The 56,752-nt window shown below is 64.8% G+C and carries 50 protein-coding genes, 1 tRNA gene and 1 pseudogene; 28 read left to right on the plus strand and 24 right to left on the minus strand.

Translation table 11 applies throughout. From position 1 onward, the window contains the following. Window positions 1-105 precede the first annotated feature (105 nt). From fabI to fabA, 3 genes are all read right to left on the minus strand, one after another. Complete coding sequence (gene fabI / locus GGD61_RS19245; protein ID WP_183231009.1) at window positions 106-903, minus strand: enoyl-ACP reductase FabI; 798 nt, start codon at window positions 901-903, stop codon at window positions 106-108. A 132-nt stretch (window positions 904-1,035) separates the two neighbouring features. Continuing rightward, on the minus strand, window positions 1,036-2,259 hold the full coding sequence (gene fabB / locus GGD61_RS19250; RefSeq protein WP_018323401.1) for a beta-ketoacyl-ACP synthase I: 1,224 nt from the start codon (window positions 2,257-2,259) through the stop codon (window positions 1,036-1,038). Between the two features lie 39 nt (window positions 2,260-2,298). After that, complete coding sequence (gene fabA / locus GGD61_RS19255) at window positions 2,299-2,820, minus strand: bifunctional 3-hydroxydecanoyl-ACP dehydratase/trans-2-decenoyl-ACP isomerase (protein WP_018323402.1); 522 nt, start codon at window positions 2,818-2,820, stop codon at window positions 2,299-2,301. 351 nt (window positions 2,821-3,171) lie between these two features. On the opposite strand from fabA, the gene irrA reads away from it, so the two are divergent. Continuing rightward, window positions 3,172-3,663, plus strand: coding sequence for an iron response transcriptional regulator IrrA (irrA, locus tag GGD61_RS19260; protein ID WP_014490952.1), 492 nt, complete (start codon window positions 3,172-3,174; stop codon window positions 3,661-3,663). A 171-nt stretch (window positions 3,664-3,834) separates the two neighbouring features. Here the strand turns inward: irrA and GGD61_RS19265 are convergent, their stop codons facing one another. Continuing rightward, on the minus strand, window positions 3,835-4,365 hold the full coding sequence (locus GGD61_RS19265; protein WP_018323403.1) for an SH3 domain-containing protein: 531 nt from the start codon (window positions 4,363-4,365) through the stop codon (window positions 3,835-3,837). 341 nt (window positions 4,366-4,706) lie between these two features. Between GGD61_RS19265 and GGD61_RS19270 the strand changes: the two genes are divergently transcribed. Then, on the plus strand, window positions 4,707-5,708 hold the full coding sequence (locus GGD61_RS19270) for a D-glycerate dehydrogenase (RefSeq protein WP_018323404.1): 1,002 nt from the start codon (window positions 4,707-4,709) through the stop codon (window positions 5,706-5,708). A gap of 3 nt (window positions 5,709-5,711) precedes the next feature. Here GGD61_RS19270 and GGD61_RS19275 read toward each other — a convergent pair whose 3' ends face one another. Then, complete coding sequence (locus GGD61_RS19275; protein ID WP_092251467.1) at window positions 5,712-6,623, minus strand: LysR family transcriptional regulator; 912 nt, start codon at window positions 6,621-6,623, stop codon at window positions 5,712-5,714. Window positions 6,624-6,741: 118 nt separating this feature from the next. Between GGD61_RS19275 and GGD61_RS19280 the strand changes: the two genes are divergently transcribed. Next, window positions 6,742-7,749: an aldo/keto reductase gene (locus GGD61_RS19280; protein WP_183231010.1), complete on the plus strand. Its 1,008-nt coding sequence runs from the start codon at window positions 6,742-6,744 to the stop codon at window positions 7,747-7,749. A gap of 9 nt (window positions 7,750-7,758) precedes the next feature. Here the strand turns inward: GGD61_RS19280 and GGD61_RS19285 are convergent, their stop codons facing one another. Beyond that, window positions 7,759-8,562 (minus strand): molybdopterin-synthase adenylyltransferase MoeB, encoded by an 804-nt coding sequence (locus tag GGD61_RS19285; RefSeq protein ID WP_018323407.1) that lies wholly within the window; start codon window positions 8,560-8,562, stop codon window positions 7,759-7,761. Between the two features lie 137 nt (window positions 8,563-8,699). On the opposite strand from GGD61_RS19285, the gene GGD61_RS19290 reads away from it, so the two are divergent. Both GGD61_RS19290 and GGD61_RS19295 read left to right on the plus strand, forming a co-directional pair. Next, complete coding sequence (locus tag GGD61_RS19290; protein WP_183231011.1) at window positions 8,700-10,043, plus strand: peptidoglycan-binding domain-containing protein; 1,344 nt, start codon at window positions 8,700-8,702, stop codon at window positions 10,041-10,043. A gap of 384 nt (window positions 10,044-10,427) precedes the next feature. Then, window positions 10,428-11,171 (plus strand): ParA family protein, encoded by a 744-nt coding sequence (locus tag GGD61_RS19295; protein ID WP_092251461.1) that lies wholly within the window; start codon window positions 10,428-10,430, stop codon window positions 11,169-11,171. Between the two features lie 222 nt (window positions 11,172-11,393). On the opposite strand, the gene mutM is transcribed toward GGD61_RS19295, so the two are convergent. After that, window positions 11,394-12,293: a bifunctional DNA-formamidopyrimidine glycosylase/DNA-(apurinic or apyrimidinic site) lyase gene (gene mutM, locus GGD61_RS19300; protein WP_092251459.1), complete on the minus strand. Its 900-nt coding sequence runs from the start codon at window positions 12,291-12,293 to the stop codon at window positions 11,394-11,396. A gap of 81 nt (window positions 12,294-12,374) precedes the next feature. Here mutM and ubiE point away from each other — a divergent pair, with 81 nt between their 5' ends. The 12 genes and pseudogenes from ubiE to GGD61_RS19360 all read left to right on the plus strand — a co-directional run bounded on the left by ubiE (window position 12,375) and on the right by GGD61_RS19360 (window position 30,928). Further along, window positions 12,375-13,136 (plus strand): bifunctional demethylmenaquinone methyltransferase/2-methoxy-6-polyprenyl-1,4-benzoquinol methylase UbiE, encoded by a 762-nt coding sequence (ubiE, locus tag GGD61_RS19305; RefSeq protein WP_092251457.1) that lies wholly within the window; start codon window positions 12,375-12,377, stop codon window positions 13,134-13,136. Next, window positions 13,133-14,698: pseudogene (gene ubiB / locus GGD61_RS19310) on the plus strand (2-polyprenylphenol 6-hydroxylase); the annotation flags it as partial. The gene ubiE and the pseudogene ubiB, both read left to right, overlap by 4 nt. Before the next feature lie 80 nt (window positions 14,699-14,778). Next, window positions 14,779-16,230: a bifunctional phosphopantothenoylcysteine decarboxylase/phosphopantothenate--cysteine ligase CoaBC gene (coaBC, locus tag GGD61_RS19315; RefSeq protein WP_092251454.1), complete on the plus strand. Its 1,452-nt coding sequence runs from the start codon at window positions 14,779-14,781 to the stop codon at window positions 16,228-16,230. Continuing rightward, window positions 16,227-16,685 (plus strand): dUTP diphosphatase, encoded by a 459-nt coding sequence (dut, locus tag GGD61_RS19320; RefSeq protein ID WP_092251453.1) that lies wholly within the window; start codon window positions 16,227-16,229, stop codon window positions 16,683-16,685. Before coaBC ends, dut begins: the two co-directional genes overlap by 4 nt. Before the next feature lie 426 nt (window positions 16,686-17,111). Then, entirely contained in the window at window positions 17,112-19,616 is a 2,505-nt protein-coding gene (locus GGD61_RS19325; RefSeq protein WP_092251440.1) for a PAS domain-containing sensor histidine kinase, read from the plus strand. Further along, window positions 19,613-21,145 carry a tRNA (adenosine(37)-N6)-threonylcarbamoyltransferase complex ATPase subunit type 1 TsaE gene (gene tsaE, locus GGD61_RS19330; RefSeq protein ID WP_092251438.1) on the plus strand — a complete coding sequence of 511 codons (1,533 nt, stop codon included), beginning with the start codon at window positions 19,613-19,615 and terminating at the stop codon, window positions 21,143-21,145. The genes GGD61_RS19325 and tsaE overlap by 4 nt, the downstream gene beginning before the upstream one ends. An 86-nt stretch (window positions 21,146-21,231) precedes the next feature. Beyond that, a complete protein-coding gene (locus tag GGD61_RS19335) occupies window positions 21,232-21,549 on the plus strand; it encodes a PilZ domain-containing protein (RefSeq protein WP_018323417.1) in 318 nt (105 codons plus the stop codon). A gap of 118 nt (window positions 21,550-21,667) precedes the next feature. Further along, window positions 21,668-22,390, plus strand: a complete 723-nt coding sequence (locus tag GGD61_RS19340) for a nucleotidyltransferase family protein (RefSeq protein ID WP_092251437.1) — start codon at window positions 21,668-21,670, stop codon at window positions 22,388-22,390. Window positions 22,391-22,737: 347 nt separating this feature from the next. Continuing rightward, window positions 22,738-25,884 carry a double-strand break repair protein AddB gene (addB, locus tag GGD61_RS19345; RefSeq protein ID WP_092251436.1) on the plus strand — a complete coding sequence of 1,049 codons (3,147 nt, stop codon included), beginning with the start codon at window positions 22,738-22,740 and terminating at the stop codon, window positions 25,882-25,884. Continuing rightward, on the plus strand, window positions 25,878-29,387 hold the full coding sequence (gene addA, locus GGD61_RS19350) for a double-strand break repair helicase AddA (RefSeq protein ID WP_177236841.1): 3,510 nt from the start codon (window positions 25,878-25,880) through the stop codon (window positions 29,385-29,387). The genes addB and addA overlap by 7 nt, the downstream gene beginning before the upstream one ends. A 67-nt stretch (window positions 29,388-29,454) precedes the next feature. Continuing rightward, the gene (gene trxA, locus GGD61_RS19355; RefSeq protein ID WP_008540017.1) at window positions 29,455-29,775 is read left to right on the plus strand and encodes a thioredoxin; all 321 of its coding nucleotides are present in this window, start codon (window positions 29,455-29,457) and stop codon (window positions 29,773-29,775) included. Between the two features lie 145 nt (window positions 29,776-29,920). Then, window positions 29,921-30,928: an ATP-dependent DNA ligase gene (locus tag GGD61_RS19360; protein WP_092251434.1), complete on the plus strand. Its 1,008-nt coding sequence runs from the start codon at window positions 29,921-29,923 to the stop codon at window positions 30,926-30,928. A 15-nt stretch (window positions 30,929-30,943) separates the two neighbouring features. Here GGD61_RS19360 and GGD61_RS19365 read toward each other — a convergent pair whose 3' ends face one another. The 12 genes from GGD61_RS19365 to aroA form a co-directional block, all read right to left on the minus strand. Continuing rightward, on the minus strand, window positions 30,944-31,684 hold the full coding sequence (locus tag GGD61_RS19365; RefSeq protein WP_183231012.1) for a metallophosphoesterase: 741 nt from the start codon (window positions 31,682-31,684) through the stop codon (window positions 30,944-30,946). A gap of 7 nt (window positions 31,685-31,691) precedes the next feature. Then, window positions 31,692-33,035: a folylpolyglutamate synthase/dihydrofolate synthase family protein gene (locus tag GGD61_RS19370; RefSeq protein WP_092251432.1), complete on the minus strand. Its 1,344-nt coding sequence runs from the start codon at window positions 33,033-33,035 to the stop codon at window positions 31,692-31,694. Continuing rightward, window positions 33,032-33,973 carry an acetyl-CoA carboxylase, carboxyltransferase subunit beta gene (gene accD, locus GGD61_RS19375; RefSeq protein WP_092251431.1) on the minus strand — a complete coding sequence of 314 codons (942 nt, stop codon included), beginning with the start codon at window positions 33,971-33,973 and terminating at the stop codon, window positions 33,032-33,034. Before accD ends, GGD61_RS19370 begins: the two co-directional genes overlap by 4 nt. 174 nt (window positions 33,974-34,147) lie before the next feature. Then, the gene (gene trpA / locus GGD61_RS19380; RefSeq protein WP_092251430.1) at window positions 34,148-34,984 is read right to left on the minus strand and encodes a tryptophan synthase subunit alpha; all 837 of its coding nucleotides are present in this window, start codon (window positions 34,982-34,984) and stop codon (window positions 34,148-34,150) included. Continuing rightward, window positions 34,981-36,195 (minus strand): tryptophan synthase subunit beta, encoded by a 1,215-nt coding sequence (trpB, locus tag GGD61_RS19385; RefSeq protein ID WP_092251428.1) that lies wholly within the window; start codon window positions 36,193-36,195, stop codon window positions 34,981-34,983. Before trpB ends, trpA begins: the two co-directional genes overlap by 4 nt. Then, window positions 36,192-36,875 (minus strand): phosphoribosylanthranilate isomerase, encoded by a 684-nt coding sequence (locus tag GGD61_RS19390; protein WP_092251427.1) that lies wholly within the window; start codon window positions 36,873-36,875, stop codon window positions 36,192-36,194. Before GGD61_RS19390 ends, trpB begins: the two co-directional genes overlap by 4 nt. Before the next feature lie 65 nt (window positions 36,876-36,940). Further along, window positions 36,941-37,333 carry a DUF1049 domain-containing protein gene (locus GGD61_RS19395; RefSeq protein WP_018323428.1) on the minus strand — a complete coding sequence of 131 codons (393 nt, stop codon included), beginning with the start codon at window positions 37,331-37,333 and terminating at the stop codon, window positions 36,941-36,943. 74 nt (window positions 37,334-37,407) lie between these two features. Beyond that, window positions 37,408-37,713: an integration host factor subunit beta gene (locus tag GGD61_RS19400; RefSeq protein ID WP_007598410.1), complete on the minus strand. Its 306-nt coding sequence runs from the start codon at window positions 37,711-37,713 to the stop codon at window positions 37,408-37,410. A 171-nt stretch (window positions 37,714-37,884) separates the two neighbouring features. Next, window positions 37,885-38,865: a signal peptide peptidase SppA gene (gene sppA / locus GGD61_RS19405; protein ID WP_183231013.1), complete on the minus strand. Its 981-nt coding sequence runs from the start codon at window positions 38,863-38,865 to the stop codon at window positions 37,885-37,887. 355 nt (window positions 38,866-39,220) lie between these two features. Continuing rightward, window positions 39,221-40,927, minus strand: a complete 1,707-nt coding sequence (rpsA, locus tag GGD61_RS19410) for a 30S ribosomal protein S1 (protein WP_028139473.1) — start codon at window positions 40,925-40,927, stop codon at window positions 39,221-39,223. Window positions 40,928-41,194: 267 nt separating this feature from the next. Next, window positions 41,195-41,833, minus strand: coding sequence for a (d)CMP kinase (cmk, locus tag GGD61_RS19415; protein WP_018323431.1), 639 nt, complete (start codon window positions 41,831-41,833; stop codon window positions 41,195-41,197). Beyond that, complete coding sequence (aroA, locus tag GGD61_RS19420) at window positions 41,830-43,167, minus strand: 3-phosphoshikimate 1-carboxyvinyltransferase (protein WP_177236840.1); 1,338 nt, start codon at window positions 43,165-43,167, stop codon at window positions 41,830-41,832. The genes cmk and aroA overlap by 4 nt, the downstream gene beginning before the upstream one ends. Before the next feature lie 159 nt (window positions 43,168-43,326). Between aroA and GGD61_RS19425 the strand changes: the two genes are divergently transcribed. The 3 genes from GGD61_RS19425 to GGD61_RS19435 all read left to right on the plus strand — a co-directional run bounded on the left by GGD61_RS19425 (window position 43,327) and on the right by GGD61_RS19435 (window position 44,322). Beyond that, a complete protein-coding gene (locus GGD61_RS19425; RefSeq protein ID WP_018323433.1) occupies window positions 43,327-43,734 on the plus strand; it encodes a TIGR02300 family protein in 408 nt (135 codons plus the stop codon). A gap of 91 nt (window positions 43,735-43,825) precedes the next feature. Beyond that, window positions 43,826-43,901, plus strand: a tRNA-Ala gene (locus tag GGD61_RS19430). Between the two features lie 187 nt (window positions 43,902-44,088). After that, the gene (locus tag GGD61_RS19435; RefSeq protein WP_092251424.1) at window positions 44,089-44,322 is read left to right on the plus strand and encodes a GIY-YIG nuclease family protein; all 234 of its coding nucleotides are present in this window, start codon (window positions 44,089-44,091) and stop codon (window positions 44,320-44,322) included. Window positions 44,323-44,334: 12 nt separating this feature from the next. On the opposite strand, the gene GGD61_RS19440 is transcribed toward GGD61_RS19435, so the two are convergent. Then, window positions 44,335-44,793: a MarR family winged helix-turn-helix transcriptional regulator gene (locus GGD61_RS19440; RefSeq protein WP_026202929.1), complete on the minus strand. Its 459-nt coding sequence runs from the start codon at window positions 44,791-44,793 to the stop codon at window positions 44,335-44,337. Window positions 44,794-44,948: 155 nt separating this feature from the next. Here GGD61_RS19440 and GGD61_RS19445 point away from each other — a divergent pair, with 155 nt between their 5' ends. From GGD61_RS19445 to GGD61_RS19480, 8 genes are all read left to right on the plus strand, one after another. Then, entirely contained in the window at window positions 44,949-45,374 is a 426-nt protein-coding gene (locus tag GGD61_RS19445) for an organic hydroperoxide resistance protein (protein ID WP_018323436.1), read from the plus strand. A gap of 188 nt (window positions 45,375-45,562) precedes the next feature. Then, window positions 45,563-46,783 carry a CaiB/BaiF CoA-transferase family protein gene (locus tag GGD61_RS19450; RefSeq protein ID WP_018323437.1) on the plus strand — a complete coding sequence of 407 codons (1,221 nt, stop codon included), beginning with the start codon at window positions 45,563-45,565 and terminating at the stop codon, window positions 46,781-46,783. 342 nt (window positions 46,784-47,125) lie between these two features. Continuing rightward, the gene (gene ugpB, locus GGD61_RS19455) at window positions 47,126-48,442 is read left to right on the plus strand and encodes a sn-glycerol-3-phosphate ABC transporter substrate-binding protein UgpB (RefSeq protein WP_018323438.1); all 1,317 of its coding nucleotides are present in this window, start codon (window positions 47,126-47,128) and stop codon (window positions 48,440-48,442) included. Between the two features lie 50 nt (window positions 48,443-48,492). Further along, entirely contained in the window at window positions 48,493-49,374 is an 882-nt protein-coding gene (gene ugpA, locus GGD61_RS19460) for a sn-glycerol-3-phosphate ABC transporter permease UgpA (protein WP_183231014.1), read from the plus strand. Then, window positions 49,374-50,222, plus strand: coding sequence for a sn-glycerol-3-phosphate ABC transporter permease UgpE (gene ugpE, locus GGD61_RS19465; protein WP_179732570.1), 849 nt, complete (start codon window positions 49,374-49,376; stop codon window positions 50,220-50,222). The genes ugpA and ugpE overlap by 1 nt, the downstream gene beginning before the upstream one ends. A 108-nt stretch (window positions 50,223-50,330) precedes the next feature. Next, entirely contained in the window at window positions 50,331-51,419 is a 1,089-nt protein-coding gene (locus tag GGD61_RS19470; protein ID WP_183231015.1) for a sn-glycerol-3-phosphate import ATP-binding protein UgpC, read from the plus strand. A 261-nt stretch (window positions 51,420-51,680) separates the two neighbouring features. Then, window positions 51,681-52,106 carry an Hsp20 family protein gene (locus GGD61_RS19475; RefSeq protein WP_018323442.1) on the plus strand — a complete coding sequence of 142 codons (426 nt, stop codon included), beginning with the start codon at window positions 51,681-51,683 and terminating at the stop codon, window positions 52,104-52,106. A 50-nt stretch (window positions 52,107-52,156) separates the two neighbouring features. Continuing rightward, window positions 52,157-52,429 carry a DUF1150 domain-containing protein gene (locus GGD61_RS19480; protein WP_007598581.1) on the plus strand — a complete coding sequence of 91 codons (273 nt, stop codon included), beginning with the start codon at window positions 52,157-52,159 and terminating at the stop codon, window positions 52,427-52,429. Window positions 52,430-52,571: 142 nt separating this feature from the next. On the opposite strand, the gene GGD61_RS19485 is transcribed toward GGD61_RS19480, so the two are convergent. The 4 genes from GGD61_RS19485 to hpf all read right to left on the minus strand — a co-directional run bounded on the left by GGD61_RS19485 (window position 52,572) and on the right by hpf (window position 56,734). Next, window positions 52,572-53,594 (minus strand): glycoside hydrolase family 5 protein, encoded by a 1,023-nt coding sequence (locus GGD61_RS19485; protein ID WP_183231016.1) that lies wholly within the window; start codon window positions 53,592-53,594, stop codon window positions 52,572-52,574. Between the two features lie 13 nt (window positions 53,595-53,607). Continuing rightward, window positions 53,608-54,924 (minus strand): O-antigen ligase, encoded by a 1,317-nt coding sequence (locus tag GGD61_RS19490; protein ID WP_244550558.1) that lies wholly within the window; start codon window positions 54,922-54,924, stop codon window positions 53,608-53,610. A 490-nt stretch (window positions 54,925-55,414) separates the two neighbouring features. Next, window positions 55,415-55,876, minus strand: coding sequence for a PTS IIA-like nitrogen regulatory protein PtsN (gene ptsN, locus GGD61_RS19495; protein WP_008141251.1), 462 nt, complete (start codon window positions 55,874-55,876; stop codon window positions 55,415-55,417). A gap of 231 nt (window positions 55,877-56,107) precedes the next feature. Then, a complete protein-coding gene (gene hpf / locus GGD61_RS19500) occupies window positions 56,108-56,734 on the minus strand; it encodes a ribosome hibernation-promoting factor, HPF/YfiA family (protein ID WP_018323447.1) in 627 nt (208 codons plus the stop codon). Between the last annotated feature and the right edge of the window lie 18 nt (window positions 56,735-56,752).

The raw sequence follows: 56,752 nt of genomic DNA on the forward strand, positions 1-56,752 counted from the left end.
CCTGCGCCAGGAAGCTCCTCATTTACGCCAATACTGTCGTACAGCGCGGCACGCCATGGATCGAAAAAGAAGCCTAGCTCTTAATGGTTGCTACGGCAGCTTCGTCTATTCCGTCTTCAAATCGTCAGGCCGCGGCATCAGGACGATGTTGTAGCCGGAATCGACATAGTGGATCTCGCCGGTCACGCCGCCGGAGAGATCCGACAGCAGGTACAGCGCCGAGCCGCCGAGCTCGTCGAGCGTGACGCCGCGGCGGAGCGGCGAATGCTTCTGCATGAAGGCGAACATCGCGCGCGCCTCGCCGATGCCAGAGCCCGCGAGCGTGCGGATGGGGCCCGCGGAGATCGCGTTGACGCGGATGCCGCGCGGTCCGAAATCGGAGGCGAGATAGCGCACGGAGGCTTCCAGCGCCGCCTTGGCCACGCCCATCACATTGTAGTTCGGCATCGCGCGCTCGGAGGCGCCGAAGGTCAGCGTGATCATGCTGCCACCTTCGGTCATCAGCTCGGCGGCGCGCTTCGCCACTTCCGTGAACGAGAAGCAGGAGATCACCATGGTACGTGAAAAGTTCTCGCGGCTGGTGTCGGCATAGCGGCCCTTCAGCTCGTTCTTGTCGGCAAAGCCGATCGCGTGGATGACGAAATCGAGCTTGCCCCATTTTTCACGGAGCGCATCGAAGGTCGCATCGACGCTGGCGATGTCCTCGACGTCGCACGGCAGCACGAGGTCGACACCGAGCTGCTCCGCCAGCGGCTTGACGCGCTTGCCCAAGGCTTCGCCCTGAAAGGTGAAGGCAAGCTCGGCGCCGTGCGCGTGCAGCGTCTTCGCCATGCCCCAGGCGATCGAATGATCATTGGCGACGCCCATGATCAGACCGCGCTTGCCTTTCATCAGACCTTCCATTGTCGTTCCCATTATCCTGAGGTCATCGCCCGCGCAGGCGGGCGATCCAGTATTCCAGTGACGGTCATGATCGATCGAGAAGCCGCGGCGTACTGGATGCCCCGCTTTCGCGGGGCATGACAGGGTCGTTAATCACACATCCAGCCGGCTGAACACCAGCGTGGCATTGGTGCCGCCGAAGCCGAAGGAGTTCGACAGCACGGTGCCGATCTTGGCGTTGTCGATGCGCTTGCGCACGATCGGCATGTCGGCGAACACGGGATCGAGCTCCTGGATATGTGCGCTCTCGCAGATGAAGCCGTTATTCATCATCAGCAGCGAGTAGATCGCCTCCTGCACGCCGGTGGCGCCCAGCGAGTGGCCGGTCAGCGCCTTGGTCGCCGAGATCGGCGGGCACTTCTCGCCACTTCCGAACACGCGGCGGAGCGCATCGATCTCCGGCGGATCGCCGGCCGGCGTCGAGGTCGCGTGCGGATTGATGTAGTCGACCTTGGTCTTCACCGTCGACATCGCCATGCGCATGCAGCGCTCGGCGCCTTCGCCCGAGGGCGCGACCATGTCGTAGCCGTCCGAGGTCGCGCCGTAGCCGACGATCTCGCCGTAGATGCGGGCGCCGCGCGCCTTGGCATGTTCGAGCTCTTCCAGCACCAGCACGCCGGCACCGCCGGCGATGACGAAGCCGTCGCGGTTGACGTCGTAGGGCCGCGAGGCGGTGGCGGGCGTGTCGTTGTATTTCGAGGACATCGCGCCCATGGCGTCGAACAGCACGGAGAGCGACCAGTCCAGCTCCTCGCAGCCGCCGGCGAAGATGACGTCCTGCTTGCCGATCTGGATCGTCTCATAGGCATTGCCGACGCAATGGTTCGACGTCGCGCAGGCCGACGAGATCGAATAGTTCACGCCCTTGATCTTGAACCAGGTCGCAAGCGTCGCGGAGGCCGTGGACGACATCGCCTTCGGCACTGCGAAAGGTCCGACGCGCTTCGGTCCCTTGGTGCGGGTGATGTCGGCGGATTCGACGATGGTGCGGGCGGAGGGGCCGCCGGAGCCCATGATGATGCCGGTGCGGATGTTGGAGACTTCGTCAGGCGACAGACCGGAGTCCTGGATCGCCTGCTCCATCGCGACGTGATTCCACGCCGCGCCCTGGCCGAGGAAACGCATCGCGCGGCGGTCGACCACCGTCGCGGGATCGAGCGACGGCGCGCCCGCTACCTGCGAACGGAAGCCGAGCTCGGCATATTTCTCAGCCCGCGAAATGCCCGACTTCGCCTCGTGAAGGCTCGCAAGCACTTCCTGGGTGTTGTTTCCGATCGACGAGACGATGCCCATCCCGGTGACCACAACCCGCCTCATGACAGCCTCGCCTCAATCGTTGTTGTCTTGGTGATGCGCTCAGCCCAGGCTCGTGCCCTGCTTGAACAGGCCGACCTTCAAGTCCTTGGCGCGATAAATAATCTGGTCATCGACCGAAAGCCACCCGTCGGCGATACCGAGCACCAGCTTTGAACGCATCACGCGTTTGATATCGACGTTGTACACAACCTTGCGGGCCTCGGGCAGCACCTGGCCGCTGAACTTCAGCTCGTTCAGGCCAAGCGCGCGACCACGACCTTCACCCCCGGTCCAACCCAGGTAAAAGCCGACCATTTGCCAAAGCGCGTCGAGGCCGAGGCAGCCGGGCATCACCGGATCGTTCTTGAAGTGGCAGCCGAAGAACCAGAGGTCGGGCTTCACGTCGAGCTCGGCGCGCACCAGCCCCTTGCCGAACTCGCCGCCATTGTCGTTGATGTCAGTGATGCGGTCGAACATCAGCATCGGCGGCAACGGCAGCTGGGCATTGCCCGGGCCGAACATCTCGCCGCGGCCACAGGCCAGCAGATCTTCGTATTCGTAACCGTTGCGCCTGTTCAGCATGCAGAGCCTCTGTTTGAATTCCGATTGAGCGGCGCTTTTTGGCGAAAATGGGCCCCGTCTCGGTCGGAGAGCAACGCCAATTGCCACTGTCAGGCGCTGCGTCCGCATGCCCCGGATGGACTGCGGACCGGGCCTCGTGCCCGGCTGCGCCAAAATCGGCTAAGCGGAACCGCGCGCTCTCTAACACAGGCCATTTCGGGTAGCAAAGTGCATCCATGAAGGTAAAATGACGCGATACCGGCCCGGTTCCAAGCCTTATTAGAACCTCTCTAGTTGCGAGAAACTTGCATCTGCATCTTTCTGTTCTTATATTGCTGAGAGATATTGTTCACGCGTGCCCGAAATCTGGAAATGAGCGAGAATACTGCGCCCCATCACGACGACGACGTCCACTCCGCGGCCCTGCTGTCCGGCCGCCAGCCGGCTCTCACCGGCTGCCCCTGGCACGACGTCAACGAAATGCTCCAGTCCGCCGGGCTCCGTCCGACGCGTCAGCGCATGGCACTGGGCTGGCTGTTGTTCGGCAAAGGTGCTCGCCACCTCACGGCTGAAATGCTCTACGAGGAAGCGACGCTCGCCAAGGTTCCGGTGTCGCTGGCGACGGTCTACAACACGCTGAACCAGCTCACCGATGCCGGCCTGCTCCGCCAGGTCAGCGTCGACGGCACCAAGACCTATTTCGACACCAACGTCACCACCCACCATCACTACTACCTCGAGAACAGCCATGAGCTGGTCGACATCGAGGATCCGCATCTGGCGCTGTCCAAGATGCCGGAAGTGCCGGAGGGTTACGAGATCGCGCGCATCGACATGGTCGTGCGCCTGCGCAAGAAGCGCTGAACTAATTCTAGATTGCTGATGCGATCGTCATGGCCGGGCTCGTCCCGGCCATTGTCGTTTTAGGCCGTCATTCCGGGATGGTGCGCAGCACCAGACCTCAGGCGCGCAATTGCGCACCGGGGAATCTCGAAATCCTCGATGCTGCGCATCGCCCCGGGATGACCCTTCGGGTCAGTTGACCTGCTCGTCCGAATACACGCCCCAGAGGCGCTCCTGCTGGATCCAGCCGTCAAAACCGTTGCCGGTGACGCGGCACCAGTTTGCAGCGCACTTCTTTACCTGCGTGACGACGCCGGCCTGGAGTCTTGCTGCAACCGCGCTGTCGAGATCGGCGCGATCGTAGATCGGGGCGAGGTCGTCCTTGTGCTTCATGGTGACGACCGCGGTGCGGCGGCCCGACAGCAGCGAGTGATAGACCCAGCCCTCGGCGCCTTCGGAATCGCGCACCCGGCGCCAATTCTCAAATTCGGCGGTGATTTCCACCGGCAGGCCCGAACGGGTGTAGACCCAGGCCACGTCATTGTCCTTGGTCGGGCCGGCACGGACGTTCACGTGATCCGATTTGAGGCTGACATAGCGCGGCACCGGCAGGCCGCTGGCGGTCTGGGGCGTGGTGTCCTTGGCCGAATGCGAGGGGCCGACCGAAGCGCTCAACCAGGTGCAAACGAGCGCCATTACCGAACAAAAACGCCCCAACGCCATCAACCCGTCTCCTGTCGAAGACCCGGCCCGAGCCCGGTCCTCACCCCAAATTCCAAAACCTGCCGCGCAATCCCCTGACCCGCCCCACGCGGGTGTTCCCCAAACCGGGCTCCTTGAAGCCTTGACCCGTGGTTCTTGTCTTGGCCCGGCCTTCTGCTAGAGAGGACGGGCACTTGAACAACCAGTTTGCCCCGATTTTCCGGCCGGAAATATCGGGAGAGCTTGAAGGAAACGCCGGGGACGGACACGGCAAGGGCAGTGTCGAACAACCGGGTTAATGAGACCTCAACGACCGGCCTTTGGCGACAGAGGCGGCTTGCGACGCCTCATGAGAGCAGGACATGTCGGTGAAGAAAAAGCCCCTCGTCGTGGTGACGCGCAAGCTGCCGGATTCGATCGAGACGCGGATGCGCGAATTGTTCGACGCGCGGATCAATCTCGAGGACACGCCGATGTCCGCCGACCAGATCGCGGAAGCCGCACGCACCGCCGACGTGCTGGTTCCGACCGTCACCGACCATATCAGCGCCGACATCATCAACCAGCCCGACTGCAAGCTGCGGCTGATCGCCAATTTCGGCAACGGCGTCGATAATATCGACGTCGAGGCCGCGCATGCCCGCGGCATCACCGTCACCAACACGCCGAAGGTCCTGACCGAGGACACCGCCGACATGACCATGGCGCTGATCCTCGCCGTGCCCAGGCGGATGATCGAAGGCGCCTCGATCCTGACCGAAGGAAAACCCTGGCCGGGCTGGTCGCCGACCTGGATGCTCGGCCACCGTATCGGCGGCAAGCGGCTCGGCATCATCGGCATGGGTCGCATCGGCCAGGCGGTGGCGCGCCGCGCCCGCGCCTTCGGGCTGCAGATCCACTATCACAACCGCCGCCCCGTGGCGCCGAAGATCGCCGAAGAGCTTGGCGCGACCTATTGGGAAAGCCTCGACCAGATGCTGGCGCGGATGGACATCATCTCGGTGAACTGCCCGCACACGCCGGCGACCTATCATCTGCTCTCGGCGCGGCGGCTGAAGCTGATCCGCAAGGACGCCTACATCGTCAATACCGCGCGCGGCGAGGTGACCGACGAGGACACGCTGATCAAGCTGATCGAAGGCGGCGAGATCGGCGGCGCCGGGCTCGACGTCTACGAGCACGAGCCTGCAGTCAACCCCAAGCTGGTGCGGCTTGCCAAGGCCGGCAAGGTGACGCTGCTGCCGCATATGGGCTCGGCCACGATCGAAGGCCGCGTCGAGATGGGCGAGAAGGTGATCATCAACATCCGCACCTTCCTCGACGCGCACAAGCCGCCGGATCGCGTGCTGCCGAGCATGCTCTGAGGTTTATTTCCCGCGCGTCTCGCGCTTGCGCCAGTCGGCGACGAAATCGATGAAGGCGCGCAGCGCGGGCGGCGTCTGGCGCCGGCTCGGGTAATACAGGAACGGGCCGGGAAACGGCTCGCACCAATCTTCCATCAGGCTGACCAGCGCGCCGGACTTCACGGCATCGCCGACATAACCGTCGATCGTTGCCCAGACGCCCACACCATCGAGCGCGGCTCGCAGGGCAAGGGTCATGTTCGTGGAGATCAGCTTTGCCGGCGGATCGACCTTCACGATCTGGCTGGCCTTCTCGAACTCCCAATCATGCATCACGCCGCTCGAATACCGGGCGCGGATGCAATCATGATCGAGCAGATCCTTGGGATGCTTCGGCTCGCCGCGGCGCGCGACATAATCGGGCGAGGCGACGACGACATAGTGCTGCGGACCGCTCAGCGGGATCGCCACCATGTCCTGCGCGAGATGCTCACCATAACGCACGCCGGCATCGTAGCCCCCGCTCACGATATCGACGAAACCGCTTTCGGACACGACGTCGAGATCGACCTGCGGATGCGCTGCGAGGAACGGGCCGACCATCGGCGCCAGCACGAGATCGACCGCCGGGGGCGGCGCGTTGATGCGCAGGCGGCCGGAAGCCACCTCGCGCAGGCCCCGCACCTCCGCCAGGGCATCGCCGACGTCGCGTAGCGCAGGTGCCACCCGCGACAGCAGCAGCTCGCCCGCCTCAGTCAAGGCGACACTGCGGGTGGTGCGGTTCATCAGGCGGACGCCAAGGCGCTCCTCGAGGTCGCGTAGGCGCTGGCTAAGACTCGACACCGACACGCGAATTTCGACCGCCGCCCGCCGGAAATTGCGGGTGCGGGCGACCGCCACGAAGACGTCGAGATCGCGCAGATCAGGCTCAGTCATTGTTCGTTACAATGAACAAGCCATTCGGCATTGTCCAGCTTATCGGCGCAATGGACCAGGTGCATATCCAGCCCGTCGCGCGGCGCAATCAGCCTGCCGCCTTTCGAGGAGAGCCATCATGGAACAGCACAAACTCGGTTCAACCGGCCCCCGCGTCTCTGCCCTTGGTCTCGGCTGCATGGCCATGTCGGACGCCTATGGCCCGGCCGATCGCGGCGAGAGCATCGCCACGATCCACGCGGCGCTCGACGCCGGCATCACGCTGCTCGACACCGGCGATTTCTACGCCATGGGTCACAATGAAATGCTGATCCGCGATGCGCTGAAGGAAGTGGCGCGCGACAGGGTGCAGATCAGCGTCAAGTTCGGCGCGCTACGCGGCCCTGCCGGCGAATTCACCGGCATGGATTGTCGCCCGGCCGCGATCCGGAATTTCCTCGCCTATTCGCTGCAGCGGCTCGACACCGACTATATCGATATCTACCGCCCGGCACGGCTCGACCCCAACGTTCCCATCGAAGAGACCATCGGCGGCCTCGCCGATCTCGTGAAGGCCGGTTACATCAGGCATATCGGCCTGTCCGAAGTCGGCTCCGACACCATCCGCCGCGCGCATGCCGTGCATCCGATCGTCGACCTCCAGATCGAATATTCGCTGATCGAGCGTGGCATCGAGCGCGACATTCTCAAGACCTGCCGCGAGCTCGGCATTGGCATCACCGCCTATGGCGTCCTGGCGCGCGGCCTGATCAGCGGCCATTGGTCGAAGGATTCGGGCAAGGCCGGCAAGGACTACCGGCTGATGACGCCGCGCTTCCAGGGCGCAAATCTCGACGCCAATCTCGCGCTGGTGGAGTCCCTGCGTACCATCGCCGGCGAAATCGGCGCAACGCCGGCGCAGGTCGCAATCGCCTGGGTCGCGGCGCAGGGAAAAGAGATCGTGCCGCTGGTCGGCGCCAAGTCCCGCACCCGTCTCGTCGAAGCGCTTGGCGCGACCAGGGTCACGCTGACACCGGCGCATCTTGCGGCGCTGGCCAAGGCGTTTCCGCCGGATGTCGCCTCGGGCACGCGTTACGCCGCCGAGCAGATGGCCCATCTCGATAGCGAGAAGCCGGCCACGGCGTAACGCAGCCCATCACGTGCGATGGGCGCTGAGGTCGGTGACCACAGGCCCGTCGCCGTTGAGCGGATTGGCCGGATCGCGCGAATAGCGCAGCGTCTCGAAGCGCATCGCGCGCGCATCGATCATCAGGAGGCGGCCGACCAGGCCGTCGCCGAAACCGACGATCTCGCGGATCGCCTCCATCGCCATCATCGATCCCAGCACGCCCGCCAGCGCACCCATGACGCCGGCTTCCGCGCAGGCAGGAACGGTACCCGGCGGCGGCGCCTCCGGAAACAGGCAGCGATAGGTCGGATTGAATTCGCCCTGCTCGTTGGTCTCGTGCGCGCGGATGGTAGTGAGCGAGCCGTCGAAGGTGCCGAGCGCGGCCGTGATCAACGGCCGCTTCGCGAAGAAGCAGGCGTCCGAGACCAGATAGCGTGTCGAGAAATTATCGGAGCCGTCGAGCACGAGGTCGTAGTCGCCGATCAAGCTGAGCGCATTGTCCGCATTCAGCCAGGTGGCGTGGCCGACGAAGCGAACATGCGGATTGAGCGCCGCAATCCGCTCGGCGGCGCTCTCGACCTTGTGCCGGCCGATATCGGGCGTGGTGTGGATCACCTGGCGCTGCAGATTGGACAACGACACCACGTCGTCATCGACCACGCCGAGCGTGCCGATGCCGGCGGCGGCCAGATACATCAGCGCCGGCGCGCCGAGCCCGCCGGCGCCGATCACCAGCGCAGAGGCGCGCTTCAGCGCCGCCTGGCCCGGTCCGCCGACGTCGCGCAGCACGATATGGCGGGCATAGCGTTCCAGTTCGTCCGGGCTCAGCATCGTCGTACGCCTCTCCTACCAAGCCGTCGCTCTCACTGTACGCGGCTCGACCTTAGGCCTGAACCACCTCAACATTGTTCGCGACCAACGAGATGTGCTTCAATGGCATTGCGTTCAATGGGCTGGTTGGATTTGTCATGAGATCGATGCTTGCGGCAACCTTGATGTTTGCGGCTGCCACAGGCGCGCACGCCCAGATGACGACGCCGCAGATCCCCGGTACCAAGCCGAAGCTGGTCCAGACCGTGCCGATCCGGCCTCCGGCCACGCAGACGCCATCGGCGACGGCGGATGCGATGGCGCAAGCGGAGCGGCTGTCGCTGCAATCCGACCTCGCCTGGGTCGGCCAGTACAACGGCGCCATCACCGGCGACGTCAGCGCGCGCCTGGTCAACGCCATCAAGGAATACCAGAAGGCCAAGGGCGGCAAGCCGACCGGCGTGCTCAATCCGCAGGAGCGCGCCGCGCTGGCCGAGATGGCGCGAAAGAAGCAGGACGGCGTCGGCTGGAAGATCGTGACGGAGCCGACCAGCGGCGCCCGGCTCGGCATCCCCTCGAAACTGGTGCCGCAGCAGGCGAGCGACGCCAACGGCTCGAAATGGACCTCGCCGACCGGAACCGTTCAGGTGCTGCTCAGCCGCCGCAAGGAGGCGAACCCGACCGCGGCAAAACTCGCGGAGCTGGAGAAGGAGCCGTCCGGGCGCAAGGTCGATTACACCGTGGTGAAGCCCGATTTCTTCGTGCTCTCGGGATTGCAGGGCCTGAAGAAGTTTTACATCCGCGGCACCTTTAGAGGTGACGAGGTCCGCTACGACCAGGCGACCGAGAACACGGTCGAGCCGGTCGTGATCGCGATGTCGAGCGCGTTCAACGCGTTTCCGTCCGGACCGCAAGCCGGGCCGCCGCCGCGCAAGCCCATCGAATACGGCACCGGCCTCGTCGTCAGCGATGACGGCGCGATTGTCGCCGACCGGCTCGTCACCGACGGCTGCCTCGCGATCACGATCGCCGGCTATGGCAGCGCCGATCGCCTCGCCGAGGACAAGGAGCGCGGTCTCGCACTGCTTCATATCTACGGCGCACGCGGCCTGAAGCCGCTCAGCCTTACTGGCGGCGCGGCCAAGACGAACGTGGATGTCGTCGGCATCGCCGATCCGCAGAGCCAGGGCGGCGCGGCGGGTGTCTCGACCGTCAAGGGCGCACTCGCACCGGTCACGAGCAGCGAGTCCGCACTGTCGCCTCCGCCGGCGGTGGGATTTTCCGGTGGTCCGGCGATCGATGGCGACTGCAAGTTCGCCGGCATTGCGTTGTTGAAGCCGACCATGGTGGCAGGACCCGCGACATCGGTGCCGGCCTCGCAGGCCGTGATGGTGTCCGCGGACGCCGTGCGCGATTTCCTGAAGGCCAAACAGGTCACGGTGAACGGTACGTCGACGGACGCAAAGGCCGCCGTCGTGCGCGTGATCTGCGTGCGGAAGTAAACCTCCGCAAGGATAGCGCTTCTCTCGTGTCCCGGACGCGGTGCGTGACATGCCGCTCCGCTGGCCGGGACCCACGTCTCCGAAGCCGAGCTGGCAGCTTTCTGGGCCCCGGCTCAACAGCGCATAACTGACGTGCTGCGCTTTGTCCGGGGCACGAGATCAACTCCTCGGCGAGCATCATCACACGTACGACTACTGGTCCAGTAATGGTACGGATTAGCTGGCCATCCCCATTCCGCCATCATCGTTACTGTTGATTCGGACCTCCGCGATCCCCCTTTGGATCGGGCCGGCACGTCCTGAGCGAGAAGGCTCAGCATCGAGATCGATGCACGTTCGCGTGGCGTATTCCTGACCCAAGCATTCCAAAGGATTGATCTTCAAATGCACACGATCGTACTGGCCACCCAAAAGGGTGGCAGCGGCAAGAGCACGCTCGCCATCGGCCTCGCGCTCGCGGCCAAGCAGGCCGGCTTCACCGTCCGCCTGATCGAGACCGACCCGCAGGGCACTCTGTCGAACTGGCAGCGCCGCCGCACCACCGATGATCTCGTCGTCGAGCCGATCTATCATGCCGCCGACATCGAGCCGCGCCTGAAGATGCTGGCTGACGGCGGCCTGCAGCTTGCGATCGTCGACACCGCCGCCGGCCTCAGCGCCGCGACCACCGCTGCGATCCGCCATTCCGATCTCTGCCTGATCCCGGCCCGCCCGAGCGTCGCCGACATCGAGGCGACCGCCTCGACGCTCAGCGTCGCGCGAGCCTGGAAGCGGCCCTACAGCTTCGTGCTCAACCAGACGCCGATCCGCGGCCAGCGCATCGACAATGCCGCCAACACGCTCGCCGAGGAAGCCGCGCTCGATCTTTCGGACGTGCTCGCGCGCCCGCTGATCGTGATGCGCAACGATCACCAGGATTCGCTCGCGAGCGGCCTTGCCGTCAGCGAATTCGCGCCGAACGGCAAGTCGGCGAACGAGATCCGCGGCCTGTGGCGCTGGATCGAAACCCGGCTCGAGCTCGAAGCCACGACCAATGTCCTGATCAACCAGGTGATGTCGCCTGCGGACGGCATGCTGCATGTCGCGGCCGATCTTTCAGCGGACGAGACCACGACACTGGCGTCCTGAGCGGGGCATCGCTCTGACGGCAGTCGGCCCTTCATCATCCGGAAGGGCCCCAGCGACGAAGCGATCCGGCCACCAGCCCGGCCGGATTGCTTCGCTTCGCGGTTTTGTCGACGCTCTATTTTCGTGTCGTAGCCCGGATGGAGCGCAGCGCAATCCGGGAAGTCTCTCCGCGGTCACGCTCGCCCCGGATTTCGCCGCGCTCCATCCGGGCTACGGGCTAGGTCACTTCTGACACTTCTGACACCAGAAGGTGGAGCGTCCGTTCTGCGTGAACCGCTTGACGGTGCCACCGCAGCCCGGCGTCGTGCATTTCTCGCCTTCGCGGTCGTAGACCTTGAACGAATGCTGGAAATAGCCGAGCTCGCCCGAGGTCTGACGATGGTCGCGCAAGGACGAGCCGCCGGCCTTGATGGCGTCGTTCAGCACCGTGTGGATCGCACTCACCAATCGCTTCGCATGATCGGTCGGCTCGCCGCCGCCAACGCCCTTGCGACCCTTGGTCGCGAGCGTCGCCGCGATCCGGCGCGGCGACAGATGCGAGCGATGCAGGGCTTCGCAGACATAGATGTTGCCGAGCCCCGCCACCACGCGCTGGTCGAGCAGCGCGGCCTTCAGGCTGGTGGTCTTGCCTTCGCAGGACCGCGCCAGCATCGCGGCGTCGAATTCGTTGCCGAGCGGCTCGGGGCCGAGGTCGCGCAGCAGCGGCTCCTCGTCGAGTGCGTTACGCGCGATCACTTTCATGTAACCGAAGCGGCGCGGGTCGTTGAAGACGACGTCGGCTCCGGAAGACATCCGAAACAGCACATGGTCGTGCGTGGAGTCCTTACCCCTCGGATAGTGAAACTCGCCGGGAGCTGCCTCGTTGTCCGGCTTGATGACGCGGAACGAGCCCGACATGCCCAGATGCATCAAGAGCACATCGCCGGAGGCGAGATCGGCCATGAGATATTTTGCACGGCGGCCGAGCCCCGTGACGACCTGCCCCTGGAGCCGGGCCACGAAATCCGGCTGGAACGGAAAGCGCAGGTCCGGCCGGCGGGCTTCCGCCACCAGGATTTTCGCACCCTCCATCACAGGCTGAAGGCCGCGGCGGACGGTCTCGACTTCGGGCAATTCAGGCATGGTCAGGCATTCACCTTATGAGGGCGGTGTGATAGCGCCATTGCGGCGGGCGCGCTATGGTTCGCCCAGTGGAGTAGAGTAATGGATCGGCCGGGCGAAACCACGCATTTTGGCTTCAGGGACGTCCCCCTGGGGGACAAGCAGACGCTGGTGAACGATGTGTTTCACAGCGTGGCGTCGCGCTATGATTTGATGAACGATTTGATGTCCGGTGGCCTGCACCGGGTCTGGAAGGACATCATGATTACCGCGCTCGACCCGCCGAGGAGCGACCGGTCGTTCGCGTTGCTCGACGTAGCCGGCGGCACCGGCGACATCTCGTTCCGTGCCGCCAAGGCCGCGGGGCCCGGCTTCCATGCCACCGTCTGCGACATCAACACCGACATGCTGGCGGTGGGCCGCGAGCGCGCCGCGAAGCGCCATCTCGACACCCGGGTCGATTTCGTCGAAGGCAATGCCGAAGCACTCGCCTTCGCCGATCGCAGCTTCGACGCATATACGATCGCTTTCGGCATTCGCAACGTACCCCGGATCGATCTGGCGCTGCGCGAAGCCCATCGCGTGCTGAGGCCCGGCAGCCGCTTCCTGTGCCTGGAATTCTCCACCGTCGAGATGCCCGGGCTCGACCGGATCTACGACCTGTTCTCGTTCAAGGTGATCCCGCCGCTCGGCCGGATGATCACGGGCGACGCCGAGTCCTACCAATATCTCGTCGAGTCCATCCGCAAGTTTCCGAAACCCAACGCCTTCGCCGACATGATCCGCGACGCCGGCTTCGCCCGCGTCAGCTGGCAGACCCTGTCCGGCGGCATCGTCGCACTGCATTCGGGCTGGCGTTTGTGATCTCTGCCTTCACCCACATTGCGCGCCTGATCCGCGCCGCGTTCGTGTTTGCGCGCGAGGGCGTGTTCGGCTCGGTCGATCCGAGCCTGGTGCCGCCGCCGGGACAGCTCGCTCTGAAGCTGGCGCGCCTCGTCGAACGACGTGGCGTCAAGCACGGCCCGCGGATATCGCGCGCGCTGACGCGGATGGGGCCCGCCTATCTCAAGCTCGGACAATTCCTGGCCACACGCCCCGACGTCGTCGGCGTCATCATGGCGCGCGACCTCGAAAGTCTCCAGGACCGCCTGCCGCCGTTTCCGCAGGACGAAGCCGAAGCCGCGATCGCGACCTCGCTGGAGCGGCCGCTGAAGGACGTGTTTGTGAGCTTCGGCCCTCCCGTCGCTGCGGCCTCGATCGCGCAGGTGCATCGCGGCGAGATCTTGCAAGCCGGCATCCGCAAGTCGGTCGCGGTCAAGGTGCTCCGGCCCAACGTCGCTACGCGCTTCCGCCGCGACCTCTCCGATTTCTTCTTCGTCGCGCACAAGGCCGAGGCTTATTCGGCCGAAGCACGGCGCCTGCGCCTCATCGAGGTCATCAACACCATGTCGCGCTCGGTCGCGATGGAGATGGATCTGCGGCTGGAAGCTGCGGCGCTGTCGGAGATGGCGGAGAACACGCAGGGCGATCCTGATTTCCGCGTGCCGGCCGTGGACTGGGACCGCACCACGCACAACGTGCTGACGATGGAGTGGATCGACGGCATCGCGCTGAACGATCACAAGCGTCTGGCAGAATCGCAGGTCGACCTGCCCGATCTCGGCCGCAAGGTGATCCAGAGCTTCCTGCGGCACGCGCTGCGCGACGGCTTCTTCCACGCCGACATGCATCCGGGCAACCTGTTCCTGGATGACGCGGGGCGGCTCGTCGCGGTCGATTTCGGCATCATGGGCCGGCTCGGCATGAAGGAGCGGCGCTTCCTCGCCGAAATCCTGCTCGGCTTCATCACCCGCGATTATCGCCGCGTCGCCGAGGTGCATTTCGAGGCGGGCTACGTGCCCGCACATCACTCGGTCGAGAACTTCGCACAAGCGATTCGCGCCATCGGCGAGCCGATCCACAACCGCACGGCGGAAGAGATCTCGATGGCGCGGCTCTTGACGCTGCTGCTCGAGGTCACCGGCCTGTTCGACATGACCACGCGCCCCGAGCTGATCCTGCTCCAGAAGACCATGGTCGTGGTCGAAGGCGTGGCGCGCGGCTTCGATCCCAGGCTCGACATCTGGAAGGTCGCCGACCCCGTGGTACGCGAATGGATCGAGCGCAATCTCGGTCCGATCGGCCGGGTGCAAGGCGCGCTCGCCGGGACCGGAGACATCGCGCGCGTGCTGATGCGCATGCCGGAGATCGCCGAGCGGTCCGTGAAGGTGCTCGAGCAGCTCGAGACCATGACGCGGGAGGGCATCAGGCTGTCGCCCGAGAGCATCGCCGCGATGGGCCGCACCGAGGGCCGCAAGAATCGCTGGCGCACCGTCGCGCTCTGGATCATCGCCGCGACCTTCATCGGGATCCTGATCGCCGTCCGGAATTGTGATTGCCAAAAGCTTGATTGCATTGAAATCACACAAGTGATAGCATCGCTATCATTCCGTGCTGGAGGGGCGTCATGGCAAGCCTGACCATCCGCAAGCTCGACGACGCCGTCAAAACCTATTTGCGGCTGCGCTCGGCCAAGAACCGCAGGTCGGTCGAGGAAGAGGTCCGGGTAATCCTGCGGGAGCTGATCGAGGGCCGCGAGGAGCCGCTGACGCCGTTTGCGGTACCACCCGCGGCATCCGCCGCCCCCGCACTCCAGCGCACCGGCGCCGTTCCCGAGGCCAGCGTCACCCTGATCATCGGCGGTGGCATCGCGGCCTATAAATCGCTCGACCTGATCCGAAGGCTGAAGGAGCGCCGCGTCGAGGTCCGCTGCGTCCTGACCAAGGCGGCCCAGCAATTCGTCACGCCGCTGGCGGTCAGCGCCCTCTCCCATGAGCGCGTCTATACCGACCTGTTCGACCCGCAGAGCGAGTTCGACGCCGGCCATATCAGGCTCGCGCGCGACTGCGACCTGATAGTCGTCGCGCCCGCGACCGCCGACCTGATGGCCAAGATGGCCAACGGCCACGCCGACGATCTCGCCAGCGCCATCCTGCTCGCGACCAACCGCAAGGTGCTGCTGGCACCGGCAATGAACCCGCTGATGTGGAACAATACGGCGACGCGCCGCAACGTCGCGCAGCTGCAGCGCGACGGCGTGGTGCTGATCGGACCCAATTCCGGCGAGATGGCGGAAGCGGGCGAAGCTGGTGTCGGCCGCATGTCGGAAGCGATCGAGATCGCCGCCGCTGCCGAGCGCCTGCTGCGGCCGCCGGTGCCGAAGCCACTTGCCGGCAAGCGCGTGCTGATCACCGCAGGTCCCACCCACGAGCCGATCGATCCGGTGCGCTATATCGCCAACCGCTCCTCCGGCAAGCAGGGCTTTGCCATTGCCGCCGCCGCACAAGCCGCCGGCGCCGAGGTGATTTTGGTCAGCGGTCCGGTCGACCTCAGCGATCCCCAGGGCGTCACCGTCAAGCACGTCGAATCGGCGCGGCAGATGCTGGAGCAGGTGCAGGCCTCGCTTCCCGCCGACATCGCGATCTTTGCCGCCGCGGTCGCCGACTGGCGCGTTGCCAATGAAGGCGAGCAGAAGCTGAAGAAGACTTCGGCCGGCATGCCGCCGCTTCAGCTGATCGAGAACCCCGATATCCTCGCCACGATCTCGAAGCTGACCGACAAGCGCCCGCCGCTGGTGATCGGCTTTGCCGCCGAGACCGAGCACCTGATCGACAACGCCAAGTCAAAACTGGCCCGCAAGGGCTGCGACTGGATCGTCGCCAACGACGTCTCGCCCGCCACCGGCGTGATGGGCGGCGACCGCAACACCGTGCATCTGATCAGTCGCAAGAATGGTGAGAAGGACGGCGAGATTGCAGTTGATTCCTGGCCGGTGATGACCAAGGAACAGGTCGCCATCGAACTGGTCGCGCATGTCGCCCGAAGCGTGACCGACAAATCCCTGGAGCCGGCATCTTGAGCACGAAGGTCACTGTCGAACTGCAACGCCTGGCCCATGCGGAAGGCCTGCCAATGCCGGCCTATCAAACCACCGAGGCTGCCGGCCTCGATCTGATGGCGGCGGTGCCGGACAGCGAGCCGATGACGCTCGCCCCCGGCCAATATGCGCTGGTGCCGACGGGCCTTGCGATCGCATTGCCGGCCGGGCACGAGGCGCAGGTGCGACCGCGCTCGGGGCTTGCCGCCAAGCACGGCGTCACCGTGCTGAACTCGCCGGGCACGATCGACGCGGACTATCGCGGCGAGATCAAGGTGATCCTGATCAATCACGGCACGGCGCCGTTCGTGATCAAGCGCGCCGAGCGCATCGCCCAGATGGTGATCGCGCCCGTGGTGCAGGCCGCGCTGGTTCCGGTGGCCACATTGTCGGCCACCGATCGCGGCGCCGGCGGCTTCGGCTCGACCGGCCGCTAAGTCGTGGTGGGTTGAACTCGAACAGAGTCCGATCAATCGGGCGCTCTCTCCGCTCCCTCCCCACTTGTGGGGAGGGGCAGGGAGGGGGGACTCTTTCAATCGCGCACCGTTTCTCTTTGCATCGTCAATAATTGGCACTTCTTCCTGGGCTACCCCCTCTCCCTAACCCTCCCCCACAAGGGGGGAGGGAACGCACCTCCGTCGGAGAGCCCGTGGTGTCTCATCTCAGGCGCTAACGCACGGCAGTTCCAGCCGAATCATCCGAAGAATTACGTGAGGTGGAACATTGAGCCCGGCATTTTTTTGGGGCCGCCTTTGCGTTCACGATCTGGACTCTTACCGCCGGAGTCGCGGTGAGGGTATTGTCGTTTGATTCGCGCGCGACGGGGGTCGCCGCGCGCAAATCTGTGCGATCTTGGGGCAACTATGTCAGGCGTGATCGTGTCGATGCGTCGGACGCTGCTGTCGTGCACATCGCTCGTGCGCAACGGCTTGTTGGGAGGCGCTCTTGCAGCGCTGCTGCCGGCTGCGCCGGCCGAGGCGGCCGACCTCATCGACACCCTCTCCATCATGCTGGATTTCAACCGGCAGGAACTCGCGGTGCTCGCCACCGCGCTGGCCTTGCTCGGCTTCTCGGTGGTGGCTGCGATTCTCTTGATGCGCACGCGCGTGCGCACGGCGAAGAACGAGGCGCGGCTGCGTGCCCGAATCGGGGAACTCCAGCTCCAGGCCGACCGTTTCGGCGCGCTGCTGTTCGCCGAGCCGCAGATCCTGATCTCCTGGCCGGCCGGCGACAATCGCGCGCAGATCTCGGGCGACATCTCCATGGTGTTGCCGCGCGACTCCTCGCCGCAACGCGTGCTCGCATTCGGAACCTGGCTGCCGCCGGAACCCGCGCTCCAGATGGATCATGCCGTCGATGCGCTGCGTGACCGCGGCGACGGGTTCCAGCTGACATTGACCACCTCGCATGGCCACACGCTCGAGGCCATCGGCCGCGCCATCGGCGGCCAGGCCATTGTCCGGATTCGCGAGCTCTCGGGGCTCCGCCGCGATCTGGCCGAGACCAATCTGCGCTACAACGCGCTCTCCGACGAGACCGAGATGCTGCGCGGCTTCGCCGCCAACGCACCCTGGCCGATCTGGGCCAAGGGCGAGAACGGCGCGCTGACCTACGCCAACCCGGCCTATGTCCGCGCCACCGAGGCGAACAACGTCACCGACGCGCAGGAGCGCAAGCTCGAGCTGCTCGACAGCGCCGATCGCACCGCGATGGAACGGGGACTGAAAGACACCGCCAATTTCAACGCGCGGCTGCCGATCGTGATCAGCGGCGAGCGCCGCATCTACGACGTGCGCGCGGTCAATGTCGGCAGCGGCAGCGTCGGCGTCGCCATCGATGCCAGCGAGGCGGATGCGCTCAGCTCGGCGCTGGTGCGGATGGCGGAGGCGCATCGCCGCACGCTCGACCAGCTCTCCTCCGGCGTTGCCGTGTTCGACGGTCAGCGTCGGCTCGCCTTCTACAACGATTCCTACCGCCGGCTGTGGGACCTCGACCGCACCTTCCTCGACGCCAATCCCGATGATTCCAGCGTGCTCGACCAGCTCCGCGCCGCGCGCAAGCTGCCGGAGCAGCCGGACTTCCGTGCCTGGAAATCCAAGCTGCACGAGGCCTATCGCGCGGTCGAGACCACCAAGGACACCTGGTACCTGCCCGACGGCCGCGCGCTCTCGGTCGTGACCACGCCGAACCCGGAAGGCGGCGTCACCTATCTGTTCGACGATGTCACCGAGAGCCTCGAGCTCGCCCGCCGCTTCGACGGCATGATCCGGGTCCAGCGCGAGACGCTGGACAGCCTCGCCGAGGGCGTCGCGGTGTTCGGCAGCAACGGCAAGGCGCAACTGTTCAACCCGGCCTTCGTCCGGATGTGGAAGCTGTCGAGCGATGCCATGCGCGACGAGCCGCACATCCAGACGGTGGAAGGCTGGTGCCATCAGCTGTTCGACGACCCCACGGTCTGGCGTCAGATCCGCGAGGCCGTAACCTCGATCGAGAGCCGCGCCGACGTGCCGCTGAAGCTGGAGCGCAAGGACGGTAGCGTGCTCGACGGCATGATCCGCCCGCTGCATGACGGCGCGACCATGCTGACGTTCCAGGACATCACCGACACCGAGAACGTCGAGCGCGCACTGCGCGAGCGCAACGAGGCGCTGGAGGCTGCCGACCAGATGAAGGTGGATTTCGTCCACCACGTTTCCTACGAGCTGCGCTCGCCGCTCACCACCATCATCGGCTTCGCGCATTTCCTCAGCGATCCCTCGACCGGGCCGCTGACGCCGAAGCAGGCCGAATATCTCGACTACGTCACCAAATCGACCAACGCGCTGCTGGCGCTGACCAACAACATCCTCGATCTCGCCACCATCGACGCCGGCGCCATGAAGCTGGAACTCGGCCCGGTCGACGTCAGCAAGACCATCGAGCTCGCGGCCGAAGGCATCCAGGACCGACTCGCCACCGACCGCATCCGCCTCAAGGTCGAGATCGCGCCCGATGTCGGAAGCTTCGTCGGCGACGAGAAACGCGTGGTGCAGGTGCTCTATAACCTCCTCGCCAACGCCGTCGGGTTTTCTCCACAGGATTCCACGGTCGGCATCAGCGCGCGCCGCACCGAACGCAGCGTGGTCTTCACTGTGACAGATTCCGGGCCTGGAATACCTGCCGACATGAAGGACAAGGTGTTCAACTGGTTCGAAAGCCGCTCGCAGGGCTCGCGTCACCGCGGCGCCGGGCTCGGCCTGTCGCTGGTGCGCTCCTTCGTCGAGCTGCATGGCGGCAAGGTGCGGGTGGATTCGATCGTCGGCCGGGGCACGGTCGTGATCTGCGACTTCCCGACCGACCAGGCGGCGCATCGCGACGCCGCCGAATGAGCGCGCCCACCACATTCTCCGTCGCGCTTCACAACGAGACGGCCACCGCACAATTGATGGCCGACCTCGCGCTGCTGGTCGGCCCTGGCGATGTCATTACGCTGACTGGCGATCTCGGCGCCGGCAAGACAGCTGCCGCCCGCGCGCTGATCCGCTACCTCGCCGGCGACGAGGAGCTGGAGGTGCCGAGCCCGACCTTCACCCTGGTGCAGGGCTATGAGCTGCCGCCGCTCCCGGTGATGCACGCCGATCTCTACCGCGTCGAGGACGAGAGCGAGCTCGAGGAGATCGGGCTGTCGCCCCTGCCCGATGCCACACTCGTCCTGATCGAATGGCCGGAGCGCGCGCCGTCGGCGATGCCACAGGATCGCATCGACATCGCGCTGACGCATCGTCCCGCATTGGGCTCGAACGCGCGCGCCGCCGACATCACCGGTCACGGCAAGAGCGCGGCCACGGTCGCGCGGCTGCAGGCATTGCGTGAATTCCTGGACGCAGCGGGCTACTTGGATGCGACGCGCAAGCGCATGGCGGGCGATGCCTCGACGCGCTCCTATGCGCGGCTGCTGCGCGAGGGCGAGAGCGTCATCCTCATGAACTCTCCGCAGCGGCCAGATGGCGCGGCGATGTACAACGGGAAGTCCTACAGCGCCGCGGTGCATCTTGCGGAGAACATCAGGCCTTTCGTTGCCATGGACGAAGGCTTGCGCGTAGTCGGCGTCTCGGCACCCGCGATCCACCATTACGATCTCGACCACGGCTTCCTGATCTCCGAGGATTTTGGCAGCGAAGGCGTAATCGAAGGCGATCCGCCGCGCCCGATCGCCGAACGTTACGAAGCTGCGACCGACGTGCTGGCCGTGCTGCACGGCAAGACGCTGCCGGAAACATTGCCGCTGGCGGATCAGAGCTACGCCATTCCCCTCTTCGATACCGAGGCGCTGCTGATCGAGATCGGCTTGATGCCGGAATGGTACCTGCCCGATCGCAACGCGCCGCTGAGCGAAGAGAAGCGCGCCGAATTTTTCGCGATGTGGCGAGAGCTGCTGAAGAAGCCGCTGGCCGCGCCGAAGACGTGGATCATCCGCGACTATCACTCGCCCAATCTGATCTGGCTTGGCGATCGCACCGGCATCGCGCGCGTCGGCGTGATCGATTTCCAGGACACCGTACTCGGTCCGCAATCCTACGACGTGGTGTCGCTGCTCCAGGACGCCCGCATCGACGTGCCCGAAAGCCTCGAGCTGACGCTGCTGTCGCGCTACATCAAGGCGCGGCGCGCTGGCGATGCCGGCTTCGATCCGGCCGGTTTCGCCGAGCTCTACGCGATCATGTCGGCACAGCGGAACACGCGGCTGCTCGGCACCTTCGCCCGCCTCAACCGCCGCGATGGCAAGCCGCATTATTTGCGTCACCAGCCGCGGATCTGGACCTATCTCGAGCGCTCGCTGGCGCATCCCGCGCTGAGCTCTTTGCGCGACTGGTATCTCGCCAACGTCCCGCCGCCCCAAAGGCCGCCAAAGGCTTGATTCGGGGCCCGATTTACCAGCTGTTAGCCAAGACGCCGGTATTCTGGCGGCCAGGCAGCCGGATCATTACGGGCTGGAGCGGGCAGATGGCGGTAAAGACGGACCAGCGCGGCAACAGCCGGGTCGTTTTCGAGCGCGGGATCTCGGCCCAGATGATGGGGATCGACGGCACCTGGCGGCGCGACTGCACCATGGAGGACGTCTCCGAGACCGGCGCCAAGCTGACCATCGACGGCTCGGTCGAGGGCCTCCATCTGAAGGAGTTCTTTCTGCTGCTGTCGTCCACCGGACTTGCGTACCGGCGTTGCGAGCTGGCCTGGGTCAATGGCGACCAGATCGGGGTCAATTTCCTCAAGCTCGGCGACAAGAAGAAAAAGGCGCGTTCCACAGCCGTCGGGGCATGATGGCAACACCCGTCGTACAACCGTCACGGCGGGTGGCTAAGGCGGTTGAGATGCGGTGCGGCTGATCGAACCTCGTGTTAGGATTGCTGCGAACGCGAAAGGTCTGAGAAAGCGAAGGATGTCCGTCAAACCGACCAAAGCCATGGTGCTCGCTGCAGGGTTTGGCCTGCGCATGCGTCCCCTGACGGACAGGATGCCGAAGCCGATGGTGCCGGTGGCCGGCCAGCCGCTGCTCGACCACGTGCTCGACAAGCTCGGCCAGGCGGGCGTGACCGAGGCCGTGGTCAACGTGCATTACCTGCCGGACCAGATCATCGATCACGTCGCATCGCGCCAGCTTCCGCGCGTGACCATCTCGGACGAGCGCGACCAGGTGCTCGGCACCGGCGGCGGCGTGGTCAAGGCGCTGCCGCTGCTCGGCGACGCGCCGTTCTTCCACGTCAATTCCGACACGCTCTGGATCGACGGCGTGCGCTCCAATTTGACGCGGCTTGCCGAAAATTTCGACCCCGCGCGCATGGACATCCTGCTGCTGATGGCGCCGACCGCAACCAGCATCGGCTACGGCGGTCGCGGCGACTACGGCATGCTGCCCGACGGCGCCCTGCGCAAGCGCAAGGAAAAGGAAGTCGTTCCGTTCGTCTATGCTGGCGCTGCGATCCTGTCACCGTCGATCTTCGAAGGCGCGCCGCAGGGCGAGTTCTCGCTGACAAAAATGTTCGACCGCGCCAACGAGCAGGAGCGGCTGTTCGGCCTCCGCCTCGACGGCGTCTGGATGCATGTCGGCACGCCCGACGCCGTGCACGCCGCGGAAGAGGCGTTTCTGGAGAGCGTGGCGTAAGGCCGGTCTTTTGTCTCGGACGCGGTGCGGCACGAAGTGCCGCTCCGCAGAGCCGGGACCCACTCCATCCTCACTTTCGGAAAGCAGATTGGGCCCCGGCTCAGCAGCGCACCACTGCGTGCTGCGCTGCGTCCGGGGCACGAGAGCGGTGGCGCCGCGAACAGTGCCGTAGCCCGGATGGAGCGCAGCGTAATCCGGGGCCACCATCACTTGTGGCACGAATCCCGGATTGCGCTACGCTCCATCCGGGCTACGAAGCGCGCGAACAGCGGGGACGATTTCGCCCCGCCCCATGACCATTTGACCCCGCCTCCCTATATTGCCTGATCCTTCGAATCAGGCAGCTCATGCGCGTCTTCAGCGTCCCCCTCTCAGTTCCGTTCCTGCGCACGGTCGTCGCGAGCCTGCTCGAGGGACGACTGGTCGAGGGATTCGAGGCGCGCAAGGAACCAGCGCGTCTGGCGGATGCGACGCTATACCTCCCGACACGGCGCGCGATGCGCGTGGTGCGCGAGATCTTCCTCGACGAGATGAAGGCCGATGCCGTCGTGCTGCCGCGCATCGTCGCGCTCGGCGACATCGACGAGGATGAGCTCGCCTTCGCCGACGAGGGCGAGCAGTTCTCCGGCGCAACGCCGCTCGACATACCGCCGCGGCTCGGCGAGCTCGAACGACGGCTGACGCTGGCGCAACTGGTCGCAGCCTGGGCCAAGGGCCCGGTGCTGTCGCCACTGGTGGTCGGCGGGCCCGCTTCGACGCTGGCGCTCGCCGGCGACCTCGCGCGCCTGATCGACGACATGGTGACGCGCGGCGTCGACTGGAGCGCGCTCGACGGTCTCGTACCTGACAACCTCGACCGCTATTGGCAGCACTCGCTCGAATTTTTGCGGATCGCACGCATCGCCTGGCCCGGTCATCTCACCGAGATCAACCGGATTGAACCCGCAGCCCGGCGCGATCTCCTGATCGCGGCGGAAGCCAAGCGCCTGACCGCACATCCCCATGGGCCCGTGATCGCAGCGGGCTCGACCGGCTCGATGCCGGCCACCGCGAAATTCCTGCATGCGGTCGCCTCGTTGCCACATGGCGCAGTGGTGCTGCCGGGCCTCGACACCGATCTCGACGACGACGCCTGGCGCAGCATCGGCGGCGTGCGCGACTCGCTCGGCAAGTTCGCGGAGCATCCGGCGTCAAACCATCCGCAATACGCGATGAACGCACTGCTGGATCGTTTTGGCATCAAGCGCAGTGACGTCGAGATTCTCCAGCCGCCAACGGACGGCGGCCGCGATCTGCTCGCATCGGAATCGATGCGGCCGTCGGCCAAGACGGAAGTCTGGCACGATCGGCTGAAGCAGCCGGACGTCGCGGCGAAGATCGCCGGTGGCATGAAGAATCTCGCTGTCGTCGAAGCACCCAATCCTGAAATGGAAGCGCTCGCCATTGCCATCGCCATGCGCGAAGCACGGCATCTCGACAAATCGGCAGCGCTGGTGACGCCGGACCGCGCGCTGGCGCGGCGGGTGATGGCCGCGCTGACCCGATGGGATCTCGCCTTCGATGATTCCGGCGGCGACGTGCTGATGGAAACATCCGCCGGCGTCTTTGCGCGTTTCACGGCGGAAGCCGCGACCAAGGGACTGGAGCCACCGACGCTGCTGGCGATGCTGAAGCATCCGCTGTGCCGGCTCGGCCGGCTGCCTGGCGCATGGAAGGCCGCGATCGAAGATCTCGAGCTTGCAGTCCTGCGCGGCACGCGCCCGCCCGCGGGCACCGGCGGCCTGCTGCGCGAATTCAACCGCTTTCGCGACGAGCTGACAAAGCTGTGGCGCAGCGAGGTCTCCGCGCTTCACAAGGCCGAGCCCCGTGCGCGTCTCAAGGTCGAAAATATCGACCGCATCCAGACGCTGATCGACACCTTGCAGAAGGCGCTGGCGCCGATCGAGAATCTGGTGTCGGCCAAGCCATATGACTTTGCCGAACTCGCGCACCGGCATCGCGAGATCATGATCGAGCTGTCGCGCGACGAGCAGGGCACCCCGCTCGCCTTCGAGGAGCGCGAAGGCCTCGCGCTCGCCGGCGCCTTCGACGATCTCCTGCGCGGCGGCACGATCAGCGGATTGATGGTGACGCTGCCTGATTATGCCGACGTCTTCCAGACCGCTTTCAGCGATCGCGCCGTGAGGCGGCGAGACAAGCCGGGCGCGCGGCTGCAGATCTACGGCCCGCTGGAATCGCGCCTGATGCAGGCCGACCGCATCATCGTCGGCGGCCTGATCGAAGGCGTCTGGCCACCGGCTCCGCGCATCGACCCCTGGCTCAGCCGGCCGATGCGGCACGAGCTCGGTCTCGATCTGCCGGAGCGCCGCATCGGCCTCTCCGCCCACGACTTTGCTCAGCTGCTCGGCGGCGACGAGGTGATCCTCACCCATTCCGCCAAGGCCGGCGGCGCACCTGCGGTGGCTTCGCGCTTCCTTCATCGGCTGGAGGCGGTTGCGGGCGACGATCATTGGAAGGCGGCCGTTCGCGCCGGCGAGAAATATGTGCAGTTCGCGGGCGCGCTCGACCAACCGGACGAGGTCCGGCCGATCAAGCAACCGGAGCCGCGGCCGCCGCGGGCGACGCGGCCGCTCAGGATGTCGGTGACCGCGATCGAAGACTGGCTGCGCGATCCCTACACGATCTACGCAAAACACATTTTGCGGCTCGATGCGCTCGATCCCGTCGACATGCCGCTGTCGGCCGCCGACCGCGGCTCGGCGATTCATGATGCGATCGGCGAGTTCACCGAGAGCTATGCCGCGCGTCTGCCCGACGATCCCGCGCGCGTGCTGCGCACGATCGGCGAGAAACATTTCGCGCCGCTGATGGAGCGACCCGAGGCGCGGGCGCTGTGGTGGCCGCGTTTCCAGCGCATCGCGCGCTGGTTCGGCGAATGGGAGACCGCGCGCCGCGACGCGATCGAGGCCATCGTCGCGGAGACGCGCGGCGAGATTTCAATCGTGCTCGACAGCGCGCGCAGCTTCCGTCTTTCGGCACGCGCCGACCGCATCGAGCGGCGCCAGGGCGGCGGCTATGCCATCCTCGACTACAAGACCGGACAGCCGCCGACCGGCAAGCAGGTTCGCATGGGCCTGTCGCCGCAGCTCACCCTGGAGGCCGCGATCCTGCGCGAGGGTGGCTTTCCCGATATCGACGCCGGCGCGTCGGTGAGCCAGCTCGTCTATGTGCGCCTGAGCGGCAACAATCCGCCGGGCGAGGAGCGCATCCTCGAGCTCAAGTACAAACCCGGCGACGAGCCGCAGCCGCCGGACACAGCAGCAGCCGAAGCGCGCGCCAAGCTTGAGGCCCTGATCCGTGCCTTCGATGACGAGAACCAGCCCTACACCTCGCTGAACCTGCCGATGTGGTCCAACCGCTACGGCACCTATGACGATCTCGCCCGGATCAAGGAATGGTCTGCGGCCGGCGGTTTGGGGATCGAGGAATGGTGAAGCTGCCACGTCCCATTCCCGACGAGGTGCGCGCGCGGCAAGCGCGTGCGTCCGATCCGACCGCGTCGGCGTTCGTGTCGGCCAATGCCGGCTCGGGCAAGACCCATGTGCTGGTGCAGCGGGTGATCCGCCTGCTGCTGTCGGGCGTGCCGCCGGAGAAGATCCTCTGCATCACTTTTACCAAAGCCGCCGCCGCCAACATGGCCGAGCGCGTGTTCACCACGCTCGGTCATTGGGTGACGCTGGATGATACCGGGCTCGACGCAGCGATCCGCGCTGTCGGCATTCCGCATCCCAGCGCGAAAATTCGGCGCGACGCGCGAAAACTGTTCGCCTGCGCGCTGGAAACGCCGGGCGGGCTGAAGGTGCAGACCATCCACGCGCTGTGCACGCGCCTGCTCCAGCAATTCCCGTTCGAGGCCAACGTTCCCGCGCGCTTTGCCGTGATCGACGAGCGCGACCAGACCGACATGATGGAGCGCGCCAATCTCAAGGTGCTGCTGGAGGCCGCGCGCGATCCCGAGAGCGTCACCGGCCGCGCATTGCTGACCGCAATGGCCAGCGCCGCCGACGTCACCTTCAAGGAGGTCGTGCGCGAGGCGTGCCTGAGCCGCGATCACTTCATGGCCTGGACGGATGAGGCCGGCAACGCCGAAGCCGCGGCGACGCAGATGGCGTCGGCGCTGGGCGTTGATGCGAGCGACCGCATCGAGGACGTCGAGACGGAGATTCTCGATGGACCCTATCTGCCGCGATCGCGCTGGGACGACATCGCCTTTGCGCTGGAGGACGGCAGCAAGTCCGACAACGACCAGGCCAGCCGGCTCCGCGAGGCCAAGGCGTTCTCCGGCAGCGCGCAGGTCGATGCCTATCTCTGCGTCTTCCTCACCGACGAAAAGCTGCCGCGCAAGGCCGTGCTGACGAAAAAATTTGGCGACCACAATCCGTCCGTCGCCCGCCTGTTCGAGAACGAGGCGCAGCGCATCAGCGGCTTGATCGAGAAGCGCCGCGCCGTGACCATGCGCGACCGCACCGCGGCCCTGCTGCATATCGCGACCGCGGCCGCCGCCAACTACCGCCGCGAGAAGCAGGAGCGCGGTCTGCTCGACTACGACGACCTCATCGACAAGACGCTGGCGATGCTGAATCGCGTCTCGTCGGGCTGGGTGCATTACAAGCTCGACCGCGGCGTCGATCACGTCCTGATCGACGAAGCCCAGGACACCAGCCCGCGGCAATGGGACATCGTCGCGCACATCATCTCCGAATTCACCGCCGGGGAAGGCGCGCGCGAGGGGCTGAACCGCACGGTGTTCGCGGTCGGCGACGAGAAGCAGTCGATCTTCTCGTTCCAGGGCGCAGCCCCCCACGAATTCGATGCGCGCCGGCGAGAGCTGCACCGCAAGTTCACCGCCGCCGGGCTGAAGTTCGACCCCGTGGCCTTCACCTATTCGTTCCGCTCGGGCGCCGCGATCCTGCACTCGGTCGACCACGTCTTCCGCGAGCAGGAGATCTACAAGAGCATCCATTCGGTCGAGATCGGCCATCCCCTGCACAACGCGCTCGCCGATGCCGGTCCGAGCGTGATCGAGCTGTGGGATCTGGCTGTCGCCGACGACCGCCAGGAGATCGAAGGCTGGCGCGCGCCGTTTGACGGCGTCGCTGTCACCAGCCCAGAAGTCAAGCTGGCGCGCCGCATCCAGGCCGAGATCAAGCGGCTGGTCGAGAGTGGCACGCTGACCGGGCACGAAGGCGAGCGCCGACCGCTGCGCTATGGCGACATGCTGATCCTGGTGCGCCGCCGCGGCAATGCCTTCGATGCCGTGATCCAGGCGCTGAAGCACACTGGCGTTCCGGTGGCCGGCGCCGACAGGCTCAAGCTGACCGAGCACATCGCGATCATCGACCTGATGAACCTCGCTGATGCCCTGCTGCTGCCGCAGGACGATCTCGCGCTGGCGGTGGCGCTGAAGAGTCCGCTGTTCGGCCTCGATGACGACGATCTGTTCCAGCTTGCCCACGACCGCAAGGGATCGCTGCGCCGCGCGCTCGGCGAGCATGCGAAGGGAAGCGAGAAGTTTGCGGCCGTGCTGCGGCGGCTGGAAGCCTGCGAGATTCGCGCGCGCGAGGAGACGCCGTTCGCCTTCTACGCCTGGCTGTTAGGGGGCGACGGCGGACGTGCGCGCATCCTGCGCCGGCTCGGCTTTGAAGCCAACGACGCGCTCGACGAATTCCTGGAACTGGCGCTGAGCTGTGAGCGCAAGGCGCCGGCATCGTTGCAAGGCTTCATGGCCTGGCTGCGCTCGGCCGACACCGAGGTGAAGCGCGACATGGAGATCTCGCGCGACGAGGTACGGGTGATGACCGTGCACGGCGCCAAGGGCCTGGAGGCTTCGGTCGTGTTCATGGTCGACACCACATCGTCGCCCGCGGATTCGCAGCGGGTCCGGCTGATCCACGTGCCGCGCGGCAATGGCGGCGAGGTCGTGGTCTGGGCCGGTCGCAAGGCCGACGACCCCAAGCCTGTCGCCGACGCGCGCAGGGCCATGCTCGAGGAAACCGAGGACGAATATCGCCGCCTGCTTTATGTCGCGATGACACGTGCGGCCGACCGGCTAATCGTCGGCGGCTGCATGCCCGGCAACATGAAGACGGTCCGCAAGCTCAGCTGGTACGACCTGGTCGACACTGGTCTCGCCGGCTCGGGCCTGGACAAGCAGACGATCGAGACGCCGCTCGGCAAGGTGACCCGATTCGCCCGACCGGAGGACGTCGCCGCGCTGGGTATCCCGGCGGCGACCATGGACCAGACGGTCGCGCTGCCCGCCTGGCTGCGAACCCCGGCGCCGCACGAGACCGTTGACGACGATCTGGTGCGTCCGTCCGGCCAGTCAGCTGAAGAAGGCCGCAGCGTGCGGACAGGCGAATCGGTGCAATCGCGCGCGCTGGCACTGCAGCGCGGCACGCTGGTGCACCGGCTGCTGCAATCCCTACCTGATATCGCCGCGGAGCGCCGGCGCGAGGCCGCGCTCGGCTTCATGGCGCGCAATGCCTCCGACTGGACCGAGGCCGACCGCGCCGCGTTGGCCGACAAGGTGCTGGCTTTGATCACTGAACCGCGCTTTGCGCCGGTGTTTGCCGCCGGCAGCCGGGCCGAGGTGGCCATCGCCGGCCGGCTGGAGCGGCCGGGCCGTACTCCAGCATTGGTGTCGGGACAGATCGACCGACTGGTCGTTCGTCCAGAGGAGGTTTTGATCGTCGATTTCAAGACCAACCAGGCGGCGCCCAAGAACGCGGCCGCAGCGCCCGCCGCCTATGTCCGGCAGCTTGCGCTGTACCGGGCGGTGCTGGCACAGCTTTATCCCCAAAAGCCCATCCGCGCCGTCCTGCTCTGGACGGAGGCCCTTGAATATATGGAGATTTCAGCCCCCGCGCTGGACGCGGCGCTGGCATCCCTTCATCTCGGTGTGAGCGTCCTTGACCCGGCAAGGAGCCGTTCATAGGTTGACCCCATGATCCCGGGCGCGATTCCCATGCGCGCCGATTCTTTCAACCGAGTGAGGTACTCCAATGGCCGTTAGCAAGGTTTCCGACGCCGATTTCGAAGCCGAAGTGCTCAAGGCGAACGGCCCCGTGGTCGTCGATTTCTGGGCCGAGTGGTGCGGCCCCTGCCGCATGATCGCGCCCGCCCTCGACGAGATCGCCGGCGCTATGGGCGACAAGGTCAAGATCGTCAAGCTCAACGTCGACGAGAGCCCGAAGACCGCGTCGAAGTACGGCGTGATGTCGATCCCGACCCTGATGATCTTCAAGGGTGGCGAGATGGCCTCCCGCCAGGTCGGCGCAGCGCCGAAGGCGAAGCTGCAGCAGTGGATCACCTCCGCGGTCTGATCCGCCTCGCACAAGTTTATTTTCGACAACGGCCGGCGAAATGCCGGCCGTTTGCGTTGACGGGACGTGTTCAGCGTATGACGAGTCCCGGCCCTTGCCTGCCCCTCCCACAAAGCGCGCGCGAAGATCGACCTCTCTCGTTGCCATGGAGGCGCGGTCGGTCGACGAAATTCCACGCGGCAAGGAATGGCAATACGAGCCGAAATGGGATGGCTTTCGCTGCCTGCTGTCGCGCGACGGCGGCCATGTCGATCTGCGCTCCAAATCCGGCGAGGATCTCTCCCGCTATTTCCCGGAAGTGGTCGCTGCCGCGCTGAAGCTGAAGGCCGACCGCTTCACGCTCGACGGCGAGATCGTCGTACCGCACGGCAAGAGCTTCTCATTCGACGCGCTGCTGCAACGCATTCACCCGGCTGCAAGCCGCGTGACGAAGCTCTCGCAGGAGACACCGGCGCTCTATCTCACCTTCGATCTTCTCGCGACTGCCCGGGAGAAGCAGCTTGCCAGCAAACCGCTCAGCGAACGCCGACCAGTACTGGAGGCTTTTGCGAAGGCCAATCTGAAGGGGAGCCTCTTCCGCCTGTCACCGGCGACGACGAGCTACGCCACCGCGAAAAAATGGCTGGCGCAATCCGGCGGCGGCTCGGACGGCGTCATCGCCAAGCGCGTCGACCTGCCCTATCAGGCCGGCAATCGCGACGGCATGCAGAAGATCAAGAAATTCCGCAGCGCCGATTGCGTGGTCGGCGGCTTCCGCTACGCCACCAACAAGATCGCCGGGCGAAAGATGGTCGGCTCGCTGCTGCTCGGGCTCTACGACGATGGTGGCTTGCTGCACCATGTCGGCTTCACATCCGCGATCAAGGCAGACCAGAAGCCCGCGCTGACCGACCGGGTGGAGGCGCTGATCGCAGAGCCCGGCTTCACCGGCAACGCGCCGGGCGGGCCGAGCCGCTGGTCCACCGAGCGCTCGGCAATATGGTGTCCGCTCAAACCGAAGCTGGTGATCGAGGTCTGTTACGACCATTTCAGCGGCGAACGCTTCCGCCACGGCACCTCGATTCTGCGCTGGCGCCCCGACAAGGCGCCGCGGCAATGCAGCTTCGAGCAGTTGAAGCAGAAGGCCGCAGATCCGATGAAGCTGCTGAAGTGAGCAGCCCGTGCCGTCTTAATTGATCCATCCCGTCGCGAGCGCGTTCGCCAGCTCCGGCTGACCGTTGCGCCGCGCCAGCTCCGCCATCGCCTCGTGATCATAAGCGACATTGCGGAACGTCACCTGCCAGGCGCCATTCGCAAGCTCGAGAATGGCATAACGCGCATGCGGCGTGCCGGCTTCCACCACATGCGGATACGGATGCTTATCGCGATACCCGGGACTGCCGACGCTGCCGGGATTGACGATCAGCCGGCCATCGCGAAGTCGCACCGCGCGGGCGAGATGGGTGTGGGCGCAGAGGATCAGCAACCGCGTGACGCCTTGCGCGAACTGCTCGATCCGGTCGAGCGGCGACAGCGCCACCGTGCCGTCGGGATGCACGGTGTCGAGCCAATAGACTTCGTCGTTCTCGGGCGTCGCGTGGCAGAGGAACACCTGCTCGCGAAACACCCGCGTCATCGGCTGCGCGCGGAGCCAGTCCAGTTGCGCGGCGTTGAGCGCTGCGTGGGCGGGACGATCCCACGAGCCCATTTTCTCCGGCGGACGATCCAGCAGGTAGCGGTCATGATTGCCGAGCACGTGCACGGCGTCGAGCTGCATCAGGATCTCGATGGTGCGGCGCGCATCGAGCGGCCCGCTCAGCATGTCGCCGAGATTGACGATGTCAGTGATGCCGTGGGCCCGGATGTCGGCGAGCACCGCCTCCAGCGCGAGATAGTTTCCGTGGACGTCGGCGATGGCGGCAAAGCGCATTGAAGCCTCATGCAGGAGGCGTGCCGTTGATCGCCAGCACGTGGCCGGCCAGATACAGCGAGCCTGATATCAGGATGCGCGGCGGCACCTCGTAGGCGAGCTTCGACAGGCCACGCAGTGCGGCTTCGACGCCCGAGACGGTCTCGACGCGCATGCCGAGGCTGCGCGCGGCGTCGGCGAGGCGATCGACCGGCATCGCGTTCTCGGTGTCGGGGATCGGCACCGCAATGATGTGACGGGTGAGGCCGGCGAAATTGGCGAGGAAGCCCTGCGCGTCCTTGTTGGCCATCATGCCCGCGATGACGACCAGCGGTCGCGACACCCGCTCCTCGAGATCGCCGAGCGCGGCGGCCGCGACACGGCCGCCTTCGGCATTGTGCCCGCCATCGAGCCAGATCTCCGAGCCCTGCGGTCCGAGAGCGAGCAGCTCGCCGGAGGTGAGGCGCTGCATCCGCGCCGGCCATTCGGCACCGACGATGCCGGCCTCAAACGCCGCCTGATTGATCCCAAAGTTCGGAATCGCCCGCAGCGTCGCGATCGCGAGGCCGGCATTGTCGAACTGGTGGCGGCCGAACAACCGCGGCGCGGTGAGATCCATCAGGCCGCGATCGTCGGAGTAGACCAGGCGGCCGTGCTCGACATTGACGTGCCAGCTCTCGTTCGCCGCAAACAGCGGCGCGCGCATGCGCCTGGCCTGCGCCTCGATCACCGCCATGGCTTCGCCCGCCTGCTCCGCAGAGATCACGGGCACGCCGCGCTTGATGATCGCTGCCTTCTCGCCGGCGATCGCTGTCAGGGTGTCCCCGAGGAAATCCATGTGGTCCATGCTGACGGGCGTGATCACGCAGGCCGCGGGCGTATCGACCACATTGGTCGAATCGAGCCGGCCGCCGAGGCCGACTTCGAGCAGCACTACGTCGGCCGGGTTCTGTGCGAACAGATGGAAGGCAGCCGCCGTTTTCAGCTCGAACAATGTCGCGGCCTCGCCGGCATTGACGCGCTCGACCTCTTCCAGGGCCGCGCGCAATTCGTCGTCACCGACCAGCATGCCGCCGCCAACGCGGCCGAGCCGGAAGCACTCGTTGATCCTGACGAGATAGGGCGAGGTATAGGCGTGGACGCGTAAGCCCGCGGCCTCCAGCGTCGCGCGCAGGTAGGCGAGTGTCGAGCCCTTGCCGTTGGTACCGGCGATGTGGATCACCGGCGGCAGCTTGCGTTCGGGGTGGCCGAGCCGTTCGAGCAGGCGGTGCATCCGCTCCAGCCCGAGATCGATGCGCTTCTGATGCAGGACCGACAGCCGCCCGATCAATTCACCGAGCGGCGTCTTCGCGCTGTCAGAGGACGCGTTCACGCGTGCGGCGCAGCCGGCGCCGTCTCGGCGGCCGATACGATCTGCGCCGGGCTGAGCACCGGCTGCATCGGCTTCGACGCGGTCTCCAGCGCCGGCGCCTTGGTCAGCAGACGGCAGAGCCGCGCCAGGGTCGGACGCAGCTCGTGGCGATGCACGACCATGTCGACCATGCCGTGCTCTTTCAGATATTCGGCGCGCTGAAACCCTTCAGGCAGCTTCTCGCGGATGGTCTGCTCGATCACGCGGGCGCCGGCAAAGCCGATCAGCGCGCCGGGCTCGGCGATCTGCACGTCGCCGAGCATCGCATAGGACGCGGTGACACCGCCGGTGGTGGGGTTGGTCAGCACGACGATATAGGGTTGCTTGGCCTCGCGCAGCATCTGCACCGCGACCGTCGTGCGCGGCATCTGCATCAGCGACAAGATGCCTTCCTGCATGCGTGCGCCGCCGGATGCGGCGAACACGATGAACGGCGACTTCTTCTCGACTGCGAGCTCGAGCCCGCGGACGATGGCTTCGCCCGCGGCCATGCCGAGCGAGCCGCCCATGAAATCGAAATCCTGCACGGCGACGACCACGGCGGAGCCTTCGAGCTTGCCGTAACCGACCTTGATCGCATCATTCAGATTGGTTCGGGCGCGCGCGTCCTTGATGCGGTCGACGTATTTCTTCTCGTCGCGGAACTTGAGCGGATCGGGCGTGACTTCGGGCAGCGCGACGTCGAACCAGGTCTCGTTGTCGAAGATCGACTTCAAGCGCGCCACCGCGCCCATGCGCATGTGGTAGTTCGAGCCGGGGATGACGAACTGGTTGGCCTCGACGTCCTTGTAGAACACGAGCTGCCCGGAATCCGGGCACTTGATCCACAGATTCTCCGGCGTCTCCCGCCGCAGCATGTTGCGGATCTTCGGCCGGACCACGTTGGTAAGCCAGTTCATGGTTTGCTCCGATGTGCGATGCCGCCTCGCGGATCGCCTGAAGGGATATATGGCGACCAGGCCGCTGCCCGGCAAGCCGCCGTGTCGTCCGCCTTAGAGCATGATCCGGAAAAGTGTGAAGCGGTTTTCCGACAAGATCATGCTCAAACTCAAGAGCTAAAGCGGAATTATGGCCTATTCCGCCGCCTGCTGCGCGCCCTTGACGCCTTGAGCCAGGGCGGCCGTCAGCTCGGCCACGGCGTTAACGGTTTTGCCGGTCGCCCGTCCCTCGGCGTCGAGGCTGTTCTTGAGCGCATCGACCAGCGCGGTGCCGACCACCGAACCATTGGCCTTCTCCGCAATGGCGCGCGCCGCCTCCGGCGTGCGGATGCCAAAACCAACGCATATCGGCAGCTTGGTATGCCGCTTGATGCGCGCGACAGCTTCACCGACGGCATTCGCGTCCGCCGCCGCTGCACCGGTGATGCCGGCAATCGAGACGTAATAGACAAAGCCGGATGTGTTCGCGAGCACCGCGGGCAGACGCTTGTCGTCGGTGGTCGGGGTCGCCAGGCGAATGAAGTTCAGGCCCGCCTTCAGCGCGGGAATGCAGAGTTCGTCGTCTTCCTCCGGCGGCAGATCGACGATGATGAGACCGTCGACGCCGGCCGTCTTGGCGTCAGCCAAAAACTTGTCGACGCCGTAAATGTAGATCGGATTGTAATAGCCCATCAGCACCAGCGGCGTGATGTTGTCGTCCTTGCGGAAGTCGCGCACGAGGTCGAGCGTCTTCTTCAAGGTCATACCGGCCTTGAGCGCACGCAGACCTGCAGCCTGAATCGACGGGCCATCCGCCATCGGATCGGTGAAGGGAATGCCGAGCTCGATGACGTCGGCGCCTGCCTTGGGCAGCGCCTTGACGACCTCGAGCGACGTCGCGAGATCGGGATCACCGGCCATCACATAGGTGACAAAGGCCGCGCGGCCCTCTTTCTTCAATTCGGCGAAACGGGTGTCGATACGCGTGGTCACTTCTTGCCCCTCAGGATATCGCCGACCTGCGGGACGTCCTTGTCGCCGCGGCCGGAGAGGTTGACGACCATCAGGTGATCTCTCGGCCGCTTCGGCGCGAGCTCCATCACCTTGGCGATGGCGTGCGCGGGCTCGAGCGCGGGGATGATGCCTTCGAGGCGCGACAGCAACTGGAACGCGGCGAGCGCCTCGTCATCGGTCGCGGAGAGATAGTTCACACGGCCGATCTCGTGCAGCCAGGAATGCTCGGGGCCGATGCCGGGATAGTCGAGGCCCGCCGAGATCGAATGCGCGTCCTGGATCTGGCCGTCGGCATCCATCAAGAGATAAGTGCGGTTGCCGTGCAGCACGCCGGGACGGCCGCCCGCGATCGACGCCGCATGCAGTTGCGTCAACCCATGGCCCGCGGCTTCGACGCCGAAGATCTCGACGGAAGGATCATCGAGGAACGGGTGAAACAGGCCCATCGCGTTGGAGCCGCCGCCGATGCAGGCGACCAGCGAATCCGGCAGGCGACCCTCGACTTCCTGCATCTGCGCCTTGGTCTCGTTGCCGATGATCGACTGGAAGTCGCGCACCAGCGTCGGATAGGGATGCGGGCCGGCCACCGTGCCGATGCAGTAGAAGGTGTTGTGCACGTTGGTGACCCAGTCGCGCAGGGCCTCGTTCATGGCGTCCTTCAGCGTGCGCGTGCCCGACTGCACCGGGACCACCGTCGCACCCAGCATCTCCATGCGGATCACGTTGGGCTGCTGCCGCTCGACGTCGACGGCGCCCATATAGACCACGCATTCGAGCCCGAAGCGCGCGCACAGCGTCGCGGTGGCGACACCGTGCTGGCCGGCGCCGGTCTCGGCGATGATGCGCTTCTTGCCCATGCGCCGCGCCAGCATGATCTGGCCGAGCACATTGTTCACCTTGTGCGAGCCGGTGTGGTTGAGCTCTTCGCGCTTCAGGTAAATCTTGGCGCCGCCGAGATGCTCGGTCAGGCGCTCGGCGAAATAGAGCGGCGAGGGCCGGCCGACATAATGCGTGAGGTAGCCGTTCATCTCGGCCTGGAAGGCCGGATCGGCCTTGGCCTCGGTGTAGGCCTTCTCCAGATCGAGGATCAGCGGCATCAGGGTTTCGGCGACGAAGCGGCCGCCGAAGATGCCGAAATGGCCGCGATCGTCGGGACCGCTGCGATAGGAATTGGGTTTGGCGACGTTCATCGAACACTCAACTCTTGGCTGGACTCTTGACGGGGCTCTTGGCTGGCGCGCGCGGCGCGAATGAAGGCCTTGATCATCTCGGGATCCTTGACCCCAGGGGCGCTCTCGACGCCGGAGGAGACGTCGACGCCGCCGGCGCGGGTGACGCGGAGAGCTTCCGCGAGGTTATCGGCATGAAGCCCGCCCGAGACCATGTAGGGTAGCTTCAGGTCGAGGTTTTCGAGCAGGTGCCAGTCGAAGGGCTCCCCGAGGCCGCCGGGCCGGGTCGCATCCTTCGGCGCGCGGGCATCGAACAGGATGCGGTCGGCGATCGCGGCATAGCCGGGCAACACGGCGAGATCCGCCGCGGTCGCGACCGGGACCGCCTTCATCACCGGGCGGCCGAACCGCTGCTTGATGTCGCGCAGCCGCGCCACGCTCTCCTTGCCGTGCAGCTGGAAAATGTCCGGCGACAGCGCGTCCATGATGTTGTCGAGCGTCGCATCGTCGGCATCGACCGTGAGCGCCACCTTGAGCGCACGCCCCTTCACCTGGCGGCCGAGGTCGCGACCAAGCTCCAGGGACAGGTGCCGCGGCGAAGGCGGGAAGAACACGAACCCCACCATATCCGCACCCGCCTCGAGCGCCGTTTGAAGCGTCTCGCGCGTGGACAGGCCACAGATCTTGACGAGCAGGGACATGGTCTCAAAGCAAATGGAGGCCGCAAGGTGCGGCCGGAAAACAGGGTTTTCGGTCGGGGCCGCTTCTACAACGTCGCGCGCTGCTTGTCTCGCCCGATGGGCCCGTAAAGCCCGACCCCGGAGGGAACGGGCAGGCGCTGCGAGCCGGGCCTTGCCGCGGCCGCCTGGGCCCGCAAATCGGCCAGTTCGGCCTTGGCCGCCCGCGAATCCCCCTCGTGCCGGCGCGCCGCGCGGCGCCAGTGCCGCTGACCGAGCCAGACGGCGGAGCCGCCGGCGAAGACGCCGAGGGCGGCGACCAGGATCAGGAGCAGGAACAGCGGCAGCGTGACCGACAATGACGGGTCGTTCGCAATGAACGGGTCGAACGAGACCGTGACGAAGTGCCGGTTGGCAACGGCGAAGGCCACCAGGATCAGGCCCAGCGGAATCACGATCAGCGCGGTCAGGAACTTTCGCATCGCGATCGCTCGTCTTGAATCAAGCTTGCGGCCGCATCATGCGGCTATCAGGTTAAACCCCGACGACGACAGCCTCAGTCGGGCGCGCCGGGATCCGGATGGTCGCGGTTCAGCCGCTCGCGCATTTCCTTGCCGGTCTTGAAGAACGGAACGCTCTTCTGATCGACGGGCACATGCGCGCCGGTGCGTGGATTGCGCCCGGCGCGTGCGGGGCGGTGCTTGACCGAGAAGGCACCGAAGCCGCGCAACTCGACGCGGTCACCGCGCGCGAGGGCCGCTACGATCTCTTCGAGAATCGCATTCACAATGTTCTCGACATCCCGCTGGTACAGATGCGGGTTGTGCTCGGCGATACGCTGAACAAGTTCGGATTTGATCATCGAGAGATAGGACCCGGAAGCGTGCGGATGACCATTTCCGTGAAAATACCTTGATCTGTCAAGACGCTAAATCAAGGTTGAGCGTCGTGAAATTGCGTGACAAATGCCGAAAAAGCGGGCTGGCCCGACGCCCGTCAAACGGGAAAACCCTCAGGCGCTCGCCCAACCCCCTCAATTTGAGGTGGCCGGTTGCCACAGGGCCAGCATTCCATCCATTCCGAACCGATCGACCGCCTGCGCGACGCCGGTTTGCCCGATTTGATGCCCAATCGAGCCCAAACCGAGCGCTTCCAGCGTAACGGCGGCCGCCGTCTTGAGGAATGGCAGATCGCCAAAGCGCGGCTGGAGCTTGTAGTCGCGCACGGAGAGCCCCTTCTTGACACCCTTCTGCTCGACCAGCCAGGTCACCGCCGTCTTCTCGTCGCCGATCTGATCGATCAGCTTGAGGTCGATCGCCTGGCGTCCGGTGAAGACGCGGCCGTCGGCCACTTTCTCGAGCTGCGTGTCATCCATGCCACGCCGCTCCTTCACCAATCCCCTGAACCAGGCATAGGAATCCCTCACCAGCGCATCGAGCGCGGCCCGTGCTTCCGGGCTGGTCGGCTCAAAACCGTTGGGCGCAGCCTTCAGCGGCGACGACTTCACCTCCTCGACCTTGACGCCGATGGTCTTCAGCAGCTCGCTGACGTTGGGATATTGGAACAGCACACCGATCGACCCGACCAGCGAGCTCTGCTGCGCGATGATGTGGTCGCTCGCAATCGCCGTGATGTAGCCCCCGGAGGCAGCCAGGCCCTCAACCACCACGACGAGCGGCTTTTTCGCCTTCAGCCGGACGAGTGAATCGTAGAGCTGCTCGGAGCCGGCGGTGGTGCCGCCCGGCGAGTTGATGTGAATGATGACGGCGGCGGCCTGCGAATTCTCCAGCCGCTCCAGCGCCTGCGTACGATCGGAATCGCTGCGGATCAGGCCCTCGATCTGGACCCGCGCGATCGAGCCGGCGGACGCGAACGTGCCCCGCGTACCCGGTGTCACGACCAGCGCAAAGCCCGCAATCGCCGCAATCGCGATCAGCGCAGCCACCACGCGCCAGAACGTCAGCTTGCGGCGGATCCTGCGGCGATCGACGATGATGTCCGAATCGAGCGACATCTAGATATCTCCAAATGAAAGGCCGAACGCGTTGTGCCCTCACAGCGTGACCAACGCCCTATCTGGATACATCAATTGCGGCGCAATTTGAAGAAAACAAGGCTGTGAGCGCGGTGGGAGCCCGGTACCCCGCCACACCCTTGCTGTCGTCCCTGCGAACGCAGGGACCCATAACCACAGGGAGAAGTTGTCGTGCAAAGCTCGCACTCCGGGTCTTCGCCAAACTCAATCCGGTGGCTATGGGTCCCGAATCTAAGCTGCGCTTGTCCGGGACGACAGCGAAGTTTGTGGAGACAGCAAACAAAAAAGCCCCGGCTCACGCCGGGGCTTTGATGCAGCGAAACGAACGTCTCGCTTACTTGCTGTCGCGGTTCTTGAGCGCGGTGCCGAGGATGTCGCCGAGCGTTGCTCCCGAATCGGAGGAGCCGTACTGCGCGATGGCTTCCTTTTCTTCGGCGACTTCGAGCGCCTTGATCGACACCTGGACCTTGCGGGCCTTCTTGTCGAACTGGATCACGCGGGCATCGACTTTCTCGCCGACGGCAAAGCGTTCGGCGCGCTGGTCGTTGCGATCACGGGCGAGCTCGGAGCGCTTGATGAAGGTCGAGAAGTCGGTACCGGTGATCTTCACCTCGATGCCGCTTTCCTTCACTTCGAGCACTTCGCAGGTCACGACCGCGCCCTTCTTGACATCGCCCGGCTCGGCGAAGGGGTCGCCTTCGAGCTGCTTGATGCCGAGCGAGATGCGCTCCTTCTCGACGTCCACATCGAGCACCACGGCCTTCACCATGTCGCCCTTCTTGTAGTTGTCGATCACCTGCTCGCCCGGAAGCTTCCAGTCGAGGTCGGAGAGATGGACCATGCCGTCGACGTCGCCCTCGAGACCCAGGAACAGACCGAACTCGGTCTTGTTCTTGACCTCGCCCTCGACGGTCGAACCGGTCGGGTGACCTTCAACGAAGACCTCCCAGGGGTTGCGCATGGTCTGCTTGAGGCCGAGCGAGATGCGGCGCTTGACGGAATCGACTTCCAGCACCTGCACTTCGACTTCCTGCGAGGTCGAAACGATCTTGCCGGGGTGCATGTTCTTCTTGGTCCACGACATCTCGGAGACGTGGATAAGGCCTTCGATGCCCGGCTCGAGCTCGACGAACGCACCGTAGTCGGTGATGTTGGTGACGCGACCGGTGAAGCGGGCACCCAGCGGGTACTTGGCTTCGATGCCCTGCCACGGATCGTCCAGCAGCTGCTTCATGCCCAGCGAGATGCGGTGCGTCTCGTGGTTGATCTTGATGATCTTGACCTTCACGGTCTGGCCGATCGAGAGCACCTCGGTCGGGTGGTTGACGCGGCGCCACGCGATGTCGGTGACGTGCAGCAGGCCGTCGATGCCGCCGAGATCAACGAACGCACCGTAATCGGTGATGTTCTTGACCACGCCGTCGATGACCTGACCCTCTTCGAGGTTCTGCACCAGCTCCTGACGCTGCTCGGCGCGGGTCTCTTCGAGAACCGTGCGGCGAGACACGACGATGTTGCCGCGGCGGCGATCCATCTTCAGGATCTGGAACGGCTGCGAGTTGTTCATCAGCGGCGCAACGTCGCGGATCGGACGGATGTCGACCTGCGAGCGCGGCAGGAAGGCCACGGCACCGTCCAGGTCGACGGTGAAGCCGCCCTTGACCTGGTTGAAGATGACGCCGTTGACCTTCTCGTTGTTCTGGAACGCCTTCTCGAGCTTGCCCCAGCTCTCCTCGCGGCGGGCCTTGTCGCGCGACAGCACGGCTTCGCCGAGCGCGTTCTCGATGCGATCGAGGAACACTTCAACCTCGTCGCCGACCTTCAGTTCGCTGTCACGGCCGGGGCCGGAAAATTCGCGCAGGGCGACGCGGCCCTCGGTCTTCAGGCCGACGTCGATGACGGCCATGTCCTTTTCAATTGCAACAACCTTGCCCTTGACGACGGAGCTCTCCTGCAGGTTGCCACCTGCGAAGGACTCGTCGAGCATCGCGGCGAAATCGTCGCGCGACGGGCTATAGGTATCAGCAGAAGTCGAAGCCATTTGTTCTCCAGTTGCGGATGTCGTGCCGGCCGTTGGGTTCATGGGCGCATCGCACGCGCAGTGTCGGAAGGTCCGCAAGACCTTCGAGCGACCGCTCGCTGCTCCGGCCTGAGAGGCGGAACAGCGGAAGCGGGCCGGCTGAGGCCCGCGCGTTCGGTACGTGGAAATCTTGTGTCCGGAGCCTGGATCGCGTCGGCCCCAAACAGGGGACCGAGGTATCGACCTCAAAGAGCGGGAGCGGGCACTTCCTCCAATGACGGCGGCGGCTTAACCCCGCGACCGGCCCGCTCGGACGGCCTCGATAATGTCGATGGCGGCCCGGACGCCGCCTTCTATATCCAGTTGGGAGTTATCTAGCAAGTAAGCATCCGCGGCCGGTTTCAGGGGGGCAATCGGCCGGTTCTTGTCGCGTTCGTCGCGCTGGATGATGTCGGCCAGCACGGCGGCCTCGTCGGCCTCCTCCCCCCTCGCCTTGGCCTCCATGGTCCGGCGGCGGGCCCGGACTTTTGGGTCGGCGACGACGAAAATCTTCACGTCGGCATGCGGGCAGATCACGGTTCCAATGTCCCGGCCGTCCAGCACCGCTCCAGGTGGATCGGCGGCGAATTGCCGCTGAAAATTGACCAGGACTTCGCGAACCCTAGGGATCGCCGAGACGATGGAGGCGCCCTCTCCGGCCTTCTGGGTCTTCAGGGCCGGATTGCCGAACTTCTCGGGATCAAGTTCCAGCGCCGCGGCGACCGCAGCCGCCTCGTCCCGGAGATCGTGACCGGACTGCATCAGGGCATAGGCCACCGCGCGATAGATCACGCCGGTATCGAGATGACGGTAGCCGTAATGGTGGGCGAGACGCTTGCCGAGCGTCCCCTTGCCCGAGGCCGCGGGTCCGTCGATGGCGATGATCATGAAAACTCGGCCCCTAGCGAACGCATCATCGGAATGAAGTCCGGGAAACTGGTGGCGATGAAGGCGGTGTCGTCGACGGTCACCGGCTGATCGGAGGCGCAGCCCATCACCAAGGCGGACATCGCGATGCGATGGTCCATGTGGGTCGCGACGGTGCCGCCGCCGGGGACGTGACCGCGACCCTCGACGATCAGATCATCGCCGGAGACCTCGACCTTCACGCCATTGACGCGGAGCATGGCGGCCGTGGCCTCCAGGCGGTCCGATTCCTTGACGCGCAGCTCCTGCAGGCCGCGCATGATCGTCGTGCCCTCGGCGAAGGCGGCTGCCACAGCCAGCACGAGATATTCATCGATCATCGAGGGCGCGCGCTCCGGCGGCACCACGACGCCGCGCAGCTTCGAGGCGCGCACGCGCAGCTTCGCCATCGGCTCGCCGGCGTCCCCGCGAACTTCGCTCTCCTCGATCGAGGCGCCCATTTCGCGCAGTGTGGTGAACAGGCCGGTGCGCAGCGGATTGGTCATGACATCCGACAGGGTGACATCGGAGCCCTCGACGATCAGCGCTGCGACCACCGGGAAGGCCGCCGAGGAGGGATCGGCCGGCACCACCACATTGGCGCCGTGCAGCTCGGGCTGGCCTTTGAGCGTGATACGGCGGCCGTGCACGCCCTCCCGTGCCGAGGTGATGTCGGCACCAAAATGCTTCAGCATCAATTCGGTGTGGTCGCGGCTGGCCTCGGTCTCGATAACCGTCGTGGTGCCAGGGGCGGCGAGGCCCGCCAGCAGCACCGCCGATTTGATCTGGGCCGAGGCGACGGGGGTCTTGTAAGTGATCGGCAGTGGATCGCGCGCGCCCTGGAGGGTCAGGGGCAGACGGCCGCCTTCACTGCCGGAGATGACCTTGGCGCCCATCTTTTCCAGGGGATCGAGGATCCGGCGCATCGGGCGGCTGCGCAGCGAGGCGTCACCGTCGAAAACCGCCGAGATCGGGCAGCCGGCGACGGCGCCCATCACCAGCCGGCAGCCGGTGCCGGAGTTCCCGAAATCCAGCGCTTCCTTGGGCTGGGCGAAGCCCGCGACGCCGACGCCCTGCACTTTCCAGGCAAAATCGCCGGTCCGCTCCACGGTGGCGCCCAGCGCCTGCATCGATTTGGCGGTGTTGAGGACGTCCTCGCCCTCCAGCAGGCCCGAAATCCTGGTCTCGCCAACAGCGAGCGCGCCGAGGATGAGGGCACGGTGGGAGATCGATTTGTCCCCGGGCACCCGTACTTTCCCGGTCAGGGGCCCGCTGGCGCGTGCCTGGAGCGGCCTCGTTTGGTCGGAATGGGTCACGATTGTGTCCTTGGATGCGCCCTCGAGGGGCTGGGGGCAGGTACCACATGGTCTGCGCCCCGTCACGGGCATGTCGTTCTCCCGTAATGCGCTATTGACAGCGGGCCGCCAACTAGCCAAGTGAAACACCGCTTTTCAGACATTCCCAGGATTCCTGCCGTGGCCAAGTCCGAACTCGGAACCAAACGTATTTGCCCAACCACGGGCAAGAAGTTCTATGACCTCAACAAGAATCCGGTGATCTCGCCCTATACCGGCGAAGTCGTGCCGATCGCCCCGGTCGCGCCCGCGCGCATGCCCCGCGGCGCCGAAGCCCGGCACGCAGCGACGGCGGACGCCACGCCGGAGCCGGCAGAAGTCGAGGAGGTCTCGCTCGAGGAGGCCGACGCCGAGGAGAACACCGGCAAGGTCAAGGCCGCCGTGCCCGAATCCGAGGACGATATCGAGGTCGATGAGACCCTCGATGACGACGATGACGATGATTCGACCTTCATTGCCGACGAAGAAGAGGGCGATGAGGACGTGACCGACATCATTGGTGATGTCGGAGGTGATGAAGAGACTTGAGATCAGCCCTGATCTGTGAAAAAGGGTGCACCGCGCGAGTCACCAGGACTCGCCGGTGCGGGTGATCCACCAGGATCCCCGCAAGGACTAAGGGGCCATAGCTCAGCTGGGAGAGCGCTTGCATGGCATGCAAGAGGTCGGCGGTTCGATCCCGCCTGGCTCCACCAGCCTTCGCTCGCTTCGCGAGCTTCGGCTAGGCAAGCCTGGGGAAGTCTCTCGTAGCGAAGTGAGCGAAGGCTGCCCCGCCATAGCCCGAAGGGCGTCGGCGGGCTCAAGCTGATATCCACGCTGCATCGAAGCAACACGCTAAACGTGCCTTGAAGCTGCTATCCTACCCTCCGGGGAGGAAGCAGAATGAAATACGTCTATATCCTCGAAAGTCTCGATTCCGAGCACTTCTATGTCGGCATCACGGATGATTTGCGGGCACGCTTGGCGAAGCACAACGCAGGCGAAGTACCGCACACCTCCAAATTTGGACCTTGGCGAATTAGGACCTATTTCGCCTTCGACGCTGCACGCGCTGTTGCGTTCGAGCGATATCTGAAATCTGGCTCAGGACGCGCTTTCGCAAAGAAGCATTTCTGATCGCCGAACCCCCTACTCCCCGATCACCGCATTCAGCCGGTCCCGTAGCGCGACGATCTCGTCCTTCATCGTGACCAGTTCCGACACCGAGCAGTCCGACGCCGCCAGGATCGACTGCGGCACGCTGCGGGCTTTTTCCTTCAGTGCATGGCCCTGCGCCGTCAGCGCGATCAGGACCTGACGCTCGTCTTCGCTCGAGCGGGTGCGCTTGACGAGATGGGCGGCCTCGAGCCGCTTGAGCAGCGGCGTCAGCGTGCCCGAATCCAGGAACAGCCGCTCGCCGATGTCCTTGACCGGCACGTCGTCGCGCTCCCACAGCACCAGCATCACCAGATATTGCGGATAGGTCAGGCCGAGCCGATCCAGCAGCGGCTTGTAGACGCGGTTGAAGGCGTGCGCGGCCGAATAGACCGCGAAGCAGATCTGGTTGTCGAGGCGTTGCGGATCGAGGGTCGATAGCTTCCGGGGCATGGAGAATCTCACGGGATTTCCTCCCATTCTGGGGCCGGCGGGCGGCTTATTCAATTGCGAACAATTAAATGTGAGCCATGCTAATTTAGATTGCGCACAATCAAATTGCTTGCGATACAGAGCGCACCCCAACCGGAAGACCCGAGGAGACGACAATGTCCGTGAACGTCCTTTACAAGACCAGCGCCAAGGCCACCGGCGGCCGCGATGGCCATGCTGCAACCCTCGACGGCGCGCTCGACGTCAAGCTGACCACGCCGAAGGAGCTCGGCGGCGGCGGCGGCGCCGGCAACAATCCCGAGCAGCTGTTCGCGGCCGGCTATGCCGCCTGCTTCATCGGCGCGATGAAGTTCGTGTCGTCGCAGGGCGGGCCGAAGGTTCCGGCCGATGCCTCCGTCACCTCGACCGTCGGCATCGGCCCGCGCTCCGAGGGCGGCTTCGGTCTCGACATCGATCTCGCCGTCTCGCTGCCGGGCCTCGCCCGCGCGGAAGCCGAGGCGCTGGTCGAGAAGGCGCACCAGGTGTGCCCGTATTCCAATGCCACGCGCGGCAATGTCGACGTTCGCCTGACGGTCGTCTGATCGGCGGTGCGGAATGGCTGGCCCGGGATCCCCCTCGGGCCGGCCGCTTCCGCTGATCTGCCAATCCTGATTTGCCACGCCGCGGCATGCGGTCGGCACTGCATACGCCCCTACGCAACAGGCCATTGCTGGCTTGTGCGAACCTCGCTAGGCCTGTGACCAAATATCGACACAGGGGAAGCGAAGGCATGAGTTCTGAAGCCGCCAGTTCTGAAGCCGCATTGGGCGCAATGAGCGGATTGCGCGTCATCGATCTCACGCGCGTGCTCGGCGGTCCCTACTGCACCCAGATCCTCGCCGATCACGGCGCCGACGTGATCAAGGTCGAGCCGCCCGCGGGCGACGAGGTGCGTGAATGGGGCCCTCCCTTCCACGAGGAGGACGCGGCCTACTTCGTCGGCATCAACCGCAACAAGCGCTCGATCGGCCTCGACCTCGCCTCCGAGGGCGGCCGTGCCGTGCTGCTCAAGATGCTGGAGACGGCCGACGTCCTGATCGAGAATTTCAAGCCGGGCACGCTGGAGAAATGGGGCATCGGCAACGACGTGCTCAGCAAGAAATTTCCGCGCCTCGTGCATTGCCGGATCTGCGGCTTCGGCGCCGACGGCCCGCGCGGCGGCAATCCCGGCTATGACGCCATCATCCAGGCCATGACCGGCATGATCGCCGCGACCGGCTCGCCCGAGAGCGGACCGATGCGGATCGGCGTGCCCTTGGTCGACATCACCACCGGACTTTATGCCGCGATCGGCATCCTGATGGCGCTGTCGGAGCGGCAGCGTTCCGGCAAGGGCCAATTCCTGGAGACGACGCTGTACGAGACCGGCCTTGCCATCATGCATCCGCACACCGCGAATTATTTCATGCATGGCAAGCCGCCGAGCCTCACCGGCAACGAGCATCCGAACCTCGTGCCTTACGCGATCTTCCCGACCAAGACCGACAACATCTTTATCGGCGTCGGCAATGACGGCACCTTCCGCAAGCTCGCCAAGGAGATCGGCAAGCCCGAGCTCGGCACCGATTCGCGCTTTGCCCGCAACAAGGACCGCATCGCCAACCGCGAGGCGCTGCGCGCAGAGCTTGCCGCCGTGTTCAGCCAGCACGAGGCCGAGCCGCTGTGCAATCGCCTGCTCGCCGCGGGCCTGCCCGCAGGGCCCGTGCAGAAGATCGACCAGGCGCTGACGAATGCGCACACGATCGCGCGCGGCGATATTATCGAGAAGGACTGGTACAAGGGCGTGGCCTCGCCGATCCGGCTCGACCGCAGCAAGCCGAGCCTGCGCCGGCTGCCGCCGAAATTCAGCCAGCACTCCCAGGAGGTGCTGGGCGAGTTCGGCTACTCCAAGGCCGAGATCGACGCGATGGTCGAGAAGGGCACCGTCTGCGGTCCCGAGCGCAAGCGCTAGGTGGCTCTCCCGCTTGCGGTGGGGAGAGGGTGCCTCCGCAACGGGACAATCCCCTAGAGGATAGAACCCTCACCCGCGCCTTCGGCGCGACCTCTCCCGCAAGCGGGAGAGGTTTTCGAGCCCGCAGCCTGATCGCCTGCCTCACATCAATGCCGCACTGCGGCGCGACCCACGTAGGTGCACCGCGAACCAATGCGGCCGCCCGTGCCGTCTTCGCCTATTTGCCGGCTTCCCTTTTCCAGCGCTTGCCGCTTTCGTTTCGGCCGCTTACACAGTCATGTGAACGTCATATGGCGCTGCTAGCGCAAGCGCTTCTTTTGACGGCCAAGGGAGGTTTACTTGATGGCTCTTCGACACTTTGGGGCGGCTGCCGCATTTGCACTCACGGTTGGCATGACGGCCTCGCCGGCGCTGGCCGTGACGGAAATCCAGTGGTGGCACGCGATGACCGGCGCCAACAACGACGTCATCGTCAAGCTCGCCAACGACTTCAACGCGTCGCAGAGCGACTTCAAGGTCGTTCCGACCTACAAGGGCAATTACGCCGACACCATGAACGCGGGCATCGCGGCATTCCGTGCCGGCAACGCGCCGCACATCATGCAGGTGTTCGAGGTCGGCACCGCCACCATGATGGCTGCGACCGGCGCGGTGAAGCCCGTCTACAAGCTGATGGCCGAGGCCGGCGAGAAGTTCGATCCCAAGATCTACCTGCCCGCCATCACCGGCTACTATTCGACCTCGAAGGGCGAGATGCTGTCGTTCCCCTTCAATTCGTCGTCGACCGTGATGTGGGTCAATCTCGATGAGCTGAAGAAGGCCAATGTCGCGATCCCGAAGACCTGGCCCGAAACGTTCGAGGCCGCCAAGAAGCTGAAGGCTGCCGGTCATGACACCTGCGGCTTCTCCGGCTCGTGGGTCACCTGGGTCAATCTCGAGCAGCTCTCCGCCTGGCACAACGTGCCGCTCGCCAGCAAGGCCAACGGCCTCGACGGCTTCGACACCAAGCTCGAGTTCAACGGGCCGCTCCAGGTCAAGCATCTCGAAAACCTGGTCGAGCTCCAGAAGACCAAGGTCTACGACTATGCCGGCCGCACCAACACCGGCGAAGGCCGCTTCACCTCGGGCGAATGCCCGATCTACCTGACCTCGTCGGCCTTCTTCGGCAACGTCAAGGCCCAGGCCAAGTTCAACTTCACCGCTGTGCCGATGCCGTATTATCCGGAGGCAAAGGGCGCGCCGCAGAACTCGATCATCGGCGGCGCTTCGCTCTGGGTCATGGGCGGCAAGCCGGCCGATGAATACAAGGGCGTCGCAAAATTCCTGACCTTCCTCTCGGACACCGATCGTCAGGTCTACATCCACAAGGCCTCGGGCTATCTGCCGATCACCAAGGCGGCCTATGAGAAGGCCAAGGCCGAGGGCTTCTACAAGGACCAGCCCTATCTCGAGACCCCGCTGCTCGAGCTGACCAACAAGGAGCCGACCGAGAACTCGCGCGGTCTGCGCCTCGGCAACATGGTCCAGCTGCGTGACGTCTGGTCGGAAGAGATCGAGCAGGCGCTGGCCGGCAAGAAGACCGCCAAGCAGGCGCTGGATGCCGCGGTCGAGCGCGGCAACACGATGCTGCGGCAGTTCGAAAAGACCGCCGTCAAGTGAGGCGATGAGCGGCAGGCCGGTCCCCCGGCCTGCCGCTTTCGGCGGACACCATGCAAAAGCAAGCCATTTTCCAATCCAAGCTATTGCCTTACGTGCTGGTTGCGCCGCAGCTCGCGATCGTCCTGCTATTCTTCTACTGGCCGGCCCTGCAGGCGGTGATCCAGTCCTTCCTGCTCCAGGACGCCTTCGGCCTGTCGACGAGCTTCGTCTGGTTCGAGAACTATCTCGATCTGTTCAGGGAGCCCGCCTATTTCGAGGCGATCCTCCGCACCTTCTTCTTCTCGTTCGCCATCGCGGTCTCGTCGTTGTCCTTTGCGCTGCTGCTCGCCGTCATGGCGGACAAGCCCCTGCGCGGCTCGATGCTCTACCGCACCCTCTTGATCTGGCCCTATGCGGTGGCGCCACCGGTCGTCGGCGTGCTCTGGATCTTCATGCTGCATCCCTCGCTGGGCGTTATCGCGCGCTACCTGCGCGCGCTCGGGATCGACTGGAATCCGCTGCTCGACGGTGACCAGGCGGCAGCGCTGATCATTCTCGCCGCCGCCTGGAAGCAGATCTCCTACAATTTCCTGTTCTTCCTCGCCGGCCTGCAGAGCATCCCAAGAAGCGTGCTCGAAGCCGCCGCGATCGACGGTGCGCGCCCGATGCGCCGGTTCTGGACCGTGACCTTCCCGCTGCTGTCGCCGACCATCTTCTTCCTGCTGGTCGTCAACATCGTCTACGCCTTCTTCGACACGTTCGGCATCATCGACACCATGACCCGCGGCGGACCCGGCAAGTCGACGGAAACGCTGGTCTACAAGGTCTATTCCGACGGCCTGCTCGGCGGCAATCTCGGCAGCTCCGCGGCGCAATCGGTGATCCTGATGGTCATGGTCATCGTGCTGACGGGCATCCAGTTCCGCTTCGTCGAACGCAAGGTGACCTACTGATGGTCGAGGAAGAGGGCTTTCGGCGCTACGTCGCGCACATCATTCTCTGGATCGGGATCGCGATCGTCGCCTTCCCGGTCTACATCGCGTTCGTCGCCTCGACCCAGGACAACGCGCTGATCGCGAACGGGCAGATGTCGCTGCTGCCGGGCGGTCATTTCTTCGAGACCTATTATCAAACCATCTTCGTCGGCACGAGCGGCTCGACCCGCGAGCCTGTCGGCAACATGATGCTGAACTCGCTGGTGATGGCGCTGCTGATCGCGGTCGGCAAGATCGCGATCTCGATCATCTCGGCCTATGCGATCGTGTATTTCCGCTTTCCGTTCCGGATGGCGATCTTCTGGATCATCTTCATCACCCTGATGCTGCCGGTCGAGGTCCGCATCTATCCGACCTACAAGATCGTCGCCGATCTGCACATGCTCGACAGCTACGCGGGCCTCGCGCTGCCGCTGATCGCCTCGGCCACCGCGACGCTGCTGTTCCGCCAGTTCTTCATGACGGTGCCGGACGAGCTCCTGGAAGCCTCCCGCATCGATGGCGCCGGCCCCTTGCGCTTCTTCTGGGATACACTGCTGCCGCTGTCGCGCACCAACATGGCGGCGCTGTTCGTGATCCTGTTCATCCTCGGCTGGAATCAATATCTCTGGCCGCTGCTCATCACCACCCGCGACGACATGCAGACCATCCAGGTCGGCATCCGCAAGATGATCACCACCACCGACGCGCTGACCGAATGGCCGATCGTGATGGCGACCGCCATGCTGGCCATGCTGCCGCCGGTGTTCGTCGTCGTCGCCATGCAGAAATTGTTCGTGCGCGGCCTGGTCGAGACGGAAAAGTGATGATGGCGAATTGCGAATGGCGAGTAGCGAATGGGGTCGCTGCTTCTGCCTTGCTCTCTCGTTACTCCCTATTCGCCACTCCCTATTCGCTATTCGCTGGTGCAACACATGGCTAACGTCACCCTGCGCAACGTCCGCAAGACCTATCTCGGCGGCTTCGAGGCCATCAAGGGCGTCAACGTCGATGTCGGCGACGGACAGTTCTGCGTGCTGGTCGGCCCCTCCGGCTGCGGCAAGTCCACCTTGCTGCGCATGGTCGCGGGCCTCGAGACCGTCACCGGCGGCGAGATCGAAATCGGCGGCCGCGTGGTCAACCAGGTCGAGCCCGCCGATCGCGACATCGCGATGGTGTTCCAGAACTACGCGCTCTATCCGCATATGAGCGTCTTCAACAACATGGCCTACGGCCTGCGCAACCGTGGCATGGCGGAAGCCGAGATCAAAACCCGCGTCGAGGAAGCCGCGCGCGTGCTCGAGCTGTCACCGATGCTGGAACGCAAGCCGCGTCAGCTCTCCGGCGGCCAGCGCCAGCGCGTCGCCATGGGCCGCGCCATCGTACGCCAGCCGAAGGTGTTTTTGTTCGACGAGCCGCTGTCGAATCTCGATGCGAAACTCCGCATCGCGATGCGGGTCGAAATCCGCAAATTGCAGCGCCGGCTCAACACCACGTCGATCTACGTCACCCACGACCAGCTCGAAGCCATGACGCTCGCCGACGTTCTCGTCGTGATGAATGGCGGCCAGGTCGAGCAGGTCGGCAATCCCCTCGCGATCTACGAGAAGCCGGCGACCACCTTCGTCGCCTCCTTCATCGGGGCACCGCCGATGAATTTGATGTCGACGCGCCCCGAGGAGATCAGATCGCAGCTCGCCGGCAGCGCGGCGGCGGACGCCGGCATCCTCGGCATCCGCCCGGAAGACTTCGTCATCACCGACCAGACCCCGGCCGGCGGCGTCGCTTTGCCGCTGACGGTGGAAGCGATCGAGCGCGTCGGCGCCGAGACCTTCGTCTATGGCTCGCGCGAGCAGGAGGAGCAGCGCGTCGCCGCCACCCCCGGCGAGCTGCCGCCCGGCGAGATCATCGTCCGCATTCCCGGAACCGAGGCCCCAGCGATCGGCGCGAAAATCCGGGTGGCGGCGGTGCGGACGAAGCTGCATTTGTTCAGCGGCGACGGGCGGACGCGGCTGGAGGCCTGATCCGTTCCGAGGGGCCGGAAACCACAAAACGCAAAAACAACCCCATGCACAGTAGAAGGGGGTCTGTTTTTGTTGAGATAAATCGCCAGCTGAATTCGTCATGCCCGGGCTCGTCCCAGTCATGACGGCTGGAGATGGCCAATCCACAGCTCCCCGGCTACCTGCTTGAACCAGCACAGGAACATGCCCATATTGCTGATCAAGGGGCGCCGCTACGGGCCCTGATGCACCAAAGTCGCTTCTGCGAGGACTTTGTAAACTATGTCTCGTGTTCCCACGTTATCCAGTCCGTTCCTTCTGGGCTTCGACGAGATTGAGCGCGTGCTCGATCGCGTCGTCAAAGGCGCCGACGGCTACCCTCCCTACAATATCGAGAGGTGTGGCGGCGCGGACGGCCAGCCCGAGCGCTTACGTATCACGCTGGCGGTCGCCGGATTTACGCGCGACCAACTCGATGTAACCATTGAGGAAAACCAGCTCGTGATCCGCGGGCGGCAGCAGGACGACAAGTCCCGGCAATACATCCATCGCGGCATCGCCGCGCGCCACTTCCAGCGCACCTTCGTGCTGGCGGAGGGGATGCTGGTGCTGGGTGCGGATCTGAAGAACGGGTTGTTGTCGATCGATCTGGCCCGGCCTGAACCGGAGAGGATCGTTAAGACAATCGCTATCAATGAGCACGAATAATGGAACGAGTAGCGGACTCGACCGCTTAGTGTTCCAGAGGAGTCGAGACCATGAGTGAAGGTCACGTTGCGTTCGAATACGAAGCCAAGAACGTCTCCCCGGAGACGCTGGCAACCCTTGGCGAAGGCCATATCGCCTATGTGAAGCAGATCCGCTCCGAGGACGTGCCGGGCCTGTTTCCCGAAGCGCCGAAAATCGCGCCGGGCTTAAAACTCTTCGCGCTCCACGCCGCCGACGGCACGCCGATCATGCTGACCGACAGCCGCGAAGCCGCGATCGCGAACGCCTGGAGCAACGAGCTGCAAGCCGTCAGCGTGCACTGAGCGCACGTCGCACGAACAGAGTTTCCAGCGGGCATGCCTTCTTGCGAAGGCGTGCCCGTTTTCATTTTGACACGATGACGCTCCTCGCAATGACGGTGCGTGAGGCCGCAGTAGGCTCAACTCTCGATCCCGAACGCGCGATTCAACGCACCACCGGGATCAACGCCCGCAGGATGTCCGGCTTCCAGGTTTGACGCGCGCTGTCGAAGGCCGCGAAATCATGGTCGAACTGCCAATAGGCCCATGCCCAGCCAAGCCGATCCGCAGTTCGCGCCACGAACGACAGATATCGCGTCCGGGCGTCCGTCGGAGCGCGCTCGTACACGCCGAACTCGCCGAGATAGATCGGGCGCTTTTCCTTTTCGGACCAGATACGAATCTTTTCGAAATCGGCGAGTGCCTTCCGTTCGTCCTCCGGAGTGCCCCAATCGAGCGGCCCGAGCCGCGAGAACGTTGGGGACCACGGCGCACCCTGATGCGTGAAACGTATCGGCGCGTAATAGTGAAACGTCACAATGAGGTTTCTGTCACCTGATGGCAGGGCCAGTTCCTCGACCGGCATGTCGTCGACGTTGAGAACGGCAGCAATGACCGTCCGTCCGGGGTTGCTGGTGCGGATGATGCCGAGACACTCGTTCAGAAGGGCGTTCCAGCTGGTCGACGTCATCTGCCCGCCGGGCTCATTGAGGACCTCGAAGACAAGCTTCGGATATCTTCCGGCATAGCGCCCGGCGATTTGCGTCCAGAATGCCTTTAGCTTCTCGGCGCATCCGGACACGTCGCGCTGGCAAGTATCCGTATCGTGCTCGTCCAGAATGGGGATGAGCTTCCGGGCGAGCACGTCTTCGATCACGGCATCAAGCCGTTTCAAGACGATTTCATCCAGCAGATTCCCTTCGCCCATGAACTTGAAGCCGAAGAAATTGATCCGAACGTGCGAGAACCCGGCCTTTCGGATCGCAGTGAGGTTGTCCAGACGAAATGGCGCGTTCCGGCCTCCCTCCCAGATGCCGTCGTAGCCGAGGATGTTGATGCCGCGCCCCAATTCTCCGGGGGTGCGCGCGGTGCCCTGCTTGGCTGCGTCGGCCTGAGAGCAGATCGCGAGCACGGCGATCGCCAAGGTGAGACGGAAGGTCACCAACCAGCGGGCGCAGATGGCATTCATGCTGCTTTCTCCATCATGGCCGCAGGGATTGCTGCGGCACCGGCCTGCACACCGCGAAGAAGAACGCGACGAGAAGCACCGACGTGAACATCGTCGAGCGGAGGAACATCGTCTCCGTGAAATTCGATTGAAAGCTCAGGACGACAAATCCGATGATGAGAGCGCAATGGGAACGATCGATCGACCGGGTGGCGATCAAATACAGGACCTTTTCCGAAAACAGATAGACGCTCGCGACAAACAGCAAATATCCCAGAAATCCCGTTTCAATCGCCACCGCGATGTAACCGCTATGATAATTGTCGAGCACCCAGCCATGGTTCTGGTTGAAGTAGTCGTAAATCGCGGGGCGCGTCCAGAATCCGTTGATGCCAAAGCCCAGCAGGGGCGCGTCGTTGAAATGGCTGATGGCGTACTGCCAAATGAAAGTCCGCTCGGTCAAGTCGATGGTCGATTCGCCGCCGAGATGAAAGGAATCGTACCCCGTCAGATAGAAATACAGAAACAGCAGGGCGGCCAGAATGCACATGATGAATGGCAGCACCGCATAGACTCTCATGCAGCGGATCGACCACATCGAGGTGACGAGCAGCCCACACGCGGCAACGGCAACGGCGCCGGCACCACGGGATTCCGAGGCGATGACGCACGTCGACGCCAGGAGAAACGTCGCGAGAAAAGCGATCCATCCCTGCCCGGTCATCTTCTGATAGCAGGCAAAGAACATCAGATATGCGCTGATGAAACCGAGCGTCTGCTTCGATTCGTAGATTCCTTGCCACTGGCCATTGTGCATCCAGCTCTGGTCGACGCCGATCTCGGGCACGAAGACGGCACACAAGGCCGAGGCGGCGACCAGAATGAAGAACCCGAGTGCCGTCGATCCGACGATCTCGTCCACGTCGATACGGGTAATGAGGCAGTACGCACCGAAGGTCGTCACCACAAGTGCCGCGCTCTTCATGATCGCCGCAACGGCGAGACTGGTCCAGAGAACGGAAATGGCAGCGAGGGAATAGAATGCCACCAGCGCGATGAGATCGGGATTCGGCTGCACGCGTACGCGTGGACGCACGAAGACACTGGCGTAGATCAGGATGACCCACATCACGAGCGCAACGGCCTGTTGCAGATTGCTCCACTCTGCGGGAAGCAGCGCGGGTTGGAAGACCCCCATCGACGCGACCACGTTGACGGTGATCGAACCGCGGATCACGTTTCTGGCAAGCTTCTCCACACCGACGCTGCGCGCTTTCCAGATCGCGCTTTCGTATGCCTCGGAATCCGAACCGATTTGTGGGCTGGCCCTGAGCTGACCTTCCTGAAGCACGGCCGATGTCCCCTACCGCGCGTCGCGACCGCCTTCGCGCGGTCGACATTCCCGGGACTTGCGCCGCGAGCGGGCCTCGATTGGCCCGGACATCAGTTCGAGCAAAAGCGCAGCCTGAACCCAACGATATCGATGATTGGCGGTTTGTCGCCGGCTCCAACACCGGCACCGAGGGGATCGCCTGGGCGTCTTGCCAGGCGGGTAGCTTTTGGACGATAGGCCGGGCATCCGCCGGCCGAGGCCCGGTTCCCCGCGCCGTTCTCCCCCCGCCGCGCCAATGCGCAACGACGCATTTCCATTCCAAATCACGTCCGCTCAGTCCACAGCTTCGAACGACTGTTAGCGGATTTTGGCGCCGCCCAATATGCCGTGCGTCTCAAGCGGGAAAATTTTCGGAGCGTCTACCTGCAGATCCCCTTGGTCAGGGCGCGACGCCGGCAATGCCGGGCGATCCAGGAGGCCAGAGTAGATCCGGCCTTTGACGGCGAAGTTACGCCGCGGTGGCCGGCGGCAGTGCCAGCACAGAGTAAATCGCCTGGGCATCGCGCGAAGCGCGCAGCTTCTTGGCGATGTCCTGGTCGCGCAACAGGCGGGCGATGCGGGCGAGGGCCTTGAGGTGATCGGCGCCGGCGCCTTCGGGGGCGAGCAGCAGGAAGACGAGATCGACCGGCTGGCCGTCCATCGCCTCGAAATCGATCGGACGGTCGAGACGTGCGAACAGGCCAAAAATCTTTTCGAGCTTGGGCAGCTTGCCGTGCGGAATGGCAACGCCATAGCCGACCGCGGTGGTGCCGAGCTTCTCCCGCTGCAGCAGCACCTCGAACACGGAGCGCTCGTTCTGCCCGGTCAGCTCGGCGGCCTTGGCCGCGAGCTCCTGCAGGGCCTGCTTCTTGCTGTTGACCTTCAATGCCGGGAGAATCGCCTCGGGTGCGACCAGATCGGTAATCGGCATGGAGGGTTTCCGAGGTGAATTAAACCGTCAGGTTCCGAATTGGCCGGCTTGGAGAGAAACCACGCCGGGCCGGCGTCAAGAAGGTCAAGCAGGAGGAGGACTTAGCCCAAATCCCGTTAAGTCCTGATGTGGGGCGCTTCTACTCCAACGCAATCCCGGTGCCAACTCCCGCGTGCGGCTTTGCCCCGGTCATTATTAAGGCCTGCGGATGGTACGGGGCTGGGCTTTTGCCTATCCCCCGGCCGCGCTGTTCCCCTTGCCATCCGCGCCGGCATCCGTTTTGGCTCCGGGCGGATCGATCCAGCCCACATTGCCGTCGGCCCGGCGGTAAATGATGTTCACCCGGCCGCTGGAACCGTGCTGAAAGACCAGGCAGGGAGCCCCGCTCAGGTCGAGTTCCATGACGGCCTCGCTGACCGACAGCGGCTTCAGCGAAGTGGTCGCCTCGGCGATGATGACGGGGCTGTAGCCGGTGACCTCGTCCTCGCCCTCCGGCGCCTCGAGCACGTAGCTGGTGGCATCGAGCGCAGCCATTGCTTCGGAGGCGACATGGGCCTTGCGGGCGGAGCGGTCCTTGAGCCGGTTCTTGTAGCGGCGCAGCCGCTTCTCGATCATCAGCAGCGCCTGGTCGGCGCTGGCATAGGCATCCGGCGCGTTCGAATCGGCCTCCAGCGTGATTCCGGAATCGAGATGCAGGGCGCAATCGGTGCGGAAGCCGAAGCCGTCCTTGCTGAGCGTGATGTGGCCGGAATAATTGCCGTCGAAATATTTGCGCAGCACCTCGTCGGTGCGGTCGGAAACGCGGCCACGCAGGGCCTCGCCGACGCTGATGCTCTTTCCCGAGATTCTGAGAGTCATGTGATGCCTCGCTTGGTT

Origin of the sequence: Bradyrhizobium sp. SBR1B (assembly GCF_014198205.1) — a bacterium.
Taxonomy (GTDB): domain Bacteria; phylum Pseudomonadota; class Alphaproteobacteria; order Rhizobiales; family Xanthobacteraceae; genus Bradyrhizobium.

Excerpts from the sequence above, each read along its gene's own strand:
- mutM (WP_092251459.1), bottom strand. The coding sequence starts at position 12,293 with ATGCCTGAATTGCCCGAAGTCGAGACCGTCCGCCGCGGCCTTCAGCCT.
- GGD61_RS19475 (WP_018323442.1), top strand. The coding sequence starts at position 51,681 with ATGTCTCGTGTTCCCACGTTATCCAGTCCGTTCCTTCTGGGCTTCGAC.
- GGD61_RS19440 (WP_026202929.1), bottom strand. The coding sequence starts at position 44,793 with ATGCCCCGGAAGCTATCGACCCTCGATCCGCAACGCCTCGACAACCAG.
- GGD61_RS19400 (WP_007598410.1), bottom strand. The coding sequence starts at position 37,713 with ATGATCAAATCCGAACTTGTTCAGCGTATCGCCGAGCACAACCCGCAT.
- fabA (WP_018323402.1), bottom strand. The coding sequence starts at position 2,820 with ATGCTGAACAGGCGCAACGGTTACGAATACGAAGATCTGCTGGCCTGT.
- GGD61_RS19470 (WP_183231015.1), top strand. The coding sequence starts at position 50,331 with ATGGCTAACGTCACCCTGCGCAACGTCCGCAAGACCTATCTCGGCGGC.
- ugpE (WP_179732570.1), top strand. The coding sequence starts at position 49,374 with ATGGTCGAGGAAGAGGGCTTTCGGCGCTACGTCGCGCACATCATTCTC.
- GGD61_RS19395 (WP_018323428.1), bottom strand. The coding sequence starts at position 37,333 with ATGCGAAAGTTCCTGACCGCGCTGATCGTGATTCCGCTGGGCCTGATC.
- coaBC (WP_092251454.1), top strand. The coding sequence starts at position 14,779 with ATGGCAAGCCTGACCATCCGCAAGCTCGACGACGCCGTCAAAACCTAT.
- rpsA (WP_028139473.1), bottom strand. The coding sequence starts at position 40,927 with ATGGCTTCGACTTCTGCTGATACCTATAGCCCGTCGCGCGACGATTTC.
- GGD61_RS19445 (WP_018323436.1), top strand. The coding sequence starts at position 44,949 with ATGTCCGTGAACGTCCTTTACAAGACCAGCGCCAAGGCCACCGGCGGC.
- GGD61_RS19295 (WP_092251461.1), top strand. The coding sequence starts at position 10,428 with ATGCACACGATCGTACTGGCCACCCAAAAGGGTGGCAGCGGCAAGAGC.
- cmk (WP_018323431.1), bottom strand. The coding sequence starts at position 41,833 with ATGATCATCGCCATCGACGGACCCGCGGCCTCGGGCAAGGGGACGCTC.
- GGD61_RS19365 (WP_183231012.1), bottom strand. The coding sequence starts at position 31,684 with ATGCGCTTTGCCGCCATCGCCGACGTCCACGGAAACTATCTCGCGCTG.
- GGD61_RS19335 (WP_018323417.1), top strand. The coding sequence starts at position 21,232 with ATGGCGGTAAAGACGGACCAGCGCGGCAACAGCCGGGTCGTTTTCGAG.
- addA (WP_177236841.1), top strand. The coding sequence starts at position 25,878 with ATGGTGAAGCTGCCACGTCCCATTCCCGACGAGGTGCGCGCGCGGCAA.
- GGD61_RS19285 (WP_018323407.1), bottom strand. The coding sequence starts at position 8,562 with ATGCTGAGCCCGGACGAACTGGAACGCTATGCCCGCCATATCGTGCTG.
- sppA (WP_183231013.1), bottom strand. The coding sequence starts at position 38,865 with ATGTCGCTCGATTCGGACATCATCGTCGATCGCCGCAGGATCCGCCGC.
- hpf (WP_018323447.1), bottom strand. The coding sequence starts at position 56,734 with ATGACTCTCAGAATCTCGGGAAAGAGCATCAGCGTCGGCGAGGCCCTG.
- GGD61_RS19450 (WP_018323437.1), top strand. The coding sequence starts at position 45,563 with ATGAGTTCTGAAGCCGCCAGTTCTGAAGCCGCATTGGGCGCAATGAGC.
- ptsN (WP_008141251.1), bottom strand. The coding sequence starts at position 55,876 with ATGCCGATTACCGATCTGGTCGCACCCGAGGCGATTCTCCCGGCATTG.
- irrA (WP_014490952.1), top strand. The coding sequence starts at position 3,172 with ATGAGCGAGAATACTGCGCCCCATCACGACGACGACGTCCACTCCGCG.
- ugpB (WP_018323438.1), top strand. The coding sequence starts at position 47,126 with ATGGCTCTTCGACACTTTGGGGCGGCTGCCGCATTTGCACTCACGGTT.
- trxA (WP_008540017.1), top strand. The coding sequence starts at position 29,455 with ATGGCCGTTAGCAAGGTTTCCGACGCCGATTTCGAAGCCGAAGTGCTC.
- fabI (WP_183231009.1), bottom strand. The coding sequence starts at position 903 with ATGGAAGGTCTGATGAAAGGCAAGCGCGGTCTGATCATGGGCGTCGCC.
- GGD61_RS19390 (WP_092251427.1), bottom strand. The coding sequence starts at position 36,875 with ATGTCCCTGCTCGTCAAGATCTGTGGCCTGTCCACGCGCGAGACGCTT.
- GGD61_RS19325 (WP_092251440.1), top strand. The coding sequence starts at position 17,112 with ATGTCAGGCGTGATCGTGTCGATGCGTCGGACGCTGCTGTCGTGCACA.
- GGD61_RS19265 (WP_018323403.1), bottom strand. The coding sequence starts at position 4,365 with ATGGCGTTGGGGCGTTTTTGTTCGGTAATGGCGCTCGTTTGCACCTGG.
- GGD61_RS19270 (WP_018323404.1), top strand. The coding sequence starts at position 4,707 with ATGTCGGTGAAGAAAAAGCCCCTCGTCGTGGTGACGCGCAAGCTGCCG.
- GGD61_RS19480 (WP_007598581.1), top strand. The coding sequence starts at position 52,157 with ATGAGTGAAGGTCACGTTGCGTTCGAATACGAAGCCAAGAACGTCTCC.
- tsaE (WP_092251438.1), top strand. The coding sequence starts at position 19,613 with ATGAGCGCGCCCACCACATTCTCCGTCGCGCTTCACAACGAGACGGCC.
- addB (WP_092251436.1), top strand. The coding sequence starts at position 22,738 with ATGCGCGTCTTCAGCGTCCCCCTCTCAGTTCCGTTCCTGCGCACGGTC.
- GGD61_RS19280 (WP_183231010.1), top strand. The coding sequence starts at position 6,742 with ATGGAACAGCACAAACTCGGTTCAACCGGCCCCCGCGTCTCTGCCCTT.
- ugpA (WP_183231014.1), top strand. The coding sequence starts at position 48,493 with ATGCAAAAGCAAGCCATTTTCCAATCCAAGCTATTGCCTTACGTGCTG.
- GGD61_RS19485 (WP_183231016.1), bottom strand. The coding sequence starts at position 53,594 with ATGAATGCCATCTGCGCCCGCTGGTTGGTGACCTTCCGTCTCACCTTG.
- fabB (WP_018323401.1), bottom strand. The coding sequence starts at position 2,259 with ATGAGGCGGGTTGTGGTCACCGGGATGGGCATCGTCTCGTCGATCGGA.
- GGD61_RS19435 (WP_092251424.1), top strand. The coding sequence starts at position 44,089 with ATGAAATACGTCTATATCCTCGAAAGTCTCGATTCCGAGCACTTCTAT.
- GGD61_RS19290 (WP_183231011.1), top strand. The coding sequence starts at position 8,700 with ATGAGATCGATGCTTGCGGCAACCTTGATGTTTGCGGCTGCCACAGGC.
- GGD61_RS19340 (WP_092251437.1), top strand. The coding sequence starts at position 21,668 with ATGTCCGTCAAACCGACCAAAGCCATGGTGCTCGCTGCAGGGTTTGGC.
- GGD61_RS19275 (WP_092251467.1), bottom strand. The coding sequence starts at position 6,623 with ATGACTGAGCCTGATCTGCGCGATCTCGACGTCTTCGTGGCGGTCGCC.
- ubiE (WP_092251457.1), top strand. The coding sequence starts at position 12,375 with ATGGATCGGCCGGGCGAAACCACGCATTTTGGCTTCAGGGACGTCCCC.
- accD (WP_092251431.1), bottom strand. The coding sequence starts at position 33,973 with ATGAACTGGCTTACCAACGTGGTCCGGCCGAAGATCCGCAACATGCTG.
- trpB (WP_092251428.1), bottom strand. The coding sequence starts at position 36,195 with ATGAACGTCGCCAAACCCAATTCCTATCGCAGCGGTCCCGACGATCGC.
- GGD61_RS19360 (WP_092251434.1), top strand. The coding sequence starts at position 29,921 with ATGGAGGCGCGGTCGGTCGACGAAATTCCACGCGGCAAGGAATGGCAA.